Source organism: Faecalimicrobium sp. JNUCC 81, from assembly GCF_053667625.1.
Genome location: NZ_CM132203.1, coordinates 3,574,868 through 3,632,538, shown reverse-complemented (window position 1 = coordinate 3,632,538; position 57,671 = coordinate 3,574,868). Strand labels below are relative to the sequence as shown.

General features: G+C 32.9%; 48 protein-coding genes and 6 rRNA genes (2 of these 54 running past the window's edge). 45 read left to right on the top strand and 9 right to left on the bottom strand.

Annotation, left to right across the window (positions count from 1 at the left end; genetic code table 11):
* From JNUCC81_RS17785 to JNUCC81_RS17660, 26 genes are all read left to right on the top strand, one after another.
* Nucleotides 1-361, top strand: the 3' portion of a protein-coding gene (locus JNUCC81_RS17785) for a thymidine kinase (RefSeq protein ID WP_208332479.1). It extends 224 nt beyond the left edge of the window; 361 of the gene's 585 nt are visible here — the last part of the coding sequence; the start codon falls outside the window, past its left edge; its stop codon occupies nt 359-361.
* Nucleotides 362-464: 103 nt separating this feature from the next.
* Nucleotides 465-1,364: a DUF1385 domain-containing protein gene (locus tag JNUCC81_RS17780; RefSeq protein WP_454094675.1), complete on the top strand. Its 900-nt coding sequence runs from the start codon at nt 465-467 to the stop codon at nt 1,362-1,364.
* Nucleotides 1,354-2,226: a peptide chain release factor N(5)-glutamine methyltransferase gene (gene prmC / locus JNUCC81_RS17775; RefSeq protein WP_454094674.1), complete on the top strand. Its 873-nt coding sequence runs from the start codon at nt 1,354-1,356 to the stop codon at nt 2,224-2,226. Before JNUCC81_RS17780 ends, prmC begins: the two co-directional genes overlap by 11 nt.
* A gap of 42 nt (nt 2,227-2,268) precedes the next feature.
* Complete coding sequence (gene prfA, locus JNUCC81_RS17770; RefSeq protein WP_454094673.1) at nt 2,269-3,333, top strand: peptide chain release factor 1; 1,065 nt, start codon at nt 2,269-2,271, stop codon at nt 3,331-3,333.
* Nucleotides 3,334-3,485: 152 nt separating this feature from the next.
* Entirely contained in the window at nt 3,486-4,166 is a 681-nt protein-coding gene (locus tag JNUCC81_RS17765; protein WP_454094672.1) for a ZIP family metal transporter, read from the top strand.
* Between the two features lie 29 nt (nt 4,167-4,195).
* Nucleotides 4,196-5,236: an L-threonylcarbamoyladenylate synthase gene (locus JNUCC81_RS17760; RefSeq protein WP_454094671.1), complete on the top strand. Its 1,041-nt coding sequence runs from the start codon at nt 4,196-4,198 to the stop codon at nt 5,234-5,236.
* A gap of 131 nt (nt 5,237-5,367) precedes the next feature.
* Nucleotides 5,368-5,820: a ribose 5-phosphate isomerase B gene (rpiB, locus tag JNUCC81_RS17755; protein ID WP_454094670.1), complete on the top strand. Its 453-nt coding sequence runs from the start codon at nt 5,368-5,370 to the stop codon at nt 5,818-5,820.
* A gap of 12 nt (nt 5,821-5,832) precedes the next feature.
* Nucleotides 5,833-6,462 carry a uracil phosphoribosyltransferase gene (gene upp / locus JNUCC81_RS17750; RefSeq protein WP_454094669.1) on the top strand — a complete coding sequence of 210 codons (630 nt, stop codon included), beginning with the start codon at nt 5,833-5,835 and terminating at the stop codon, nt 6,460-6,462.
* Between the two features lie 485 nt (nt 6,463-6,947).
* A complete protein-coding gene (locus tag JNUCC81_RS17745; protein WP_454094668.1) occupies nt 6,948-7,175 on the top strand; it encodes an AtpZ/AtpI family protein in 228 nt (75 codons plus the stop codon).
* Between the two features lie 4 nt (nt 7,176-7,179).
* Complete coding sequence (locus JNUCC81_RS17740) at nt 7,180-7,569, top strand: ATP synthase subunit I (protein ID WP_208332465.1); 390 nt, start codon at nt 7,180-7,182, stop codon at nt 7,567-7,569.
* 2 nt (nt 7,570-7,571) lie between these two features.
* On the top strand, nt 7,572-8,279 hold the full coding sequence (gene atpB, locus JNUCC81_RS17735) for a F0F1 ATP synthase subunit A (RefSeq protein ID WP_454094667.1): 708 nt from the start codon (nt 7,572-7,574) through the stop codon (nt 8,277-8,279).
* Between the two features lie 52 nt (nt 8,280-8,331).
* Nucleotides 8,332-8,589 (top strand): ATP synthase F0 subunit C, encoded by a 258-nt coding sequence (gene atpE / locus JNUCC81_RS17730; RefSeq protein ID WP_208332461.1) that lies wholly within the window; start codon nt 8,332-8,334, stop codon nt 8,587-8,589.
* A gap of 84 nt (nt 8,590-8,673) precedes the next feature.
* Nucleotides 8,674-9,174 carry a F0F1 ATP synthase subunit B gene (atpF, locus tag JNUCC81_RS17725; protein ID WP_454094666.1) on the top strand — a complete coding sequence of 167 codons (501 nt, stop codon included), beginning with the start codon at nt 8,674-8,676 and terminating at the stop codon, nt 9,172-9,174.
* Complete coding sequence (locus tag JNUCC81_RS17720; protein WP_454094665.1) at nt 9,171-9,713, top strand: F0F1 ATP synthase subunit delta; 543 nt, start codon at nt 9,171-9,173, stop codon at nt 9,711-9,713. The genes atpF and JNUCC81_RS17720 overlap by 4 nt, the downstream gene beginning before the upstream one ends.
* Before the next feature lie 15 nt (nt 9,714-9,728).
* Entirely contained in the window at nt 9,729-11,231 is a 1,503-nt protein-coding gene (gene atpA / locus JNUCC81_RS17715) for a F0F1 ATP synthase subunit alpha (RefSeq protein ID WP_208332456.1), read from the top strand.
* Nucleotides 11,232-11,258: 27 nt separating this feature from the next.
* On the top strand, nt 11,259-12,122 hold the full coding sequence (atpG, locus tag JNUCC81_RS17710) for an ATP synthase F1 subunit gamma (RefSeq protein ID WP_454094664.1): 864 nt from the start codon (nt 11,259-11,261) through the stop codon (nt 12,120-12,122).
* A 16-nt stretch (nt 12,123-12,138) separates the two neighbouring features.
* Nucleotides 12,139-13,533: a F0F1 ATP synthase subunit beta gene (gene atpD / locus JNUCC81_RS17705; protein WP_208332452.1), complete on the top strand. Its 1,395-nt coding sequence runs from the start codon at nt 12,139-12,141 to the stop codon at nt 13,531-13,533.
* 2 nt (nt 13,534-13,535) lie between these two features.
* Nucleotides 13,536-13,796, top strand: a complete 261-nt coding sequence (gene atpC / locus JNUCC81_RS17700) for an ATP synthase F1 subunit epsilon (protein ID WP_208332450.1) — start codon at nt 13,536-13,538, stop codon at nt 13,794-13,796.
* A 149-nt stretch (nt 13,797-13,945) separates the two neighbouring features.
* Nucleotides 13,946-14,326 (top strand): holo-ACP synthase, encoded by a 381-nt coding sequence (gene acpS, locus JNUCC81_RS17695; protein WP_454094663.1) that lies wholly within the window; start codon nt 13,946-13,948, stop codon nt 14,324-14,326.
* Nucleotides 14,327-14,330: 4 nt separating this feature from the next.
* Nucleotides 14,331-14,792, top strand: a complete 462-nt coding sequence (locus tag JNUCC81_RS17690; protein ID WP_208332446.1) for a CBS domain-containing protein — start codon at nt 14,331-14,333, stop codon at nt 14,790-14,792.
* Between the two features lie 21 nt (nt 14,793-14,813).
* Nucleotides 14,814-15,401, top strand: coding sequence for a germination lipoprotein GerS (gene gerS / locus JNUCC81_RS17685; protein WP_454094662.1), 588 nt, complete (start codon nt 14,814-14,816; stop codon nt 15,399-15,401).
* 13 nt (nt 15,402-15,414) lie between these two features.
* Nucleotides 15,415-16,575: an alanine racemase gene (alr, locus tag JNUCC81_RS17680; RefSeq protein WP_454094661.1), complete on the top strand. Its 1,161-nt coding sequence runs from the start codon at nt 15,415-15,417 to the stop codon at nt 16,573-16,575.
* Between the two features lie 30 nt (nt 16,576-16,605).
* Complete coding sequence (locus JNUCC81_RS17675; RefSeq protein ID WP_042277986.1) at nt 16,606-16,890, top strand: hypothetical protein; 285 nt, start codon at nt 16,606-16,608, stop codon at nt 16,888-16,890.
* Nucleotides 16,850-17,242, top strand: coding sequence for a type II toxin-antitoxin system PemK/MazF family toxin (locus JNUCC81_RS17670; RefSeq protein ID WP_208332442.1), 393 nt, complete (start codon nt 16,850-16,852; stop codon nt 17,240-17,242). The genes JNUCC81_RS17675 and JNUCC81_RS17670 overlap by 41 nt, the downstream gene beginning before the upstream one ends.
* A gap of 366 nt (nt 17,243-17,608) precedes the next feature.
* A complete protein-coding gene (locus JNUCC81_RS17665) occupies nt 17,609-18,436 on the top strand; it encodes a transketolase (RefSeq protein WP_454094660.1) in 828 nt (275 codons plus the stop codon).
* Nucleotides 18,429-19,364 (top strand): transketolase family protein, encoded by a 936-nt coding sequence (locus JNUCC81_RS17660; protein WP_454094659.1) that lies wholly within the window; start codon nt 18,429-18,431, stop codon nt 19,362-19,364. The genes JNUCC81_RS17665 and JNUCC81_RS17660 overlap by 8 nt, the downstream gene beginning before the upstream one ends.
* A gap of 30 nt (nt 19,365-19,394) precedes the next feature.
* Here JNUCC81_RS17660 and JNUCC81_RS17655 read toward each other — a convergent pair whose 3' ends face one another.
* Complete coding sequence (locus JNUCC81_RS17655) at nt 19,395-20,612, bottom strand: NAD(P)/FAD-dependent oxidoreductase (RefSeq protein WP_454094658.1); 1,218 nt, start codon at nt 20,610-20,612, stop codon at nt 19,395-19,397.
* Nucleotides 20,613-20,726: 114 nt separating this feature from the next.
* Here JNUCC81_RS17655 and JNUCC81_RS17650 point away from each other — a divergent pair, with 114 nt between their 5' ends.
* Both JNUCC81_RS17650 and JNUCC81_RS17645 read left to right on the top strand, forming a co-directional pair.
* Nucleotides 20,727-21,164, top strand: a complete 438-nt coding sequence (locus tag JNUCC81_RS17650) for a hypothetical protein (protein WP_454094657.1) — start codon at nt 20,727-20,729, stop codon at nt 21,162-21,164.
* Between the two features lie 142 nt (nt 21,165-21,306).
* The gene (locus JNUCC81_RS17645; RefSeq protein WP_454094656.1) at nt 21,307-23,697 is read left to right on the top strand and encodes a Lon protease family protein; all 2,391 of its coding nucleotides are present in this window, start codon (nt 21,307-21,309) and stop codon (nt 23,695-23,697) included.
* A 93-nt stretch (nt 23,698-23,790) separates the two neighbouring features.
* On the opposite strand, the gene JNUCC81_RS17640 is transcribed toward JNUCC81_RS17645, so the two are convergent.
* Nucleotides 23,791-24,363, bottom strand: a complete 573-nt coding sequence (locus tag JNUCC81_RS17640; RefSeq protein WP_454094655.1) for a 5-formyltetrahydrofolate cyclo-ligase — start codon at nt 24,361-24,363, stop codon at nt 23,791-23,793.
* A gap of 171 nt (nt 24,364-24,534) precedes the next feature.
* On the opposite strand from JNUCC81_RS17640, the gene JNUCC81_RS17635 reads away from it, so the two are divergent.
* Nucleotides 24,535-25,686 carry a S41 family peptidase gene (locus tag JNUCC81_RS17635; RefSeq protein WP_454094654.1) on the top strand — a complete coding sequence of 384 codons (1,152 nt, stop codon included), beginning with the start codon at nt 24,535-24,537 and terminating at the stop codon, nt 25,684-25,686.
* Nucleotides 25,687-26,039: 353 nt separating this feature from the next.
* Here JNUCC81_RS17635 and JNUCC81_RS17630 read toward each other — a convergent pair whose 3' ends face one another.
* The gene (locus tag JNUCC81_RS17630; protein ID WP_454094653.1) at nt 26,040-26,237 is read right to left on the bottom strand and encodes a hypothetical protein; all 198 of its coding nucleotides are present in this window, start codon (nt 26,235-26,237) and stop codon (nt 26,040-26,042) included.
* A gap of 415 nt (nt 26,238-26,652) precedes the next feature.
* Between JNUCC81_RS17630 and JNUCC81_RS17625 the strand changes: the two genes are divergently transcribed.
* The 13 genes from JNUCC81_RS17625 to uvrA all read left to right on the top strand — a co-directional run bounded on the left by JNUCC81_RS17625 (nt 26,653) and on the right by uvrA (nt 47,418).
* Nucleotides 26,653-28,155, top strand: a 16S ribosomal RNA gene (locus tag JNUCC81_RS17625).
* A 299-nt stretch (nt 28,156-28,454) separates the two neighbouring features.
* A 23S ribosomal RNA gene (locus tag JNUCC81_RS17620) occupies nt 28,455-31,354 on the top strand.
* 123 nt (nt 31,355-31,477) lie between these two features.
* Nucleotides 31,478-31,594 (top strand): 5S ribosomal RNA (gene rrf, locus JNUCC81_RS17615).
* Together the 16S, 23S and 5S rRNA genes form the textbook arrangement of a ribosomal RNA operon.
* Before the next feature lie 200 nt (nt 31,595-31,794).
* Entirely contained in the window at nt 31,795-32,490 is a 696-nt protein-coding gene (locus JNUCC81_RS17610) for a response regulator transcription factor (protein ID WP_454094652.1), read from the top strand.
* Nucleotides 32,491-32,597: 107 nt separating this feature from the next.
* Nucleotides 32,598-33,536 (top strand): ABC transporter ATP-binding protein, encoded by a 939-nt coding sequence (locus tag JNUCC81_RS17605; RefSeq protein WP_454094651.1) that lies wholly within the window; start codon nt 32,598-32,600, stop codon nt 33,534-33,536.
* On the top strand, nt 33,529-34,125 hold the full coding sequence (locus tag JNUCC81_RS17600; RefSeq protein WP_454094650.1) for a hypothetical protein: 597 nt from the start codon (nt 33,529-33,531) through the stop codon (nt 34,123-34,125). Before JNUCC81_RS17605 ends, JNUCC81_RS17600 begins: the two co-directional genes overlap by 8 nt.
* Nucleotides 34,126-34,294: 169 nt before the next feature.
* Complete coding sequence (locus JNUCC81_RS17595) at nt 34,295-35,206, top strand: sensor histidine kinase (RefSeq protein WP_454094649.1); 912 nt, start codon at nt 34,295-34,297, stop codon at nt 35,204-35,206.
* Between the two features lie 483 nt (nt 35,207-35,689).
* Nucleotides 35,690-37,192 (top strand): 16S ribosomal RNA (locus JNUCC81_RS17590).
* 223 nt (nt 37,193-37,415) lie between these two features.
* Nucleotides 37,416-40,317: ribosomal RNA gene (locus JNUCC81_RS17585) — 23S ribosomal RNA — on the top strand.
* 125 nt (nt 40,318-40,442) lie between these two features.
* Nucleotides 40,443-40,559 (top strand): 5S ribosomal RNA (rrf, locus tag JNUCC81_RS17580).
* 144 nt (nt 40,560-40,703) lie between these two features.
* The gene (locus JNUCC81_RS17575) at nt 40,704-42,218 is read left to right on the top strand and encodes a thiol-activated cytolysin family protein (protein ID WP_454094648.1); all 1,515 of its coding nucleotides are present in this window, start codon (nt 40,704-40,706) and stop codon (nt 42,216-42,218) included.
* A gap of 403 nt (nt 42,219-42,621) precedes the next feature.
* A complete protein-coding gene (uvrB, locus tag JNUCC81_RS17570) occupies nt 42,622-44,592 on the top strand; it encodes an excinuclease ABC subunit UvrB (RefSeq protein WP_454094647.1) in 1,971 nt (656 codons plus the stop codon).
* Nucleotides 44,593-47,418 carry an excinuclease ABC subunit UvrA gene (uvrA, locus tag JNUCC81_RS17565; RefSeq protein ID WP_454094646.1) on the top strand — a complete coding sequence of 942 codons (2,826 nt, stop codon included), beginning with the start codon at nt 44,593-44,595 and terminating at the stop codon, nt 47,416-47,418.
* 69 nt (nt 47,419-47,487) lie between these two features.
* Here uvrA and JNUCC81_RS17560 read toward each other — a convergent pair whose 3' ends face one another.
* The 5 genes from JNUCC81_RS17560 to JNUCC81_RS17540 form a co-directional block, all read right to left on the bottom strand.
* Nucleotides 47,488-48,441 (bottom strand): ABC transporter ATP-binding protein, encoded by a 954-nt coding sequence (locus JNUCC81_RS17560; protein WP_454094645.1) that lies wholly within the window; start codon nt 48,439-48,441, stop codon nt 47,488-47,490.
* Nucleotides 48,434-49,459, bottom strand: a complete 1,026-nt coding sequence (locus JNUCC81_RS17555) for an ABC transporter ATP-binding protein (RefSeq protein ID WP_454094644.1) — start codon at nt 49,457-49,459, stop codon at nt 48,434-48,436. Before JNUCC81_RS17555 ends, JNUCC81_RS17560 begins: the two co-directional genes overlap by 8 nt.
* 21 nt (nt 49,460-49,480) lie before the next feature.
* On the bottom strand, nt 49,481-50,512 hold the full coding sequence (gene opp3C, locus JNUCC81_RS17550; RefSeq protein WP_208333244.1) for an oligopeptide ABC transporter permease: 1,032 nt from the start codon (nt 50,510-50,512) through the stop codon (nt 49,481-49,483).
* 1 nt (nt 50,513) lies between these two features.
* Nucleotides 50,514-51,440, bottom strand: coding sequence for an ABC transporter permease (locus tag JNUCC81_RS17545; protein ID WP_454094643.1), 927 nt, complete (start codon nt 51,438-51,440; stop codon nt 50,514-50,516).
* A gap of 106 nt (nt 51,441-51,546) precedes the next feature.
* The gene (locus JNUCC81_RS17540) at nt 51,547-51,774 is read right to left on the bottom strand and encodes a DUF3899 domain-containing protein (RefSeq protein WP_454094642.1); all 228 of its coding nucleotides are present in this window, start codon (nt 51,772-51,774) and stop codon (nt 51,547-51,549) included.
* A 348-nt stretch (nt 51,775-52,122) separates the two neighbouring features.
* On the opposite strand from JNUCC81_RS17540, the gene JNUCC81_RS17535 reads away from it, so the two are divergent.
* From JNUCC81_RS17535 to hprK, 3 genes are all read left to right on the top strand, one after another.
* Entirely contained in the window at nt 52,123-53,760 is a 1,638-nt protein-coding gene (locus JNUCC81_RS17535; RefSeq protein ID WP_454094641.1) for an ABC transporter substrate-binding protein, read from the top strand.
* A 241-nt stretch (nt 53,761-54,001) separates the two neighbouring features.
* Nucleotides 54,002-55,810 (top strand): excinuclease ABC subunit UvrC, encoded by a 1,809-nt coding sequence (gene uvrC, locus JNUCC81_RS17530; protein ID WP_454094640.1) that lies wholly within the window; start codon nt 54,002-54,004, stop codon nt 55,808-55,810.
* 126 nt (nt 55,811-55,936) lie between these two features.
* Nucleotides 55,937-56,866 carry an HPr(Ser) kinase/phosphatase gene (gene hprK / locus JNUCC81_RS17525; RefSeq protein WP_454094639.1) on the top strand — a complete coding sequence of 310 codons (930 nt, stop codon included), beginning with the start codon at nt 55,937-55,939 and terminating at the stop codon, nt 56,864-56,866.
* 49 nt (nt 56,867-56,915) lie between these two features.
* Here the strand turns inward: hprK and JNUCC81_RS17520 are convergent, their stop codons facing one another.
* Nucleotides 56,916-57,671, bottom strand: partial view of an NADH-dependent [FeFe] hydrogenase, group A6 gene (locus JNUCC81_RS17520; protein WP_454094638.1) — the 3' portion only. 1,038 nt of this gene lie beyond the right edge of the window; 756 of the gene's 1,794 nt are visible here — the last part of the coding sequence; the start codon falls outside the window, past its right edge; it ends in the stop codon at nt 56,916-56,918.

The window sequence follows — 57,671 nt, the reverse complement described above, 5'->3', positions numbered from 1 at the left end:
TGACTTTATAGATAGCAAAACTCAAGTTGTTGGTATAGATGAAGTTCAATTCTTTGATGAAAAAATAGTGGACATAGCAGTAGATTTAGCTGATAAGGGAATAAGAGTAATAGCTGCAGGGTTAGATATGGATTTTAAAGGAGAGCCTTTTGGCCCAACTCCTGAACTTTTAGCTGTTTCAGAATTTGTTGATAAAATACAAGCTATATGCTCTGTATGTGGTCAGCCTGCAACAAGATCGCAAAGGTTAATCAATGGAGAACCAGCAAAATATGACGATCCTATAATACAAGTAGGAGCTGTAGAAAGCTATGAAGCTAGATGTAGAAAATGTCATATAGTATATAATGATGAAAAATAGACTTATTGCAATATATATGTCCCTTTAAAGTTTTACTTTAAAGGGTATTTTTGTATTATAATAAAATATAAGTAGCTTAAGTCTAAATTTAAGAGGTGAGTATATGAAGAAACAAGCTGTCGGGGGGCAAGCTCTAATAGAAGGTGTTATGATGCAATCCAAAGATAAAAGGGCTGTTGCTGTTAGAAAGAGTGATGGAGAGATTATAATAAAGAAAAATAAAATAAAAAGTTGGATAAGTGAGAAGAATATAGATAAAATTCCCTTTATAAGAGGATCATTTGTATTAATTGAAACCATGATTGAAGGGATAAAGAGTTTAAACTTTTCTTCTGAATTCTTTTTAGAAGAAGGGGAGGAAGATTTCTTTGATAAACTTATAAAGAAGGTATTTAAAGATAAAGCTAATGATATAATACTTTTATTTTCGTTAGTGCTATCATTAGTACTATCAATAGGTTTATTTATACTATTGCCAACTATGGTTGGAGGTATATTTTCTAAATTTGCAAGTAACGATTTGTTGCTTAATTTAATCGAAGGTTTAATTAGAATAAGTATATTATTTGGATATATAATATTAATTTCAAAAAATAAAGATATTGAAAGAGTATTTCAATATCATGGAGCAGAGCATAAATCTATATACTGCTATGAAAATAACTTGGAACTTACAGTTGAAAATGCAAGGAAATTTGGAAGACTACATCCAAGATGTGGAACTAACTTTTTATTTATAGTTATGTTTATATCTATAATATTATTTTCTTTCTTTGGTTGGCCAAATCCTATAATGAGAGTAGTTATGAGGATAATATGTATACCGATAGTTGCTGGAATATCTTATGAAATAATAAGATTTCTTGGGAAATATAATAATAAATTTACTAAGTTTGTCGCATATCCAGGTATGATGTTGCAAAATTTCACAACAAAAGAACCAGATGATGAACAATTAGAGGTAGCAATAGCTGCATTAAAAGCTGTAGTAGATGAAAAATAAAGGAGCAGATATGACAATAAGAGATGTAATTATTAAATACTCAGAAGATCTAGCTCAAATGAGTGATACCCCAAGGTTAGATGTAGAATTATTGCTACAAAAATCTCTTGGAGATGTAGATCGAATTTATATACACATGAATTTAAATAAAGAGTTAACGAAAGAGCAAGAAGAAATATTTTTAAAATTAATAAATGATAGATTAAATGGAAGACCAGTAGCTTATATAATTGAAAATAGAGAATTTATGGGACTTGATTTTTATGTAAAAGAGGGTGTATTAATTCCTAGACCAGATACGGAACCATTAGTAGAAGAATTAATAGAACTTTGCAAAGATAAAAATAATGTTAATATATTAGATATAGGCACTGGTTCAGGTGCTATAACTATAAGTTTAGCTAAATATTTAGAAAATGCTAGCTTAACTTCATTTGATATATCAGATATTCCTTTAGAGATAGGAAAGAAAAATGCTATAAATAATAATGTAGAACATAAAATAAATTTTGTGAAATCAGATTTATTTAGTGCTATAAAAGATGAAAATGTTGAATTTGATGTTATAGTTTCTAATCCTCCTTACATAAGAAGAGAAGATATGAAGACTTTGCATACTCAAGTTAAAGATTATGAACCATATAATGCTTTAGAAGGTGGAGTTGATGGTCTTGATTTTTACAGGGATATAACAAAAGGGTCCCATGAGTTTTTAAAGCAAAATGGAATACTGGCTTATGAGGTTGGACATGATCAAGCTGGAGATGTTTGTGAGATTATGAAGAATCATGGATATACTAAAATATACACAAAGAAGGATATACAAGGCATTGATAGAGTTGTTATAGGATTTAAACTATGATATAATGAACAATTGATATGTTACAATTAACGAGGTGAAAGTATGCTAAAAAAACTAGAGGTACTAGAAGATAAATATAAAGAATTAAATGAAAAGATAAGTGATCCAGAAGTAATAAACGATCAAAAGACTTGGCAAAAACTAATGAAAGAACATTCTGATTTAGAGCCAATCGTAATGAAGTACAAAGAGTATACAGATGTATTAAATGCTATAAAAGAATCAAAAGAAATATTACAAGAAGAATCAGATGAAGAATTAAGAGAATTAGCTAAAATGGAATTATCTGAAATGGAAGACCAAGTAGAACCATTAGAAGCTGAACTTAAAATACTGTTATTACCTAAGGACCCTAATGATGACAAAAACGTTATAGTTGAGGTTAGAGGTGGAGCTGGTGGAGATGAAGCTGCTCTATTTGCAGGAGACCTATTTAGAATGTATTCTAGATATGCTGAAAGAAGAAGATGGAAGATAGAACTATTAAGTGCAAGTGATACTGGTGTTGGTGGATACAAAGAGGTATCTTTCTTAATAAAAGGTAAAGGTGCTTATTCAAGACTTAAATATGAATCAGGAGTTCATAGAGTTCAAAGAATACCTTCAACTGAATCAGGAGGAAGAATACACACATCAACTGCAACAGTTGCAGTGCTTCCAGAAGTTGAAGTTGTAGAAGTAAATATAAACCCAAATGATTTAAGAATAGACGTATTCCGTTCTTCAGGAAATGGTGGACAAAGTGTTAATACTACTGACTCGGCAGTAAGAGTAACACATATACCTACAGGAGAGGTTGTATCTTGCCAAGATGGTAAGTCACAATTAAAAAATAAAGAGCAAGCTCTTAAGATACTAGTAGCTAGACTTAATGATAAAGCTATAGCTGAACAAAATAAAGATATAGCAGCTGAAAGAAAGAGTCAAGTTGGTACAGGAGATAGATCTGAAAGAATAAGAACTTACAACTTCCCTCAAGGAAGAGTAAGTGACCATAGAATAAACTTAACATTATACAAGCTTGATTCATTCTTAGATGGAGATATCGATGAAATGATAGATGCTTTAATAACTGTTGACCAAACAGAAAAAATGTTAGCAATATAAATCCCTATTAATTTAGGGATTTTTCTATAGTAATTTAAGGATCAAACTTAAACCTAGTTATACATAATTGATATAGATCAAGTGAATTTTTAAGTTATCTTATATCTTTAGCAAGTATATAATATTTATATATACTTGTAAGGAGGGGGAATATGATACTTAAAATAACTATAATAGGACTTTTAGCAGGAATTATAGGAACTGGATTTGGAGGGGTTATATCTGCTATTTTTAAGAGGAATGTTGACAAGTATTTAGACTTTTTTATGGGACTATCTGGGGGAATAATGTTAGCGGTAGTTACATTTGATTTGATGAGTGAATCGATGGATCAAATGGGAGTACTTTATACTGTAATATTTACCTTTGCTGGGGTACTTTTAACTATGTATATAAAAACTAGACTAGATGTATCAAAAGATATGAAGTCGGGATATCTTATATTTATAAGTATAATGCTTCATAACTTGCCAGAAGGGTTAGCTATAGGGTCTTCATTTATGTCTGCAGAATCTTTAGGAATGACTTTAGCTATAGTTATAGGCCTTCATAATATACCAGAAGGGTTGGCAATGGCTTTGGGATTAGTAGGATCAAAAATGAAGATTTCAAAAATAATAATATTTACAGTAGTAGCAGGAATACCTATGGGTATAGGAAGTTTTTTAGGTGCATACTTTGGAGGTATTTTTAGTTCTCTAATAGGTGTATTTCTTGCTACTGCAGCAGGCACAATGATGTATGTTGTATTAGAAGAGATATTTCCTAAATCAAGAAGTCTATATTGTATAATAGGTTTTTTAGTAGGAACAGTTATTGTAAATTGCATCTAAAACTAAAAATGAAGGTGGGTACACAGAAGATGAAAACTATAATAAGCAAAATTGATATAAATAATATAGATTCAGAAGAATTAAAAAATCAAGCTAAGTTATTAAGAGAAGGACATACAGTTATATTTCCAACAGAAACAGTGTATGGATTAGGCGCGAATGCATTAGATGAAAGTGCAGTTAAAAAGATATATGAAGCAAAAGGTAGACCTAGTGATAATCCACTTATAGTACATATATATGATAAGAATGAAGTTTATGATTTAGCTAAAAATATAAGTGAAAAAGCTGAAATTATAATGGATAAGTTTTGGCCAGGACCTATAACAATAATTTTAGATAAAAAGGATATAATTCCTAACATTACAAGTGGTGGATTAGATACTGTAGCTATTAGAATGCCATCTCATAAAATAGCTAGAGAAATAATAAAAGAATCAGGTGTACCTATAGCAGCACCTTCTGCAAATATATCAGGTAGACCATCTCCAACTAAAGCTAATCATGTTTATGAAGAAATGAATGGCAGGGTTAGTGGGATAGTATTAGGTGGAGATAGCAATTTTGGACTAGAATCTACGGTATTAGATTTAACATCAGATATACCGATGATTTTAAGACCGGGTAGTATAACAAAAGAAGATTTGGAAAAAGTAATTAATGAAGTTGCTATAGACCCATCTTTATCTAATAAGGAAGATAATAAAAAAGCTAAGGCACCTGGAATGAAATATACACATTATGCGCCAAATGCTGATGTATATATTGTATCTGGGAATGAGAATAAAGTAATAGATAGAATTAATAACATGATAGATGAAAACTCTAAAAATAATATTAAAACCGGAGTAATGTGTCTAAGTAAGAATGAAAAACAATATAATGGAGAAGTTATTGCTTTAGGTGACTCGTTAGAGGCAGTTGGTAGTAATCTATTTGGTGTATTGAGAGAAATGGATAAAAGAAATGTGGATGTAATATATTCAGAAGCATTTCCAACTAAAGGTGTTGGACAGGCTATTATGAATAGACTGTTAAAATCAGCGGGATATAAAGTCATAGAAGTATAGAATAAAACATTTTCACAAATTTAGCTTATACTATTCCTAAAGTTACAAAAATAGTGTATAATATTGATAATTTGAGTATTTATATGATATACGAAAAATTTACTAAAATATAATTTGGAGGAAATATACATATGATCATAGGCTTAGGAAGTGACCACGGAGGATATAATTTAAAAACAGAAATAGTAAAATATTTAGAGGAAAAAGGAATTAAATGTGTAGATTTCGGACCAAATAATTCTTTAGAATCAGTTGATTATCCTATATATGGAGAAACAGTTGCTAATGCAGTTAAAAACGGCGAAGTAGATTATGGAATAGTATGTTGTGGAACAGGTATAGGTATATCTTTAGCAGCTAATAAGATTCCAGGGATAAGATGCGCAGTCGTATCAGATGTATTTTCTGCAAAAATGTCAAAAGCTCACAACAATGCTAATATGCTATCTCTAGGTGAAAGAGTTTTAGGTAGAGGATTAGCTTTAGAAATAGTTGAAGCTTGGATAAATACAGAATTTGAAGGCGATAGACACTCTAGAAGAGTTGATATGATAAAAGAAATAGAAAAGAAGTACAGTAAGTAGGAGGAAAAGAATATGAATAAGGTAGTAGTAACAGACCATCCATTAATACAACATAAGTTAACATTTATGAGAGACAAAAACACTGGGTCTAAAGATTTCAGAGCACTTTTAACAGAGATAACAATGTTAATGGGATATGAAATAACAAGAGATTTACAATTAGAAGATGTAGAAATAGAAACTCCAGTAGTGAAGGCAACTTCTAAAGTTATAGCTGGGAAAAAATTAGGTATAGTGCCTATATTAAGAGCTGGGCTTGGAATGGTAGATGGATTAGTTAGTTTAATACCGGCTGCTAAAGTTGGTCACGTAGGATTATACAGAGATCCAGAAACTTTACAACCAGTAGAATACTACTGTAAACTTCCGCAAGATATAGAAGAGAGAGAAATGATAGTAGTAGATCCAATGCTTGCAACAGGTGGATCAGCTGTAGCAGCTATCGATGTACTTAAGAAAAAAGGAGCTAATTCTATAAGATTAGTTAACTTAGTTGCAGCTCCAGAAGGAATAGCCGAAGTTCAAAAATATCATCCAGATGTAGATATATATGTAGCATCTATAGATGAAAAATTAAATGACCACGGATATATAGTACCTGGATTAGGTGATGCAGGAGATAGATTATTCGGAACAAAATAATCAATGAAATATTGGGAATCTATATTATATATAGGTTCCTTTTGTTATATATTAAATAATTTTAATTAAATTTAATAAAAAAATTAAAAAATAAAATTGTATACAGAATATAAAAAGCAAGCTATAATTTTCCAAAAAAAGTTAATATATTTATGGATAATTACGTATATTAGGCGTATAATAAAGATAAAAATATGTCTAAGTTAATATATAATATACAAAAATTATAATTTGGTTTATATATTAGCACGAATTTTATAAAAATTTATATAGAAAAAGTCAAAAAATAAAATAATGAAAAAAAATTACTCGAAAAAAGTCAATAAAAATCAAATTTAATCAATTTGATAAAAAACATTTGAAAAACACATAAAAAGTGGTAAAATTATATTAGAGTTTTTTGGGTATGAAATATAATTTACTAAAAAATCAAGCATAAAAATTTTATAAAATAAATAATCTTATGATAGTGAGAGGTACTATTTATGAGTAAAAGAAATCCATATTTTGAAATAGCGACGATGCTTTCTTTATTAACTCAGGTTGGATTAATGATAATAATACCTATATTGGGATGTATGTTTATAGGTAAATTTATCGATTCCAAATTGAATACAAGTCCGATATTTTTATTAATATTTATATTATTAGGAATAGGTGGAGCATTCATGTCTGTTTATAAGACTTTATCTGTCTATGCAAAAAGGAAGTGATATCATGGATATAAAGATGCGAAATGAGATAAAATACATAACAAAAGGAGTTATAGTATTTGACATTATTATAATAGCAATATTACTAATTACATCAAACTTTACTAAAGCTATGCTGTTAGGAATTGTATTTGGAACAATCATAGCAGTATTAAACTTTAGATTGTTAGCACTATCTATAGACAAAGCAGTAACTATGTCTGCTTCAAAAGCTCAAATACATATGTCAAGTCGATATGTAGTGAGAATGACTATAATAGGTATAGTTTTATTAGTTTCTGCGCAGGCCCCGTATTTGAATATATTAGGGGTGGCACTAGGGTTACTTAGCCCTAAATTTGTTATATTATCAAGAAGAATACTAATAGACAAGCTAAAAAGAAAGGAGGAATAAGTATGAGCCAAGCAAAATGGGTTTTATTTTTAGGAAACTTTAAAATAAGTGATACAGTAGTAACAAGTTGGATTATAATAGCTGCTTTAGCTTTAATATCTTTCTTAGTTACTAGAAACTTAAAGAAAGTTCCTACAAGTAAAGTTCAAATATTTTTAGAGTTTGCTATAGGTGGACTTGCTAAATTTGTAACTGATACGATGGGTGAAAAAACAATAAAAAGAATGCCGAATATCATACCGTACATAGGAAGTTTATTCTTATTCTTTGCATGTTCAAATCTAATAGGATTATTAGGGTTTAGATCTCCTACTACAGACTTAGATACAACATTAGCATGGGCACTAATAACATTCTTTATGATTTACTTTGTAGGTGTTAAGTTTAATGGATTTGGATACTTTAAAGGTTTACTTGAGCCAGTACCATTTTTACTACCGCTTAACTTAATAGGAGAGTTGGCTAAGCCAATATCATTAAGTTTCCGTCCATTTGGTAACATATTAGGTGGATCGGTTATAATGAAACTACTATATGATTTCTTAGCGTATTTATCAACACTTATACCAGGAGTATCGATACCAATTGGTCAGTTATTAATACCAGTACCACTACATTTATACTTCGATATATTTGCAGGATTATTACAATCGTTTATATTTATAATGTTAACGATGGTTTTCGTTGGAAATGCAGCAGTAGGAGATTAAAGAAAATAATTTAAAATAAAAAATTAAAAAAATTTTAAGGAGGAAATTTATTATGGAAACAGCTATAGTATTAGCAGGTTCAGCTATAGGAGCAGGTCTTGCAGTTGTAACAGGTATAGGAGCAGGAATCGGACAAGGGTTCGCAGCAGGAAAGGCAGCAGAAGCAGTTGGTAACCAACCAGAAGCTAAAGGAGATATAACTCAAACAATGTTACTTGGAGCTGCAGTTGCAGAATCTTCAGCAATATACGGATTAGTTATAGCAATAATCCTTCTATTCGCTAACCCACTTATGAAGTTTTTAGGTTAAGAATATTAGAATATTTTTATAATTAGGAGATGGATTTGCCATCTCCTAATTATAAATTGTGATTAGTAGAAAGGAGGATAACACATGGAATTAAAGCCGCTTATAGGCATATCATATGAATTAGCATTTCAACTTATAAATACTTTCTTAGTATTTATGCTTTTAAAGAAACTTTTATTTAAACCAGTACTAGGTATAATAGAAGCTAGAGAAAAAGATATACAAGAAAACTTAGCTCATGGAGAAAGAAGTAAAAATGAAGGTATATCTTTAAAGAAGGAATATGAAGAAAAAATAAGTTCTGCTAAAAATGAAGGCCAAGAAATAATAAAGCAAGCTACTCTAAGAGCAGAGCAAAAAGAATCTGAAATAATATCTACTGCAAAACAAGAAGCTCAAAGCTTAAAAGAAAAAGCTAGCAAAGATGTAGCACAAGAAAGACAAAAAGTTATGAATGAAATCAAAAATGATATATCAGACATAGCATTATTAGCTGCATCTAAGGTTATAGAAAAAGACTTAGACAAATCTAAGCATGAAGAGTTAATAAATAACTTTATAAAAGAGGTAGGCGAAGCTAAATGATAAATGTAATCGCAGGAAGATACGCTGAAGCCCTATTTCAAGTAGGAGAAGAAACAAACTCAACTACTAAGTTATATGAAGAACTAAATGCAGTAGTAGATACACTAAAATCGAATCAAGATTTTTATGGTGTTTTAAAATCTCCTCTTGTAGGAAAGGGAGACAAAAAAGAATTATTAGAGAAAGTTTTTGAAGGACAAATAAGCTCTAGCTTAAACAATTTCTTAAAAATAATGGCAGATAAAGATAGAGTATCGGCTATAGAAGCTATACAGAAATCTTTTAAAGAATTATTAAATGAAAAGAATAATATCATAGAAGGTATTGCAATAACAGCAGTATCTATGAGCCAAGAAGAAATAAAGCAGCTTGAAGCTAAACTTTCAAGCAAATACAATAAAAATGTTACTTTAGAAAATAAAGTTGACGAGTCTATCATAGGAGGAGTTCTAGTTAGACTTGGAAACGAAGAGATAGATGGTACTGTTAAGGCTCGTTTAGCCAACATGAAAAATCAATTATCTCAAGTAATATCTTAGAATGGCGGTGAACCCATGAACTTAAGACCTGAAGAAATAAGTTCTATAATTAAAGAGCAAATAAAAAATTATGAGAATAAAGTTGAGTTAACTGATACAGGTAGTGTTTTAAAAGTTGGAGATGGTATAGCTAGTGTTTACGGATTAGAAAATGCTATGGCAGGAGAACTTTTAGAATTTCCAGGAGAAGTTTACGGAATGGCTCTTAACCTAGAAGAAGATATGGTTGGGGCTGTTATGCTTGGTAGTGACCAAGGAATAAAAGAAGGCGACATTGTTAAGAGAACTGGGAATGTAGTTTCAGTTCCAGTTGGTGACGCTTTAGTAGGAAGAGTTGTAAACGCATTAGGTCAACCTATAGATGGAAAAGGACCTATAAACACAGATAAATTTAGACCAGTTGAATCTGAAGCTACAGGAATAATAGCTAGAAAATCTGTTCATCAACCATTAGAAACAGGTATAAAAGCAATTGACGCAATGGTTCCAATTGGAAAGGGTCAAAGAGAGCTTGTAATAGGTGATAGACAAACTGGTAAAACATCTATATGTATAGATGCAATACTTAACCAAAAAGGTAAAGATGTTATATGTATATACGTTGCTATAGGACAAAAACGTTCTACAGTAGCTCAATTAGTTAATACATTAGAAAAAGGTGGAGCGATGGATTACACAATAGTTGTATCTGCTACTGCATCTGAATCTGCACCTTTACAATTCTTAGCACCATATGCAGGTGTTGCAATGGGTGAAGAATTCATGTTTAATGGAAAGCATGTTCTTATAGTATATGATGATTTAACTAAGCATGCCGTTGCATACAGAGAAATGTCATTATTACTTAAAAGACCACCAGGACGTGAAGCTTATCCTGGGGATGTATTCTACTTACATTCAAGATTACTAGAAAGAGCAGCTAAGTTATCAGATGACTTAGGTGGAGGTTCTATAACTGCATTACCTATAATAGAAACTCAAGGTGGAGACGTTTCTGCGTATATACCAACTAACGTTATATCTATAACAGATGGACAAATATACTTAACACCTGAATTATTCTACGCAGGTATAAGACCAGCAGTTGACCCTGGTATATCAGTATCAAGGGTTGGAGGATCAGCTCAAATAAAATCAATGAAAAAAGTTGCTGGACCATTAAAACTTCTTTACTCTCAATATAAAGAGCTTGCTGCATTCGCTCAGTTTGGATCTGACTTAGATGAAGATACAAAGAAGAGACTTGCACAAGGGGAAAGAATAGTTGAAGTATTAAAACAAGGTGAACATCAACCATTATCTGTTCAAAATCAAGTTATGATAATACATGCTGTAACTAATGATTTATTATCAGATATACCGGTTAATAATATACAAAGATTTGAAAAAGAATTATATCAATTTGTAGATACAAATTATCCAGAAATAGGAAAGAAAATTCTTGAAGCTGGAGATTTTGCTCAAGAATTAACTAACGCTATAAATGAATTTAAGAAAAAATTTGTTATAGAAGCGTAATCCTTTTTAAAAAAGGAGGTAACCCAATTGGCAGGAGCTGGAATGAAGGAAATTAAAACTCGTATTAAGAGTGTTGAAAGTACTAAGCAAATAACTAAGGCCATGGAACTAGTTTCATCTTCTAAGTTTAGAAAAGCTAAGGAGAGAGCTGAAAGTGTAAAGCCTTATTTTAATACTCTATACAACACTGTTCAGGATATAGCTGAAAATACGAGCAATAGTAAGAATGTATTTCTTAAAGAGAGAAAAGTAAATAAATCGTGTTTCATAGTAATAGCTGGTGACAGAGGACTAGCTGGAGGTTATAACTCTAATATTTTAAAATCTGTAATTGCGCATGAACATTCTAATGGAGCAAAGATAATTTCTATAGGTAAAAGATCTAAAGATTCATTCTCAAAAAGAGGATATGAATTAATGGACTCTATAGGTACTGTAGAAGAAGCTACTTATGAAGATGCTAATAGAGTAGCTCAAAGGGCAATGGATGCTTATAAAAATGGAGAAGTTGATGAGGTAAATCTTGTCTACACACAATTTATATCTGCATTAACACAAGAACCTAAAATAGTTAAGTTATTACCACTTACTATAGATAATAATGATAATGATAAAGAAGTTAAAAAGAGTAAATCTGCAGTTCAATATTTACCTTCAGCTGATTCAGTACTTGGATACATATTACCTAAGTACATTTCAGGAAGTGTATATGGAGCTATAGCAGAGTCTTATGCATCTGAACAAGCTGCAAGAAGAAATGCTATGGAATCAGCTACAGATAATGCTAACGAGATGATATCTAAATTAGAATTAGTTTACAATAGAGCTAGACAAGCAGCAGTTACTCAAGAAATATCTGAGATAGTTGCAGGGGCTTCTTCAGCTCAATAATTAAGGAGGTTAGGACATGGCAAATGTAGGTAAAATAGTTCAGGTCATAGGGCCGGTATTAGACGTTAAGTTTAATAGTGAAAAAAGCTTACCTAATCTATTAAATGCATTAGTGATAAAGCATGGAGATAAAGAAATAGTAGCAGAAGTTTCACAACACGTAGGTGATGACACTGTTAGATGTATATCAATGAGTTCAACGGATGGACTTGTTAGAGGTATGGATGCTGTTGATACTGGGGCTCCAATAAGTGTTCCAGTAGGAGATGCAACATTAGGAAGAATATTCAATGTATTAGGAGAACCAGTTGATGGTAAAGAAGCACCAAAAAGTGCTCCTCAATTACCTATACATAGACCAGCACCAAGCTTTGAAGAATTACAGCCAACTGCTGAGATATTAGAAACTGGTATAAAGGTAGTTGACTTATTAGCACCATACTTAAAAGGTGGTAAGATAGGTCTATTCGGTGGAGCCGGAGTTGGAAAAACAGTTCTTATACAAGAGCTTATAAATAACATAGCTTCTCAACATGGTGGTATATCAGTATTCGCAGGTGTTGGAGAAAGAACTAGAGAAGGTAATGACCTTTATGGTGAAATGAGTGAGTCTGGAGTTATAAACAAGACTGCACTAGTATTTGGACAAATGAATGAGCCACCTGGAGCAAGAATGAGAGTTGCATTAACAGGACTTACAATGGCGGAATATTTCAGAGATAAAGAAAACCAAGACGTTTTATTATTCGTAGATAATATATTCCGTTTCACTCAAGCAGGATCTGAGGTTTCAGCTCTTCTTGGACGTACTCCATCAGCAGTTGGATACCAACCAACATTAGCTACAGAAATGGGTAGATTACAAGAGAGAATAACATCTACTAAGAGTGGATCTATAACATCAGTTCAGGCTGTATATGTACCTGCGGATGACTTAACTGACCCAGCGCCAGCTACAACATTCACTCACTTAGATGCTAAAACTGTTTTATCTAGACAAATAGCGTCACTAGGGATATTCCCAGCGGTTGACCCATTAGAATCTAGTTCAAGAGTTCTTGACCCACATATAGTTGGAAAAGAACATTATGAAGTAGCAAGAGGAGTTCAATCTATATTACAAAAATATAATGAGCTTCAAGATATAATAGCTATACTTGGTATGGACGAATTATCAGATGAAGATAAAATAACAGTTGCTCGTGCTAGAAAGATACAAAGATTCTTATCTCAACCTTTCCACGTTGCAGAACAATTTACAGGATTTGCTGGTAAATATGTACCATTAAAAGAAACTATAAGAAGTTTCAAAGAAATATTAGAAGGAAAGCATGATGCTTTACCAGAATCAGCATTCTTATTCGTAGGGAATATAGAAGAAGCTGTTGCTAAATCAAAGGAGAGTAGATAATAATGGCAAGCGAATTTGCACTTGAAATTGTTACTCCTGATAAGACCTTTTACAATGGAACAGCTGAGATGATAATAGTTAGAACTACTGAAGGAGATAGAGGTATACTTAAAAACCACAGACCCTTAGTAGCAGGATTATCAACTGGAACTCTACGTATTAAAAAAGACGGAAAATATAAAGAGGCTAAAATCTCTGGAGGATTCATGAATGTAGATAAGGAAAAGATAGTTATAGTAACTGAATCTGCTGATTGGATGTAAAAAAGATTTTATAATTTTATATATAAAAAGAGCTAGAATTTTTCTAGCTCTTTTTGTATATAAAATATTTTTAATTTAAAGTATAAGTCATTGAATAGAATCATCTAATAGTAATACAATAATACTATAGGTAATTTTGGGAGGATATAATGAATATATTAGATATTGGTGTAGATATTATAGAAATTGAAAGAGTAAGAAATATTTTGGAAAATAATCCTAGATTTTTGGATAAAATATTTACAAACAATGAAATAGATTATTTTAAATCAAAAGGATTTAAAGCTGAAACTATAGCAGGCAATTTTGCAGCAAAAGAAGCAATTAGTAAATCTATAGGTACAGGGATAAGAAATTATAATTTTAATGATATTGAAGTTTTAAGAAATAATTTAGGCAAGCCAGTTGTTAAAACTTATAATAATCTAAGACAAATTTGCATAGATTATAATGTTTTAGAAATAAAAGTTTCAATATCTCACTGTAAAGAATATGCAGTAGCAAATGCAATGACTATAATTAAGGAGTGATAAAATGAAGAATAAAACAGCAAAAGATATAATGACTCAAGATGTAATAATTGCAAAAAAAGATGATAGTTTGGCAAGTGTAGCTAAGCTATTAATTCAAGAAAAGATAGGAGGGCTGCCTGTAGTAGATAACGATAGTAAGGTTGTAGGGATTATTTCTGAAACTGATATAATGAAAAAAGAGACTTACATAGAATCTCCTCACATAATAAACTTCATGCAAGGCCTAATATTTTTAGATGACTATAAAAAATTAGAAGAAGATATGAAAAAAGTAGCAGCATATAAAGTAGAAGACTTAATGTCTAAGGATATAGTTAAGGTACATGAAAATGATAAATTTGATGATATAGCTAACCTAATGATAAAAAAATCTATAAATAGGGTTCCAGTTATAGATGATGATAATAATTTAAAAGGAATAATATGTAGATATGATATAATTAAAGCAATGTATAATGAATAATATACAGTAGGAGGATTTTGAGTGAAAAAGTGGGCCGTGTTAATTATTATAACTGTCGGCATTTTAGGTATTGTCATAGGATGTCAAAAGAAAGAGTCCACAAAAGAAGAATTATATGAAGAATTTCAAAAGAAAATATTAACTATGTCTTCTTACAAGTGTATAGCAGATGTAGAAGTTGTAGGAAATAAAAGTGCACATAACTATGTGTTTATTCATAATTATAATAAGCCAGATAATTACAAACTAGAAGTAGTTTCTCCGAAACATTTAAAAGATAAAACTATAGAGTATAATAAGGATAAGATACTAGTAAAAAACCCAGAAATAAATGATACAGTAGAATTACCTAACGCAGGAACTAATGATCAGTATATGTTTATAGGTGATTTTATAAAAAACTATCTTCAAAATGAAGAAGTAACTATAAAATTATCTAAGGGAAGTTTATACTTAGAAACTTTAATACCTGGAGATAATCAGTATTTTAGTAAACAAGTTTTATATATTAATTCAAAGACAAAATTACCTGAAAAAATGGAAATACTGGATGATAAAGATGACATTAGATTTACAGTAACATATAAAGACTTTGAGTATAAGAAATAAGGGGAAGAAAGATATGAAAAATACAATAACAGCTCCTACGTGGGCGGAGATAAATCTAGATAACATAAAATTTAATTTAAGTAATATAAAAAAAATATTAAAGGAAGATACTAAAATTTGTGCAGTAATAAAAGCTAATGCATACGGACATGGATCGGTTGAAATTGCAAAATTCTTAGAAAATGAAAATGTAGATTACTTTGCGGTAGCTAGATTGGAAGAAGCTATAGAATTAAGAGAAAATAATATAAAACTTCCTATACTATGTTTAGGATATATTCCAGAAAACTCTTTAGAGATGGCTATTAAAAATAATGTAACTCTTACTGTCTATTCTTTAGAAATGGCAGAAAAAATTAACAATATTTCTAGTAGTATAAAGCAAAAGGCCTTTGTTCATATTAAGATTGATACAGGTATGGCTAGATTAGGATTTATATGCAATGAATCTTCAGTAAATGAAATAGAAAAGATACATGATTTAGAGTTTATAGAACTGCAAGGTATGTATACTCATTTTGCTAAGGCAGATGAAGAAGATAAAGAATTTACTTATAAACAAGTAAAAAACTTTAAGTTTATGGTAGATAGTTTATTTTCTAAGGGCATAAATATACCTATAAAGCATGTATCTAATAGTGCTGCAATTATGGATTGCTCAGACTTAAGATTTGATATGGTAAGATGTGGTATAATACTTTATGGACATTATCCATCTGATGAGGTTATTAAAGAAAGACTAGAATTAAAACCAGCTATGAAGCTAAAAACAACAATAGCTCATATTAAAGAAATTGAGTCAGGCACAGGTATAAGTTACGGGCTAAAGTATAAAAGCAGCAAAAAGGAAAGAATCGTAACTATACCTATTGGATACGCTGATGGTTTTACAAGAATACAAGGAAATCCTAAGGTACTTATAAAAGGTAAGGTCTTTGATATTGTTGGTAGAATATGCATGGATCAATGCATGGTTAAAATAGATAAAGAAATAGACATAAAAATAGGAGATGAGGTTATAATATTTGGAGAAGATAATATGACCGTCGAAAGAATGGCTAAAGATTTAGGAACTATAAACTATGAAATTTTATGCATGGTATCAAGAAGAGTTAGCCGTATTTATATGGTAAAAGATGCAATTTTACAAGCGGGTAGTTATTTGATAAAATAAAATTGATAGTATACTCCGGGAGGCGATTTTGTGCGAAATAAAAGCAAGGAAAAAATAATATTTACTTTACCGGATTCTCTAATATCTGAAGTAGATTATATCGTCCAGATGGAAAATAGCAATAGAGAAGATTTTGCAAAAGCTGCTTTTCAATTCTATATAACTCAAAAGAAAAAAATAGACTTCAAGGAGCATATGATCAAGGGTTATAAAGAAATGGGTCAAATTAACCTATCATTAGCTGAATTAGGTATGACAAATGAAGTATCTTCTGATGATAATTCAGAAGGGAAGATCGCTCAAGGTGAGTACTAACTCGGATATAAAGCGAGGATATTTATATTATGCTGATTTAAGCCCAGTTGTTGGCTCAGAACAGGGGGGTGTTAGACCTGTTTTGATAATACAAAATGACATAGGAAACAAGTATAGCCCAACTGTTATAGTAGCAGCCATAACATCCCAAATTAATAAGGCTAAGTTGCCTACTCATATAGAAATAAGTGCTAACGAATATGGGCTTAATAAGGATTCTGTTATTCTCTTAGAACAAATAAGAACTATAGATAAAAAAAGGCTAAGAGAAAAGATTGGTTGTCTAGATAAGAATATGATGGTAAAAGTAGATAATAGCCTTCAAATAAGTTTAGGGCTATTTGTACTATAAAAATATTGATATTAATTTTAATATCAATATTTTTTTATTTTTAAAATTTATAATTTACGATATTTATGGAAAGATTATAAACTATATATTTAAAATATAGGTGAATTTAAACTGAATTGTAAATATGATTTTAATAAAGAAAGATGTATTTATGTATACAGATATATATTAAAATATAAAAATGGGAAATTTCAAATTATGTTACATAAAATATCCAAATATAGCTAAAAAATACACATAATAGGCCTTTATTTAAAAATTATGAGTAAAAAACTATATAAAAGTGATATAATAATATGAGATTGGAAGAAATAATACATTACATAATGAGTAATTTTTACTTTACAAACACAGGGAGGTAATTACATGAGAGACCATAAAGGATTAAATGAGATTGCACGTAATATCAGAAAAGATATAGTCTCTATGATACATGAATCTAAGTCTGGGCATCCAGGAGGATCATTATCAGCTGTTGAGATATTAACAGCCCTTTACTTTGATGAAATGAATGTAGATGCTAATAATTGCAAAATGGAAGATAGAGATAGATTTGTTTTATCAAAAGGACATGCAGCACCAGTGTTATATTCAACTTTAGCTCAAAAGGGATTTTTTGATAGAAGCGAGTTAAATAAATTAAGAAAAACTGGAAGTATGTTACAAGGACATCCAGATATGAAAAATATCTCAGGTATTGATATGTCTACTGGTTCATTAGGACAAGGTTTTTCAGTAGCTTGCGGTATGGCTATGGCATCTAAATTAGATAATGCACCATGGAGAGTATACACTTTACTTGGTGATGGAGAAGTTCAAGAAGGAATAGTATGGGAAGCAGCAATGAGTGCAGCTCATTATAATCTTGATAATGTAGTAGCATTTTTAGATTATAACGGACTTCAAATAGATGGAGACGTATCAAAAGTAATGAATATCGGACCGATAGTAGATAAATTTAAAGCTTTTGGATGGAATGTAATAGAAATAGATGGTCATGATTTTGATCAAATATTTGCAGCTCTTGATATGGCTAAAGAAACAGTAGGAAAACCAACTATGATAGTTGCCAAAACTGTAAAAGGTAAAGGAATATCGTTTATGGAAAATGAAGCTGGATGGCATGGAACTGCTCCAAGTGATAGTGATTTAGAAAGAGCATTAGAAGAATTAGGGGGTGCAGACAATGAGTAAGATAGCAACTAGAGAGGCATATGGAAAAGCATTAGTTAAGTTAGGTCAAATTAATGATAATGTAGTTGTATTAGATGCTGACTTATCAAAATCTACTAAAACAAATGATTTTTATAAAGCTTACCCTGAAAGATTCTTTAATATGGGAATCGCAGAACAAAACTTAATAGGAGCAGCTTGTGGTTTTGCAGCAGCAGGAAAAATTCCTTTTGCAAGTAGTTTTGCTATGTTTGCTACAGGAAGAGCTTTCGAAATAATAAGAAACTCAGCAGCATATCCTAAATTAAATGTTAAAGTATGTGCAACACATGCGGGTCTTACAGTAGGTGAAGATGGAGCATCTCACCAAAGTGTTGAAGATATAGCTATAATGAGAGCTGTACCAAACATGACTGTTTTAGTTCCTGCAGATGGTGTAGAAACTGAACAAATGATATTAGAAGCGGCTAAATTCAATGGACCTATGTATATTCGTCTTGGAAGAAGTGCAGTGCCTACATTATTTGATGAAAATTATAAATTTGAAATTGGAAAAGGTGCAATAGTTAGAGAAGGTAATGATGCTACAATAATAGCTTGTGGAATAATGGTAAATGAAGCAGTTATGGCTCATGAATCATTAAAATCAGAAGGTATAAATGCTAGAGTTATAAATATGTCTACTATAAAACCTATAGATAAAGAAATAATAATAAATGCAGCAAAAGAAACAGGTGCTATAGTAACTGCTGAAGAACACAATATAATCGGAGGATTAGGATCAAGTGTAAGTGAAGTAGTAACTGAAGAATGCCCAGTTGTTGTTAAAAAAGTAGGAGTTAAAGACACATTCGGAGAGTCTGGAACACCAACTGAATTATTAAAGAAATATGGATTAACATCTGATGATATAGCTAAGGCTGTTAAAGAAGCAATATCTAAGAAATAAAAAAATATAGCCAATTATGGCTATATTTTTTTATTTATCAAATCTATTCACTTTAAATAAATTCATATCTTTATTTACTTTGTTTTTGTATAAATCATATAAAAACATACCACCTAATATAGCAAATAAAATACCATTTGCTCCATATCCTAAACAGTACCATAAATTATTATGATCAGGGTCTGGACCTATAAATCCTAAGTTATCGCTAGTAGATGCAAATGTACCACAATATTTATAATCTACTTCTATATTATTTATATTTGGAAACATTGATTTTAGTCGAGCTTCTAATATATCATATTTTTCATTTGCGGATTTTTCATCAAATATACCAGGGATAAAACTAATATCTTCCCCGCCTATAATTAATCTATTATCATCAGTTGTGCGTAGATAATTATATGGATCGCAGTTATCTCTTATAAGAATTCTTCTATCCCAGCCATCAAAATTTTTGACTGGTTTTGTAGCAATATTAAAAGTTGTACTTTTAGTGGCGAAGTTTCTTTTTGTAAACTGTAAAGTATTATAACCTGTTGCAACTATAACTTTTTTGCATTTTACAGTGTATCCAAATTCAGTAATAACTTCTATGAATTCATTATTATATTTTATATCTATAACCTCTGTATTTTCAAAAGCCTTAAGTCCATTATTTTGAGCAACATTTAGTAACTGATGAGTAAATAGGACTGGGTCTAATTCTGCACCTCCATTTTTGGATATTATACCTGCCTTTAAATCAAAACTAAATAGAGAGTTAGTATTATCTATATACTCTACATCTAACTCGTTTTCTTTTCTTAAATCATACTCGTTTTTAATAGCGTTTATTTCATTATTTTTAGCTGTATATAATAGAGTATCTTTTTTCTTATATAGACAATGGTTGCCATGAATTTTAATGAAATCTTCTAGTTCTGACAAAGCCTTCAGGCCTAGTTTATAGGACTTTATACCATTAGATAATGTTGTGTACTCTGTCAAATCACTTAGATTATCATCTAATTCATATTGTAAAAGTGATGTAGTAACGCTTGTACTTAAGTGGGCAAATCTACTTTTATCTAATACAACGCTAGAAATATTATTTTTAGACATATAATATCCAACAATTGCACCAGTAACACCACCTCCTATAACACAAACTTCCGTTTCTAAATCTTTGTCTAGATATTTAAACTGCTTTATATTTTTATTTATAGATGTGAAAATTGGTTTACCTTGAACATATTGCATTTTCATATATAGCCTCCTAAGTATTAATATGATTTATTTTTCCGTAAACAGATAGAACTTATTCTTATAATTAATATTCTAAGTATATAAATAGATTCATATATTTAGATTAGATGGGAGGTGATATATTTGAATATAAAATTTAATATTAAGGGTGTAATATATGGAGTTTTAGTATTAATACTTATAATCGGAGGTTTCGTGTTTATACCTAATATGTTTATGGAGAAATCTAAGCCAGTAGATTACACAATATTACAAAGAGAAGCTATACCAGAAAAAATATTAGATGTAATGGATAAATATACAAATGAAGAAAGGGCATTAGCTGTAAAATTAGATAAAAAAATATATGTAATAGTAACCAGAGGCAATGATAGTAAACGTGGAATTCAAATAGACAAAATAGACCTTTTAAAAGAGGAAGAAAAATCTATAATGAGAGTAAAAGCTACATATAAAGATAAAGAGAAATCTTCTCCGTATGTAGTTGTAGAAACAAACTTAACTAATTTACCAGATAGGATAGAATTAAATACATCTAAAGCTGAACAATAAGATTATTTATAAATACATATAAGGAGCCTAATAATCATTTTGGTTATTAGGTTTTATTATTTAAAGAAAATTTAATAATAACTAATTATTTACCATAAAGTAGGGAAAAATAAAAATTAAAATACTACATAGAGGTGAATTAATGTTAAATATAGATAAATATAAAGTGGATATAGAAAATTTAAAATGCAAAAATGTATTAGACAAAATGGATTTTAATACAACTAAGGAGATATCATCAATAAGAGAAATAATTGGACAAGATAGAGCTGTCAGTGCCATAGAATTTGGACTTAAAATGAAGCAAAATGGATATAACATATATGTAGCAGGTTCTAGCGGACTTGGAAGAACTAGCTATACTAATAAACTTATAAAAAAGCATGCAAAACAAAAAGAATTAAAAGATTGGGTATATGTTTATAACTTTAAAAACTCAAATGAGCCTACATCTCTATCATTTAGAGCAGGAGAAGGTAAGTTATTTAAAAAAGATATAGAAGATATTATAGATAAACTTAAATCAGAGATACCTAAAATATTTAACTCTAAAGAGTATGAATATCATAATAGGTTATTAATGAGTGAGTTAGAAAATAATATACAAAAGATAATAGAAGATTTAAATGAATTTTCAAAGCCAAGAGGATTTAAATTTCAAGTTACAGACAGAGGCCTAATGAGTATTCCAATAAAAGAAGATGGAACACTAATGCAAGAAGATGAATTAGGAAACCTTACAACCGTAGAGATAAAAAGATTAAGAGAAGAAGGAATAAAGCTTAATCAAGATAGCAAAGAATATATAGATAAGATTAAAGCATGTGAAGAAGACTATAAAAATAAAAATTTCGAGCTAGATAAAAATGTTGGAAAGAGCTTAGTGAATTTCTACGGACAGTATTTAATAGGTAAATATGGAGAGGATGAAAAAATTAAAAAATATATTACAGACTTATGTGATGATATAGTTAATAATATTTCTAAATTTAAAGTGGATAATGATGAAAATCAACAAAATCCAATGGCTCTATTAGGTATGATATCTCCTAAAAATGAAGAAAAGTTATTTAGTAAATATAAGGTTAATTTATTTATAGATAATAGCGAATGTAATGAATGTAAAATAATAGTTGAAAATAACCCTACATACTACAATATGATAGGTTGTATTGAGTATAAAAATGAAATAGGAGCACTAACAACTAGCTTTATGGAAATAAAACCAGGAGCTCTTCATAAAGCAAATGGAGGATATTTAATTATAAATGCAAAAGACTTATTATCTAATCCATTTTCTTGGGACTCTTTAAAAAGAAGCTTAAAGACTGAGAAAATAGCAATAGAATCTTTGAATAAGCAATATGGATATGTAGTTACATCTACATTAAAACCTGAACCTATAGACTTAGATGTAAAAGTTATACTTGTAGGAGATAGTTATTATTATAGTCTTCTTTATGCATATGAAGAAGATTTTAGAAATCTATTTAAGATAATGGCAGATTTTGATATAGAAATTGATAAAAATGAAGAAAACATATATAAAACAGTTCAATTAATAGCTAATAAATGCAATGAAGATGGTTTAAAGCATTTTGATAAATCTGCAGTAGAAAGAATAATAGAATATAGTACTAGAGTAAGTGACAATAAAGATAAGCTTACAGCTAGATTTAATAAAATAGTAGATATAATATATGAATCATCAACTATAAGTAATGAAAGTAATGAATATGTAACTAGAGATGATGTTCAAAATGCTATAAATCAAAAGATATATAGAAGTAATAAATATGAAGAAAAATTAAATGAAATGTTTGAAGATCAAACTTTATTAATTGATATAGAGGGAGAAAAAGTAGGTCAAATAAATGGACTTGCTGTAATGGGTACAGGAGAATACTCTTTTGGGAAGCCATCTAAAATAACGGCTTCTACATATAAGGGTAGAAGTGGTGTTGTAAATATAGAAAGAGAAATAAAGCAAAGTGGAAGTATACATGATAAAGGTGTATTAATTTTAAGTGGATACTTAGGGTCTAGATATGGAAAAGAAAAACCATTATCAATAACTACATCTATTACGTTTGAACAAAATTACAGTGGAGTAGATGGGGATAGTGCATCAAGTACAGAATTATATGCGATAATTTCTAGTATAGCTGATATTCCAATTAAACAGCATATAGCAGTTACAGGTTCTGTAAGTCAAAAAGGAGAGATACAGCCAATAGGTGGAATAAATGAGAAAATAGAAGGATTCTTTGATGTATGTAAAATAAAAGGATTTACAGGAAATCAAGGAGTTATGATGCCTATACAAAATGTTAAAAACCTAGTTCTTAAAGATGAAGTAGTAGAAGCTGTTAAAGAAGGCAAGTTTAATATATATGCAATATCAAATATTGAAGAAGGTTTACAAATACTTACAGGAAAAGAGATAGAAGAAATTGATAAAAAGGTTAACGATATATTAGAAAAATATAGAGAAAGTGATAAAGAAGATAGCGATAAAAAGGATAAAAAGTAATATAGCAAGCAAGTACTCAATGTAAAGATTAATAAAGCAAAAGCATTTAATTAAATTTACTTTATTAAATGTTTTTGCTTATATTTTTTATAATTATAATGAAGGTATTAATACTCTTGTTTCTGTAACTATGTAATCTAATTGAGCGTCATGAGGTTCTTTTGGAATTTCGTCAAAAATTTGAATATCAAAAGCTATTCCTATGGTTATGGCATCATCTTTTAAGTTTTCTAAGAATCTGTCATAAAATCCACCACCATATCCAAGTCTATAGCATTTTTCATCATAAGCAACAGCAGGAACTATTACTATATCAATGTCAGAGATATTTACCTCACAGGAAGATTCTTTCTTAGGCTCTCTTATACCATAAGTTCCAATTTGAATATCATTTCTCAAATCTTTAATTTGAAACGGTATAAGTTTTCTTTCATTAAGTATAGTTATTGGAGATGAAACTATCTTTTTTAGAGATAAAAGCTTATTAACTAATTCATCTGTCTGAACTTCATTATTGAAATCTAGATAAAGCATAATATTTTTGGCACTTTTTATGCAATCCATTGATAATAATTTTTCAACTATTATTGATGAGTGGCTAGATATAAAATCATGATTTTGATTTTTTCTAATAGTTATAACTTTATTTCTAAATTCTTTTTTCATAAAATCTACCCCTTTTACTATGGTATAATGTGGATATGAATTCACACATCCATCTAATATGAATTTTAGTATAAGTAAATAACTTAAATCAATACAAATGCTAAATAGTAATAAAAAGAATAGCTAGTCATATAATATATAATAGATTAGGATAAAGGAGATGCAACGAACATGATATCAAAGAAAAAAGCTATTATATACGGTATAGTTCTCGTAGTAGTTACAGCTTTATTTACATCAACTTTTCAAATTGCACTAGGTGATAAAGTTGTAATATCTAAAGGCATGTACGAAGGCTATAAAAAGTATAACAAGATGATTGGATTAGAAGGTATGATAAAGGAAGACTTTTATCAAAAGCCAACTGATAAAAAATTAGTAGATGGAGCAATAAAAGGATTATTCTCTGGTCTTGATGATCCATATTCTCAATATTATACAAAGGAAGAGTTTGAAAGATTAAAAGAACAAACAAGTGGATCTTATGTAGGTATAGGTATATATATAAGTCCTACATCTGAAGATGATTACATAACAGTAATAGCTCCGATAGAAGGCTCTCCAGCTGAAAAAAGTGGAGTACAATCTGGAGATAAAATAATAAAAGTAGATGGAAATCCTGTTTTTGCTAAAAACTCTGATGAGGCAGTAGGAATGATGAAAGGAAAAGCAGGTACTGAAGTTGAATTAACATTAAACAGAGATGGAAAAGAATTTAATGTTAAAGTTAAAAGAGAAGAAATAGTTTCAAAAAGTATAGAAAGTGAAATGTTAGAGGATAGCATTGGATATATAAAAATAGTATCATTTAGTGAAAATACATACAAAGACTTTAAAACTGCACTTAATAAATTGCAAGAAAAAGGAATAAAAGGTTTAGTTTTAGATGTTAGAGATAATGGTGGTGGACTATTAGATATATGTCAAAAAATCGCAGATGAATTAATAGGTGAGGGAACTATTGTATATACTAAAGATAATAAAGGAAATACAGAATATTTAAAATCAGGTAAAGGAAAAGTAGATTTACCTATAGCTATATTAACTAATAAAGGAAGTGCATCAGCATCAGAAATACTTACAGGTTCCATTTTAGATAATAAAGCTGGGGTATCTGTAGGAACAACTACATTTGGAAAAGGACTAGTACAAAGTGTAAGAGAATTGAAAGATGGAACTGGATATAAGTTAACAACTGCACAGTACTTTACTCCAAATGGAAACTATATAAATGGAAAAGGTATAAAACCAACAATTGAAGAAAAAAATGAAACAAAACAATTAGAGGTTGCTACTAAATGGATTAAAGATAAAATGAAGTAGCGAAAAATAAAAAAGTAAAATAATTTATAAAATTTAATTTAATGTTATAACTTATAAACGCATTTTAATCTATATTATTTTAAAAAATGAAAATTTTTATGAAAATTTTTATAATAAATAGAAGGTTATAGGTTTAAAGTATAGAATTAATAAGTATAGTTAATAATGTTAATTAGGATGTGATTTTATGAATAAAAATAGAGGAAAAGTTGTTAGTCTTCAAGAGTATAAAGAGAAGAAAAAACAATTACAAACAGATAGAGATGAACTTTTAAACTTAATAAAGAGAATAGTTACAATAAAATAAGGAGTATTAATACTCCTTATTTTATTGTAAAAATGTGTTTATAAGGTTATGACATCTTTAAATCATTCATATAATCTTGAAATTGAGAAAATTCGTTTTCGTCATTAACTTCAAGTTCAAGAGCTTGTGAGTTTTCATTATCAAAGTTTTTAAGGTATATCGTATGGTTACTATTTATACAATCATGATAAATACATCTATATCCATCCTCATATAAACTTTTTAAATCATTAAAACTAGTCACAAAATCATCTCCTTATAATATTACATTAATTTATATATAGTTTTACACAAAATATATATAGTATTCAAATTACTATAAATATCAACAATTTAACTATATAGATAGTTTATAGAAAAATATGAATAAATAAAAAAATAAATAAAATTTAAAAAAGTTTTTAAAAAAGTGTTGACGATATAAATTTAAGATGGTATAGTTATACTTGTCCTTAAGAAAAGGGCAAACAAGTAAAAAAACAACAGAAAAAAGTTGACAAAGTTAAATGACTTTGGTAAACTAAGGAAGTTGAAAAAATAAGCGCCAACATGGTTGCTTAAAATGAACTTTGAAAATTAAACAGTAGGTTAATTTATAGAATTTGAAACAACCAAACAAAGCCAGATATATAACAGTATCTGAGCCCAAGTCAAAACTTATATTTAAGAGTTTGATCCTGGCTCAGGATGAACGCTGGCGGCGTGCCTAACACATGCAAGTCGAGCGATTTCCTTTGGGAAAGAGCGGCGGACGGGTGAGTAACGCGTGGGTAACCTGCCCTGTACACACGGATAACATACCGAAAGGTATGCTAATACGGGATAACATGAGAGAGTCGCATGGCTTTCTTATCAAAGCTCCGGCGGTACAGGATGGACCCGCGTCTGATTAGCTAGTTGGTAAGGTAACGGCTTACCAAGGCGACGATCAGTAGCCGACCTGAGAGGGTGATCGGCCACATTGGAACTGAGACACGGTCCAAACTCCTACGGGAGGCAGCAGTGGGGAATATTGCACAATGGGCGAAAGCCTGATGCAGCAACGCCGCGTGAGCGATGAAGGCCTTCGGGTCGTAAAGCTCTGTCCTCAAGGAAGATAATGACGGTACTTGAGGAGGAAGCCCCGGCTAACTACGTGCCAGCAGCCGCGGTAATACGTAGGGGGCTAGCGTTATCCGGAATTACTGGGCGTAAAGGGTGCGTAGGTGGTTTCTTAAGTCAGAGGTGAAAGGCTACGGCTCAACCGTAGTAAGCCTTTGAAACTGAGAAACTTGAGTGCAGGAGAGGAGAGTAGAATTCCTAGTGTAGCGGTGAAATGCGTAGATATTAGGAGGAATACCAGTTGCGAAGGCGGCTCTCTGGACTGTAACTGACACTGAGGCACGAAAGCGTGGGGAGCAAACAGGATTAGATACCCTGGTAGTCCACGCCGTAAACGATGAGTACTAGCTGTCGGAGGTTACCCCCTTCGGTGGCGCAGCTAACGCATTAAGTACTCCGCCTGGGAAGTACGCTCGCAAGAGTGAAACTCAAAGGAATTGACGGGGACCCGCACAAGTAGCGGAGCATGTGGTTTAATTCGAAGCAACGCGAAGAACCTTACCTAAGCTTGACATCCTTTTGACCTCTCCCTAATCGGAGATTTCCCTTCGGGGACAGAAGTGACAGGTGGTGCATGGTTGTCGTCAGCTCGTGTCGTGAGATGTTGGGTTAAGTCCCGCAACGAGCGCAACCCTTGCCTTTAGTTGCCAGCATTAAGTTGGGCACTCTAGAGGGACTGCCAGGGATAACCTGGAGGAAGGTGGGGATGACGTCAAATCATCATGCCCCTTATGCTTAGGGCTACACACGTGCTACAATGGGTGGTACAGAGGGCAGCCAAGTCGTGAGGCGGAGCTAATCCCTTAAAGCCATTCTCAGTTCGGATTGTAGGCTGAAACTCGCCTACATGAAGCTGGAGTTACTAGTAATCGCAGATCAGAATGCTGCGGTGAATGCGTTCCCGGGTCTTGTACACACCGCCCGTCACACCACGGAAGTTGGGGGCGCCCGAAGCCGGTTTGCTAACCTTTTGGAAGCGGCCGTCGAAGGTGAAATCAATAACTGGGGTGAAGTCGTAACAAGGTAGCCGTATCGGAAGGTGCGGCTGGATCACCTCCTTTCTAAGGAGAATTGCCTACTGTTTAATTTTGAGGGTTCATTCCTTCAAAATTATTGCTTTTAATTTGAGCAACGGATGTTACTGAATGAATATGAAGTAATATCGTTGGCGACATGCGAAGCATTTTAGTACTTTGAAAACTGCATAACATTTAGTGATATGACATCATTTTATATATATGAAGAAGATAACTTCTAAAAATATCAACGACACGATAAGTCATTAAAATATCAAACTTTGAGTAACGGAATAAACTGAACGTATGTGAAGTTTGTTCGTTGACGAAACACTTTAATAACTGGTCAAGTTATTAAGGGTGCAGGGCGGATGCCTTGGCACTAGGAGCCGATGAAGGACGCGATAAGCTGCGATAAGCTTCGGGGAGTTGCACGTAAACTTTGATCCGAAGATTTCCGAATGAGGAAACTCACTTAGAGTAATGTCTAAGTATCGTTAAGTGAATACATAGCTTAGCGAGGGGAACCCGGGGAACTGAAACATCTAAGTACCCGGAGGAAAAGAAAGAAATTCGATTCCGTAAGTAGCGGCGAGCGAACGCGGAACAGGCCAAACCAATGAAGTTTTCTTTGTTGGGGTTGCGGACATGCAATATGGATGCAATATCGTAAGTGAAGAGAGTTGGAAAGCTCCGCCATAGAAGGTAATAGCCCTGTAATTGAAACGAGAAAGCTACTAGCATGATCCAGAGTACCACGGGACACGTGAAACCCTGTGGGAAGCAGGAGGGACCATCCTCCAAGCCTAAATACTACCTAGTGACCGATAGCGCATAGTACCGTGAGGGAAAGGTGAAAAGAACCCCGGGAGGGGAGTGAAATAGAACCTGAAACCCTGCACTTACAAGCTGTGGGAGCACATTATTTGTGTGACCGCGTACTTTTTGTAGAACGGGCCAACGAGTTACGTTAAGTAGCAAGGTTAAGCACTTAAGGTGCGGAGCCGTAGCGAAAGCGAGTCTTAAATGGGCGCTTAAGTTACTTGACGTAGACCCGAAACCGGGCGACCTATCCATGAGCAGGTTGAAGCGAAAGTAAAATTTCGTGGAGGACCGAACCCACGAGCGTTGAAAAGCTCGGGGATGACTTGTGGATAGCGGTGAAATTCCAATCGAGCCCGGAGATAGCTGGTTCTCCCCGAAATAGCTTTAGGGCTAGCCTCAAGGTTGAGAGAAGCGGAGGTAGAGCACTGAATGTCCTAGGGGGTATTGCACTTACCGAAGACTATCAAACTCCGAATGCCGTATTCTTATACTTGGGAGTCAGACTGTGGGTGATAAGATTCATAGTCGAAAGGGCAACAGCCCAGATCGTCAGCTAAGGTCCCTAAATGTACGTTAAGTGGTAAAGGATGTGGGATTGCACAGACAACCAGGATGTTGGCTTAGAAGCAGCCACTCATTTAAAGAGTGCGTAATAGCTCACTGGTCGAGTGATCCTGCGCCGAAAATTTCCGGGGCTAAAACGTACTACCGAAGCTACGGCATCATTATGATGGGTAGGGGAGCTTCGTATGCAGGCTGAAGCGTGACCGTAAGGACGCGTGGACAGTATACGAGTGAGAATGTTGGCATGAGTAGCGAGACGTGGGTGAGAATCCCACGGGCCGTAAACCCAAGGTTTCCAGGGGAAGGTTCGTCCGCCCTGGGTTAGTCGGGACCTAAGCCGAGGCCGAAAGGCGTAGGTGATGGACAACAGGTTGATATTCCTGTACCGCCAATAAACGCTTGAGAAATGGGATGACACAGTAGGATAAGCTAACCACACTGTTGGTTATGTGTGGCTAAGTACTGAGGCAGTCAAGATAGGCAAATCCGTCTTGATAATGCTGGGGTACGATGGGGAGCGAAATTTAGTAGCGAAGTAGCTGATTTCACACTGTCAAGAAAAGTCTCTATCGAGTTTAAAGGCGCCCGTACCTCAAACCGACACAGGTGGGTGAGGAGAGTATCCTAAGGCCAGCGAGAGAACTATTGTTAAGGAACTCGGCAAAATGACCCCGTAACTTAGGGAGAAGGGGTGCCATCCTTTGGATGGCCGCAGAGAATAGGCCCAAGCGACTGTTTACCAAAAACACAGGTTTCTGCTAAGTCGCAAGACGATGTATAGGAGCTGACGCCTGCCCGGTGCTGGAAGGTTAAGGGGATCTGTTAGAGCAATCGAAGCAGTGAACTTAAGCCCCAGTAAACGGCGGCCGTAACTATAACGGTCCTAAGGTAGCGAAATTCCTTGTCGGGTAAGTTCCGACCCGCACGAAAGGCGTAACGATTTGGGCACTGTCTCAACAATAGACTCGGTGAAATTGTAATCCCGGTGAAGATGCCGGGTACCTGCGACAGGACGGAAAGACCCCATGGAGCTTTACTGTAGCTTGACGTTGGGTCTTGGTACTACATGTACAGGATAGGTGGGAGACTTTGAAGCATGAACGCCAGTTTGTGTGGAGTCATCCTTGGGATACCACCCTTGTAGTACTGGGATCCTAACCAGAGGCCTTGAATCAGGTCTTGGGACACCGTCAGGTGGGCAGTTTGACTGGGGCGGTCGCCTCCCAAAGAGTAACGGAGGCGCTCAAAGGTTCTCTCAGTACGGTCGGAAATCGTACGAAGAGTGTAAAGGCAAAAGAGAGCTTGATTGCAAGACATACAGGTCGAGCAAGGACGAAAGTCGGACTTAGTGATCCGGTGGTTCCGCATGGAAGGGCCATCGCTCAACGGATAAAAGCTACCCTGGGGATAACAGGCTTATCTCCCCCAAGAGTCCACATCGACGGGGAGGTTTGGCACCTCGATGTCGGCTCATCACATCCTGGGGCTGTAGTAGGTCCCAAGGGTTGGGCTGTTCGCCCATTAAAGTGGTACGCGAGCTGGGTTCAGAACGTCGTGAGACAGTTCGGTCCCTATCCGTCGCAGGCGTAGGAAATTTGAGGAGACCTGTCCTTAGTACGAGAGGACCGGGATGGACGTACCTCTGGTGTACCAGTTGTTCTGCCAAGGGCATGGCTGGGTAGCTATGTACGGAATGGATAAGCGCTGAAAGCATCTAAGCGCGAAGCCAACTTCAAGATAAGATTTCCCACCGTAAGGGTAAGACCCCAGGAAGACTACCTGGTTGATAGGTCGAAGGTGTAAGTGCAGTAATGTATTTAGCTTATCGATACTAATAGGTCGAGGACTTGACCAAAAAATAAAAATCTAAAGATTTTTATATAGCCAACCGAATCGAAGATTCCGGTTGCTAAAATTAAAATGATTAGTATGTTAAATGTTTGCAGTTTTCAGAGTATTAACTCTAAAATTAAGATTATGTGGTTACAATAGCAAAGAGGATACACCTGTTCCCATTCCGAACACAGAAGTTAAGCTCTTTAGCGCTGATGGTACTTGGTGGGCAACTGCCTGGGAGAGTAAGACGTAGCCACGTAATCTTTTTAATTTTGTTAAATATATTAATTTTTATATAAGGAGACATGCCATTAGGTATAGTCTTCTTTTTTATTGATTAAAAAGCCATAATTTAAAAATTAAAAAATCAAAGTATTTTATTCATTAATAATTCTAAATAGTTTTATATTAAAATGTTTGATAAAATAAAAGTTATTAGGGTTAATATTGGAGGAATATATGAATAAAAAAATAAAATTATTAATAATTGAAGATGATAATGATATAAATAGATTGCTATCTGAAATGTTATTAAATGAAGGTTATACAGTAAAACAAGCCTATTCTGGAACAGAAGGGCTGATATATTTAGAACAAGAACCGTGGCATATGGTTTTACTAGACTTAATGTTGCCAGGTAAATCGGGGGAAGAGCTTTTAGGTGATATCAGAAAAAGAATGACAGTGCCAGTTATTATCATATCAGCTAAAGAAGAAAGAAGTATTAAAATAGATATGCTTAAGTTAGGTGCAGATGATTTTATAAGTAAGCCATTTGATATAGAAGAAGTATTAGCTAGAATTGAATCTAATTTAAGAAGGTACATAGAATTTTCTGAATATGATAACGGTAAAGATATAGTAAATTATAAAGAAATATCTCTTAATAAAGATACAAGAGAAGTATTTGTAAATGAAAATAATGTAATATTAACAGCAAGGGAATTTGATATATTGAATCTTTTAATAAATAATCCTAAAAAAGTATTTTCAAAGTCAAATTTATTTGAAAGTGTATGGAAAAATGAATATGTATGTGATGATAATACTATTACTGTTCATGTTAGCAACCTAAGGAATAAGTTATCTAAATTTGAAACAAAGTATAATTACATACAAACAATTTGGGGTATTGGTTATAAATTAGAAAAATAATCTTATAAATATTTAAACTTAAGACTTTCTTAAGGTTTTATTTATAGTTAATTACAACTTAATTTCTATAATAAGAGTATATTAAAATATTTATAAGGGGTGAATTTATGAAAATAAATAAAATATCAGACTATGCCTTGCGAACAAACAAATTAAGTAAATTATACAAGGGTGAATATGTGGTTAAAGAAGTATCTATGAATATTAAAAAGGGAGATATTTATGGATTTATAGGAAAAAATGGAGCTGGAAAAACTACTTTAATAAGATTAGTATCTGGTCTAGCGACAATAACTAGTGGAAGTATAGAGATTTTCGATGATAGTACAGAGCAAGGGATAGTTGATGGCAGAAGAAGAATAGGAGCACTTATAGAAACTCCGTCATTTTACCCAAATATGACAGCTTATGAAAATATGGAACTAATAAGATTTCAAAAAGGTATTCCAGGAAAATCATGTATAAAAGAAAAGTTAGATTTAGTAGGCCTAGGAGATACAAATAAAAAGAAAGTAAAAGACTTCTCTTTAGGAATGAAGCAAAGGTTGGGTGTAGCTATGGCTACTATTGGTGATCCAGAATTTCTTATATTAGATGAGCCTACTAATGGGTTAGATCCAATAGGTATAATTGAAATGAGAGAACTTTTAAAAAAGCTAAATAAAGAGAAGGGTATTACGATATTGATATCAAGCCATATACTAAGTGAATTATATCAATTAGCAACATGCTATGGAATTATTAATAAAGGAAAACTTGTTGAAGAAATTAGGCAATCAGAACTGGATGAAAAGTGCAAAAAATCTTTAGAGATAAAAGTAGATAATATTAATAAAGCTGTATGGGTTATAGAAAATATTTTTAAAAGTAAAAATTATAAAGTATTCCCAGAAGAAACAATAAGGCTATATGATTTCATAAATGATCCAGGGTATGTTTCAACTTCTTTTGCTAAGGAAGACATAGTAATAAGACAATTGACATCTAAAGGTGATGATTTAGAAGACTATTTTATGAACTTAGTAGGGGGAGAAAATAATGACTAATTTAATAAAAAGTGATTTATATAGATTAAAGAAAAATAAAACTTTTAGAAAATGTATTTTTTCTATGGTTATATTTATAATTTTAATAACTGGTCTTTTTTCAGAACCTGGTGCCGAAATTGGAATTATAACTACACAGGTAGATAATAGAATGTATGGATTTATACTTAATAATACATTAATTGGGGAAAGTCCTATGGATATATTTGCAATAGCGTTAGGATTCACAGGTATAATATGCATTATGTTATTATTTATAGTTGGAGAATTAGTAATGGAAAGATATGAATTTGGTGTAATTAAAAATACTGTCTCTTATGGGCATAATAGATATAAAATTTATATATCAAATTTATTATGTATTCTTGTAGCAATTATATTACTTTCTATTATGACAATAGTAGTTTCATGTGGAATTTGGAGTGTAATATACGGTGTAAATAAAAGTATTACAGGTAGTGAATTTACTATGATTTTAAAGGTAATTATAGTATGGTTGGTTATATTATGTGCTATGGCTAGTATTTATACTATGATACATACGTTGGCAAGAAAGAAAACAACGGTTTTAGGTTTAAATAAATTATAAAATACCAATGCTAATGCTTATGGATTTATGTTCTATGCCATTTAATAATGGATTACTACTTACTTTTGCAGTTAATTCAATATTAATAATTCTAATTAGTACTATTTTAGGATGTATTATATTTAATAAACAAGATATTAAATAAGATAAAGGGGGGAGGGTGAGTAATATGACTTATTTAGTAGCTATATTTTTTGTTGCTACTACAATTTTGCTTGCCCGAATATTTTTTATTAAAAAAGAAATAAAAAATATTACAAAACAGCTAAATAGTTATAATAGTTTAAAATCTAGTAAAAAAATAGATATAAAATTATTTGATAAAGATATAGAGAATTTAGCAGAGAATATTAACGAGTGTATTTCTATTTCTAATGAATTACAGGTAAATAATATGAAATCACAAGAAGAACTAAAGAGGACAATAGCTAATATTTCTCATGATTTAAGAACGCCACTTACTTCAATTTTAGGATATATTCAAATGATAAAAAATAAGACTTTAGATGAAAATAAGAAAAGAGAGTACATAGAGATAACAGAAAAGAGAGCTAGATACTTACAAAATTTGCTAAATGATTTCTTTGATTTATCATTGTTAGAATCAAGCGACTATGAACTTAACTTAGAATATATAAATCTGAATAATATATTATGTGATGAATTAGCAGGATTTTATGAATATTTCGTTAGTAGAGATATAAATCCTAAGATAGATATTCCAAATAAAGATGTTATGGTAATTGGAGATATATCAGCTACTAAAAGAGTTTTAGAAAATCTAATGATTAATATAGCTAAACACTCCAATGGCTATGTATATATAGGTTTAAGTGAAGAAGGATTAAATACAATAGTTACGATAATAAATGAATCTAAAAACCTTACATTAAAAGATGCAGAATTAATGTTTGATAGATTCTATACAAATGATCAGTCTAGAAATTCAAAGGATAGAAATACAGGTTTAGGATTGTTTATTGTTAGAGGTTTAATGGATAAAATGAATGGAGATATAAAATATGAGATTAAGAACGATTTATTACATATACAATGTATATGGAGTAATAAAGTTTTATAAAAATTTTATATTTAAAAAAGACTATATATAAAATTAATAATTTAATTTGTATTAATAGTCTTTTTATTTATGTAAAAAATTAAATACTATAAATATATGTAAAACTATATTTAAACTTAAATATTTAATAAAATTAAAAAATACTATTAAAGTTGGAAAGTCTTGAAAATGCTGGATTTAAAATGAAAATATGAATTTAATTATACAATTGAATAAAAAAGTTTCAAAAAGGTATTGACGATATGATTTTAAGGTGGTATAGTTATACTTGTCCTTAAGACAAGGGCAAATAAGTAAAAAAGACAACAGAAAAAAGTTGACAAGGTTAAATAACTTTGGTAAACTAAGGAAGTTGAAAAAAATAAGCGCCAACATGGTTGCTTAAAATGAACTTTGAAAATTAAACAGTAGGTTAATTTATAGAATTTGAAACAACCAAACAAAGCCAGATATATAACAGTATCTGAGCCCAAGTCAAAACTTATATTTAAGAGTTTGATCCTGGCTCAGGATGAACGCTGGCGGCGTGCCTAACACATGCAAGTCGAGCGATTTCCTTCGGGAAAGAGCGGCGGACGGGTGAGTAACGCGTGGGTAACCTGCCCTGTACACACGGATAACATACCGAAAGGTATGCTAATACGGGATAACATGTTTTGATCGCATGGTCGAAATATCAAAGCTCCGGCGGTACAGGATGGACCCGCGTCTGATTAGCTAGTTGGTAAGGTAACGGCTTACCAAGGCGACGATCAGTAGCCGACCTGAGAGGGTGATCGGCCACATTGGAACTGAGACACGGTCCAAACTCCTACGGGAGGCAGCAGTGGGGAATATTGCACAATGGGCGAAAGCCTGATGCAGCAACGCCGCGTGAGCGATGAAGGCCTTCGGGTCGTAAAGCTCTGTCCTCAAGGAAGATAATGACGGTACTTGAGGAGGAAGCCCCGGCTAACTACGTGCCAGCAGCCGCGGTAATACGTAGGGGGCTAGCGTTATCCGGAATTACTGGGCGTAAAGGGTGCGTAGGTGGTTTCTTAAGTCAGAGGTGAAAGGCTACGGCTCAACCGTAGTAAGCCTTTGAAACTGAGAAACTTGAGTGCAGGAGAGGAGAGTAGAATTCCTAGTGTAGCGGTGAAATGCGTAGATATTAGGAGGAATACCAGTTGCGAAGGCGGCTCTCTGGACTGTAACTGACACTGAGGCACGAAAGCGTGGGGAGCAAACAGGATTAGATACCCTGGTAGTCCACGCCGTAAACGATGAGTACTAGCTGTCGGAGGTTACCCCCTTCGGTGGCGCAGCTAACGCATTAAGTACTCCGCCTGGGAAGTACGCTCGCAAGAGTGAAACTCAAAGGAATTGACGGGGACCCGCACAAGTAGCGGAGCATGTGGTTTAATTCGAAGCAACGCGAAGAACCTTACCTAAGCTTGACATCCTTTTGACCTCTCCCTAATCGGAGATTTCCCTTCGGGGACAGAAGTGACAGGTGGTGCATGGTTGTCGTCAGCTCGTGTCGTGAGATGTTGGGTTAAGTCCCGCAACGAGCGCAACCCTTGCCTTTAGTTGCCAGCATTAAGTTGGGCACTCTAGAGGGACTGCCAGGGATAACCTGGAGGAAGGTGGGGATGACGTCAAATCATCATGCCCCTTATGCTTAGGGCTACACACGTGCTACAATGGGTGGTACAGAGGGCAGCCAAGTCGTGAGGCGGAGCTAATCCCTTAAAGCCATTCTCAGTTCGGATTGTAGGCTGAAACTCGCCTACATGAAGCTGGAGTTACTAGTAATCGCAGATCAGAATGCTGCGGTGAATGCGTTCCCGGGTCTTGTACACACCGCCCGTCACACCACGGAAGTTGGGGGCGCCCGAAGCCGGTTTGCTAACCTTTTGGAAGCGGCCGTCGAAGGTGAAATCAATAACTGGGGTGAAGTCGTAACAAGGTAGCCGTATCGGAAGGTGCGGCTGGATCACCTCCTTTCTAAGGAGAATTGCCTACTGTTTAATTTTGAGGGTTCATTCCTTCAAAATTAGTACTTTGAAAACTGCATAACATTTAGTGATATGACATCATTTTATATATATGAAGAAGATAACTTCTAAAAATATCAACGACACGATAAGTCATTAAAATATCAACTTTGAGTAACGTAATAAACTGAGTGAATACGAAGTTTGTTCGTTGACGAAACACTTTAATAACTGGTCAAGTTATTAAGGGTGCAGGGCGGATGCCTTGGCACTAGGAGCCGATGAAGGACGCGATAAGCTGCGATAAGCTTCGGGGAGTTGCACGTAAACTTTGATCCGAAGATTTCCGAATGAGGAAACTCGCTTAGAGTAATGTCTAAGTATCGTTAAGTGAATACATAGCTTAGCGAGGGGAACCCGGGGAACTGAAACATCTAAGTACCCGGAGGAAAAGAAAGAAATTCGATTCCGTAAGTAGCGGCGAGCGAACGCGGAACAGGCCAAACCAATGAAGTTTTCTTCGTTGGGGTTGCGGACATATCATAAACGAAGAGGCTATTGTAGACGAAGAGAGTTGGAAAGCTCCGCTATAAAGTGTAACAGCCACGTAGTCAAAACGAGAAGACTTCAGATATGATCCAGAGTACCACGGGACACGTGAAACCCTGTGGGAAGCAGGAGGGACCATCCTCCAAGCCTAAATACTACCTAGTGACCGATAGCGCATAGTACCGTGAGGGAAAGGTGAAAAGAACCCCGGGAGGGGAGTGAAATAGAACCTGAAACCCTGCACTTACAAGCTGTGGGAGCACATTATTTGTGTGACCGCGTACTTTTTGTAGAACGGGCCAACGAGTTACGTTAAGTAGCAAGGTTAAGCACTTAAGGTGCGGAGCCGTAGCGAAAGCGAGTCTTAAATGGGCGCTTAAGTTACTTGACGTAGACCCGAAACCGGGCGACCTATCCATGAGCAGGTTGAAGCGAAAGTAAAATTTCGTGGAGGACCGAACCCACGAGCGTTGAAAAGCTCGGGGATGACTTGTGGATAGCGGTGAAATTCCAATCGAGCCCGGAGATAGCTGGTTCTCCCCGAAATAGCTTTAGGGCTAGCCTCAAGGTTGAGAGAAGCGGAGGTAGAGCACTGAATGTCCTAGGGGGTATTGCACTTACCGAAGACTATCAAACTCCGAATGCCGTATTCTTATACTTGGGAGTCAGACTGTGGGTGATAAGATTCATAGTCGAAAGGGCAACAGCCCAGATCGTCAGCTAAGGTCCCTAAATGTACGTTAAGTGGTAAAGGATGTGGGATTGCACAGACAACCAGGATGTTGGCTTAGAAGCAGCCACTCATTTAAAGAGTGCGTAATAGCTCACTGGTCGAGTGATCCTGCGCCGAAAATTTCCGGGGCTAAAACGTACTACCGAAGCTACGGCATCATTATGATGGGTAGGGGAGCTTCGTATGCAGGCTGAAGCGTGACCGTAAGGACGCGTGGACAGTATACGAGTGAGAATGTTGGCATGAGTAGCGAGACGTGGGTGAGAATCCCACGGGCCGTAAACCCAAGGTTTCCAGGGGAAGGTTCGTCCGCCCTGGGTTAGTCGGGACCTAAGCCGAGGCCGAAAGGCGTAGGTGATGGACAACAGGTTGATATTCCTGTACCGCCAATAAACGCTTGAGAAATGGGATGACACAGTAGGATAAGCTAACCACACTGTTGGTTATGTGTGGCTAAGTACTGAGGCAGTCAAGATAGGCAAATCCGTCTTGATAATGCTGGGGTACGATGGGGAGCGAAATTTAGTAGCGAAGTAGCTGATTTCACACTGTCAAGAAAAGTCTCTATCGAGTTTAAAGGCGCCCGTACCTCAAACCGACACAGGTGGGTGAGGAGAGTATCCTAAGGCCAGCGAGAGAACTATTGTTAAGGAACTCGGCAAAATGACCCCGTAACTTAGGGAGAAGGGGTGCCATCCTTTGGATGGCCGCAGAGAATAGGCCCAAGCGACTGTTTACCAAAAACACAGGTTTCTGCTAAGTCGCAAGACGATGTATAGGAGCTGACGCCTGCCCGGTGCTGGAAGGTTAAGGGGATCTGTTAGAGCAATCGAAGCAGTGAACTTAAGCCCCAGTAAACGGCGGCCGTAACTATAACGGTCCTAAGGTAGCGAAATTCCTTGTCGGGTAAGTTCCGACCCGCACGAAAGGCGTAACGATTTGGGCACTGTCTCAACAATAGACTCGGTGAAATTGTAATCCCGGTGAAGATGCCGGGTACCTGCGACAGGACGGAAAGACCCCATGGAGCTTTACTGTAGCTTGACGTTGGGTCTTGGTACTACATGTACAGGATAGGTGGAAGACTTTGAAGCATGAACGCCAGTTTGTGTGGAGTCATCCTTGGGATACCACCCTTGTAGTACTGGGATCCTAACCAGAGGCCTTGAATCAGGTCTTGGGACACCGTCAGGTGGGCAGTTTGACTGGGGCGGTCGCCTCCCAAAGAGTAACGGAGGCGCTCAAAGGTTCTCTCAGTACGGTCGGAAATCGTACGAAGAGTGTAAAGGCAAAAGAGAGCTTGATTGCAAGACATACAGGTCGAGCAAGGACGAAAGTCGGACTTAGTGATCCGGTGGTTCCGCATGGAAGGGCCATCGCTCAACGGATAAAAGCTACCCTGGGGATAACAGGCTTATCTCCCCCAAGAGTCCACATCGACGGGGAGGTTTGGCACCTCGATGTCGGCTCATCACATCCTGGGGCTGTAGTAGGTCCCAAGGGTTGGGCTGTTCGCCCATTAAAGTGGTACGCGAGCTGGGTTCAGAACGTCGTGAGACAGTTCGGTCCCTATCCGTCGCAGGCGTAGGAAATTTGAGGAGACCTGTCCTTAGTACGAGAGGACCGGGATGGACGTACCTCTGGTGTACCAGTTGTTCTGCCAAGGGCATGGCTGGGTAGCTATGTACGGAATGGATAAGCGCTGAAAGCATCTAAGCGCGAAGCCAACTTCAAGATAAGATTTCCCACCGTAAGGGTAAGACCCCAGGAAGACTACCTGGTTGATAGGTCGAAGGTGTAAGTGCAGTAATGTATTTAGCTTATCGATACTAATAGGTCGAGGACTTGACCAAAAAAATAAAAATCTAAAGATTTTTATATCGCCAACCGAATCGAAGATTCCGGTTGCTAAAATTAAAATGACTAATATGATAAATGTTTGCAGTTTTCAGAGTATTAACTCTAAAATAAAAGATTATGTGGTTACAATAGCAAAGAGGATACACCTGTTCCCATTCCGAACACAGAAGTTAAGCTCTTTAGCGCTGATGGTACTTGGTGGGCAACCGCCTGGGAGAGTAAGACGTAGCCACGTAATCTTTTTTTATGTGTAAAAATATATTGATAATATATTGATATTAACTTAATAAGTGGACTTAAATCCTTAATAAATGGACTCAAATCTTATCAACCTTATTATAATCTGTCCGTAAGATTATAATAGAGAGGGGGTATTTTTATGAGAAATACAAAACAAATTCAAAGGATAAAAAAATTATTATGCCTTACAGTTATGTTGACTATGGGTACGCAAATGTCTTTAAGCTTTGCCCAAACACCTAGTGATCTAAATAAAGATGAAATTAATGAGGGTATAGCTAACTTAAAGTATAATAGAAACCAGGTTCTAGCTACAAAAGGTGATAGCATAGAAAATGTAGTTCCAAGAGAAGGAGTAGAATCTAATGGGAAATTTACAGTGATTGAAAGAAAGAAAAAATCTCTTACAACATCACCAGTAGATATCTCTATAATAGACTCAGTGACAGACCGTACATACCCAGGAGCATTACAACTTGCAGATAACTCTTTTGTAGAGAATAGACCAAGCTTATTAATGTGTAAAAGAGAACCTATGAATATAAGTATAGATTTACCTGGTATGAAGAAAGAAAATACAATAAAAGTAGATAATCCTACATATGGTAATGTATCTGGAGCTGTAGATGAATTAGTATCTAATTGGAGTGAAAAAAATTCATCAACACATACTTTACCAGCGAGAACACAATATTTAGAATCTATGGTATATAGCAAATCTCAAATAGCAGGTGCATTAAATGTTAATGCAAAGCTTATAGATAATTCATTAGGAATAGATTTTAATGCTATTGCAAATGGAGAAAAGAAAGTTATGATTGCTGCATATAAGCAAATATTTTACACTGTAAGTGCACAATTACCAAATAATCCTGCAGATCTTTTTGATCAAAGTGTAACTTTCAAAGAATTAACAAGAAAAGGTGTTAGTAATGATACACCACCTCTTATGGTATCTAATGTAGCATATGGTAGAACTATATATGTAAAATTAGAGACAACATCAAAGAGTAAAGATGTACAATCTGCATTCAAAGCCTTAATAAAGAATAATAATGTAGAATCTAAACAAGAGTACAAAGATATATTTGAAAATAGTTCATTTACAGCTGTAGTATTAGGTGGAGATGCTAAAGAGCACAACAAGATTATAACAAAAGACTTTGATGAAATAAGAAATGTGCTTAAGGAAAATGCAGAGTTTAGTTTAAAGAACCCAGCATATCCAATTTCATATACAAGTATATTCTTAAAAGATAATTCAGTAGCTGCTGTTCATAATAAGACTGACTATATAGAAACTACTTCTACAGAATACTCTAAAGGAAGAATAAATCTTGACCATAGTGGAGCATATGTTGCTCAGTTCTGTGTATCATGGGATGAAATTACATATGATAAAGACGGAAAAGAAATATTAACTCATAGAACATGGGATGGAAATTACAAAGATAGAACAGCTCATTTCTCTACAGTTATACCTCTTAAACCTAATGTAAAAAATATAAAAGTTTTAGCTAGAGAGTGTACAGGACTTGCTTGGGAATGGTGGAGAACAGTGGTTGATGAAGTGAATATGCCATTAGCGAACAATATAAATGTTTCAATTTGGGGAACAACATTATACCCAAGAACAGAAGTGACTTATCAATAAGATTAATAAATATTAATATGGCTTTGTAAAACTTAATATAATATTATTTATGAAAATATACATTGGATTTAAATTTAATAAATTTTGAATCTGATGTATATTTTTTGTATATGTGGAAATAATTATAATGTAAAACTTAATAGAAACAAATGAATTACTCAATCTCCCCCATTTTATAAGACCTCTATCCCCCATAGAGGTCTTATTTTTTATACTTCATATAAAATAAATGGGGTTCAAATTATAATATATTGGGTAAAATATGTAAAAATATTTTATTAAATATAAGAAAAATGAATATAAAAATTATTTAAGAATTATATGATTAAAAACATTTAAATACATAAGAGATATGGTATAATGATATTTATAAGGAACGAATGTTCGAAAAGGAGTGAGAGTTTTGGATTTTGACTTAAAATCAGATTTTAAACCAACGGGAGACCAACCCCAAGCCATAAAATCAATTGTCACGGCTATAAATAATGATGAGAAGTTTTCAACAGTATTAGGGGTTACTGGATCGGGAAAAACTTTTACAATGGCTAATATTATACAAGAAGTTAAAAAACCTACATTAATACTAGCTCACAATAAGACATTAGCAGCACAGCTATATGGTGAGTTTAAAGAATTTTTCCCAAATAATGCAGTTGAATATTTTGTAAGTTATTATGATTACTATCAACCAGAAGCTTACGTTGCACATAGTGATACATATATTGAGAAAGATGCAAGTATAAATGATGAAATAGATAAATTAAGGCATTCAGCAACAGCATCAATTTTAGAAAGAGAAGATGTAATAATAATATCCTCAGTATCATGTATATACGGTTTAGGGGATCCGGAAGATTATAAAAAACTTATGGTATCTTTAAGGCCAGGAATGGAAAAAGATAGAGATGATATTATTAAACAATTAATTGAGATACAATATGAAAGAAATGATATAAATTTTACAAGAGGTACATTTAGAGTTAGAGGAGATATATTAGAAATATTCCCAGCTAGTAACGATGAAAGAGCAATAAGAATTGAATTTTTTGGAGATGAAATAGATAGAATAACGGAAATAGATTATGTTACAGGTAAAATAGCAGGAGTTAGAAATCACGTTGTAATATTCCCTGCATCTCACTATGTAACAACTCCAGAAAGAGTAGAAAATGCAGTTACCCAAATAGAAAAAGAGTTAGAAGATAGAATAAATTATTTTAAAGAAAATGATAAATTACTAGAGGCTCAAAGAATAGATCAAAGAACTAGATATGATATAGAAATGCTAAAAGAAATAGGATTCTGCCAAGGAATAGAAAACTATTCAAGACATATAACAGGTAGAGAGCCTGGAGAAAAGCCATATACATTAATGGACTTTTTCCCAGATGATTATTTAATAATAGTTGATGAGTCTCATGTAACTATACCTCAAGTTAGGGGAATGTATGCAGGGGATAAATCAAGAAAAGGCTCACTTATAGATAATGGATTTAGATTACCTTCAGCATATGATAATAGACCATTAAACTTTAGTGAGTTTGAAGAAAATATTAATCAAATTCTATTTGTAACAGCAACGCCTGGTCCTTATGAAATTGAACATTCAACTACAATAGCAGAGCAAATAATAAGACCAACAGGATTATTAGATCCTATAATTGAAGTTAGACCTATAAATAATCAAATAGATAATTTAGTAGGTGAAATAAATCAAATAATTAAAAAGAAAGAAAGAGTATTAATAACGACTCTAACTAAAAAAATGAGTGAAGATTTAACTAATTACTTAAAAGAAATAGGTATAAAGGTAAAATATTTACACTCAGATATAGATACATTAGAGAGAGTAGAGATAATAAGAGACTTGAGACTAGGTAAATTTGATGTACTAGTAGGTATAAACTTACTTAGAGAAGGTCTAGACATACCTGAAGTTTCTCTTGTAGCAATACTAGATGCAGATAAAGAAGGATTTTTACGTTCAGAAACATCTTTAATACAAACTGTAGGTAGAGCTGCCAGAAACTCAGAAGGTAAAGTTATAATGTATGCTGATAAGATAACTAGATCCATGGAAAGTGCAATAGAAGAAACAAAAAGAAGAAGAGAAATACAAACTCTGTATAATGAAGAACATGGAATAACGCCAACTACTATCAAAAAAGGAGTAAGGAATGCTATAGAAGCAACTGTTGTTGCAGATGAAGAAGTAATCTATGGAATTAAAGAAAGTGATGATATAGAAGAAATTAAGAACAATATAGCTAGCTTACAAGCTGAAATGATGGAAGCTGCGCAAAATCTACAATTTGAAAGGGCAGCTGAACTTAGAGACAAAATAAAACAGCTAGAGGAAAGGATACAAGAGTAAATGGAAGATAAAATCATAATAAAAGGTGCTAAAGAGCATAACCTAAAAAATGTAAATTTAGAGCTTCCTAGAAATAAATTTATAGTTTTTACAGGATTATCGGGATCTGGTAAATCTTCTTTAGCTTTTGATACTATATATGCAGAAGGTCAGAGAAGATATGTGGAGAGTTTATCTGCATATGCTAGACAATTCTTAGGGCAAATGGAAAAGCCAAATGTAGAATATATAGAAGGATTATCACCAGCTATATCAATAGATCAAAAAACTACTTCTAAAAATCCTCGTTCTACAGTAGGTACAGTTACAGAAATATATGACTATTTAAGACTATTATTCGCAAGAGTAGGGGAAGTGCATTGTCCTGTTTGCGGAGAAAAAATTAGCCAAATGACAGTCCAAGAAATAGTAGATAAAATGATGGATTTCCCAGAAAGAACAAAACTTCAAATATTATCTCCTGTAATAAGAGGTCAAAAAGGAACTCATAAAAAAGTATTAGACAATATAAAGAAAGAGGGCTTTGTAAGGGTTAGAGTAAATGGAGAAAACTACGAAGTTACTGATGATATAGAGTTAAGCAAAAACAAAAAACACAGTATAGAAGTTGTCGTAGACAGAATAGTAATAAAAGATGGTATAGAAGCTAGACTTGCAGACTCTATAGAAACAGCTATAAAGTTATCGGATGGACTTGTAATAGCTCAAATAATAGATGGAGAAGAAATACTTTATTCAACTAAATTTGCTTGTTCAGAACATGGTGTAGGAATTGAAGAGTTATCTCCTAGAATGTTCTCGTTTAATAGTCCATTTGGAGCATGTGATACTTGTAATGGTCTTGGAGAAAGTAGAGAAGTCGATCCTGATTTAGTTGTTCCAAATAAAGATTTATCTATTAAACAAGGAGCAATAGCTGCCTGGGGTTCAGTTGGAGCAAATGATGATACATACTATAGCAAAATGGTACAAAGTTTAGCTGATAAATTTGGTGTATCTATAAATACTCCATTTAATGATTTACCAGAAGACTTCGTTCAAGAACTGCTTTATGGAAAAGATAATGTTATGGTCGAATTTATATTTGAATCTAAATTTGGAGGAAGAAGAGAATATAAAGCTCCATTTGAAGGAGTAATAGTAAATTTAGAAAGAAGATATAGAGAAACAAATTCTGAATATTCTAGAGAAAAAATAGAAGAATATATGGCAGAAACACCTTGTCCAAAATGTAAGGGAGCAAGACTTAAAAAAGAAGTACTATCTGTATTAGTAGATGGAAAGAATATAATGGATGTAACAGATTTCTCTGTTAATGATCTTATAGCATTTATGGAAAATATAGATTTAACTGAAAAACAAAAATTTATAGCTCATGAAATACTAAAAGAAATAAAAGGAAGAGCATCATTTTTAAGAGATGTTGGGCTAGATTATTTGAATCTATCAAGAAAAGCAGGGACGTTATCTGGTGGAGAAGCTCAGCGTATAAGACTTGCAACTCAAATAGGATCAGCACTTGTTGGAGTGTTATATGTTCTTGATGAGCCAAGTATAGGTCTACACCAAAGAGATAATGATAGACTTATAGGAACTTTAAGACATTTAACTGATATAGGAAATACTCTTATAGTTGTAGAGCATGATGAAGATACTATGAGAGAAGCTGATTATGTAGTAGATATTGGTCCTGGGGCTGGAGTTCATGGTGGAGAGATAGTTGCACAAGGAACTTTAGAAGAAATATTAGAAGATGAAGACTCAATAACAGGTCAATATTTAAGTGGTAAAAAACAAATTTTAATACCAGAACAAACTAGAGAAGGTAATGGACAATTTATAGAGATAGTTAAAGCTAGCGAAAATAACTTAAATAATTTAAGTGTAAAATTCCCTCTAGGTAAATTTACTTGTATAACAGGTGTGTCAGGTTCAGGAAAAAGTACATTAATAAATGATATATTATATAAAGGTATAGCAGGGAAAATAAATAGACTTAGAGAAAGGCCTGGTAAACACAAGGAAATAAAAGGAATTGAAAATATAGATAAAATAATAAATATAGATCAAAGTCCAATAGGTAGGACTCCTCGTTCAAATCCAGCTACTTATACTGGAGTATTTGATATGATAAGAGATTTATTTGCAGCAACTAATGAGGCAAAAGCTAGAGGATATAAAAAAGGAAGATTTAGTTTTAATGTTAAAGGTGGAAGATGTGAAGCTTGTAAGGGTGATGGTATAATAAAAATAGAAATGCACTTTTTACCAGATGTTTATGTTCCTTGTGAGGTTTGTAAAGGAGAAAGGTACAACAGAGAAACTTTACAAGTTAAGTATAAGGACAAAACTATTTCAGATATACTAGATATGAACGTAGAAGAAGCAGTTAAATTCTTTGAAAATATACCTAATATAAAAAGAAAATTAGATACTTTAATAGATGTAGGACTTTCATATATTAAACTAGGACAGCCTTCAACTCAGCTATCAGGAGGAGAAGCACAAAGAATTAAATTAGCTACAGAGTTAAGTAAAAGGCCAACAGGAAAAACTTTATACATCTTAGATGAACCTACAACAGGTTTACATATGGCAGATGTAGATAAGTTAATTCATGTATTACAAAGATTAGCTGATACAGGGAATAGTATTATAGTAATAGAGCATAATCTAGATGTCATAAAAACATGCGATTATATAATAGATTTAGGACCAGAAGGTGGATACAGAGGAGGAGAAATAGTAGCAACTGGAACTCCAAAAGAAGTATCACAAGTAGAAGGTTCATATACAGGAATGTTCTTAAAAAAATATTTTGAATAAAATAGACAGGAATAAAAAAGACTATCTCTTATTTTGAGATAGTCTTTTTTATATAATTAAATTTTAACTCTAAATAGTATTTCCATTTGCAACTAATTCCTTTTCATATTCAACTAATTCCGACTTAGAAGCATATATGAAATGCCCTGATCTTATTTCAACCCACTGAGGACTTTCTTTAGAATAATCATGCATATTAGGGTCATACTTTATACGAACTCTATCCTTTTCATAATCAGGATCAGGAAGAGGTATAGCTGATAGTAATGACTTAGTATATGGATGAAGAGGATGTTCATATAATTCATCAGCAGTAGTTAATTCTACTAATTTACCGCGATGCATAACACCTATTCTATCGCTTATATATTTAACCATTGAAAGGTCATGAGCGATAAATAAATAAGTAAGACCATTTTCCTTTTGTAACTTTCTAAGAAGATTAACAACTTGTGCTTGGATAGAAACATCAAGTGCAGATATAGGCTCATCAGCAATTATAAACTTTGGCTCTATAGCTAAAGCACGAGCAATACCAATACGTTGTCTTTGACCACCAGAGAATTCATGAGGATATCTACTAGCGTGTTGTTCGTTAAGACCTACAGTTCTTAAAAGCTCATAAACTTTTTCTCTTCTTTCTTCTTTATTTTTACAGAGACCATGAATATCTAACCCTTCAGCGATTATATCACTGACAGTCATACGAGGATTTAGACAGGCCATAGGGTCCTGAAAAATCATTTGCATATTTTTATTTACATGATTTTTTTCACCTTTTTTTAACCTTTTAGAGGATATATTTTTTCCGTCAAATATAACTTCTCCGTCAGTTGGGTCATAAAGACGAATTATAGTTCTACCTGTAGTAGATTTTCCTGAACCTGATTCACCAACTAATCCAAAGGTTTCACCTTCATATATATGAAAACTTACATTATCAACTGCTTTAACAGTAGTATTTCTATCAATTTTAAAATATTGTTTTAAATTTTTAACTTCAAGTAATTTATTTCTACTCATCTACAGACACCTCTTTTCTTGATACATTGATAGGACTTTCTGTTTTCTTAGCTAAAGGATGTAAAAGCCAAGTAGCAGCATAGTGAGTATCAGAAACTTTAAACATAGGTGGCTCAGCTATATGATCTATTTTAAGTGCATAATCACTACGAAGTGCAAAGGCATCACCTTTAGGAGGATGCATTAAATCTGGAGGAGTTCCAGGTATATTATATAAATCATTATCTCCGATATCTAGAGTTGGCATTGAACCTAAAAGCCCCCAAGTATATGGATGTTGAGGATTATAGAATATATCTTTAGACGTTCCATACTCTACAATTTTACCGGCATACATAACTGCAACTCTATCAGCCATATTAGCAACAACTCCAAGGTCGTGAGTTATAAATATAAGAGCAGCTTCAGTTTTTTCTTGAAGGGCTTTCATAAGTTCTAATATTTGAGCTTGTATAGTAACATCTAGAGCAGTAGTTGGCTCATCTGCTATCAATACTTTAGGATTACAAGCTAAAGATATAGCTATTACTATACGTTGTCTCATACCACCAGAAAACTGGTGAGGATATTGCTTAAATCTTTTTTCAGGTTCAGATATACCAACTAAGTCTATAAGTTCTATAGCTTTAACTTTAGCCTCTTCTTTACTAAGCCCCTGATGTTTAACAATACCTTCCATTATTTGCTTTCCTATAGTCATAGTAGGATTTAGAGAAGTCATAGGGTCTTGGAATATCATTGCAATATCTTTACCTCTTAATTTCTCCATTTCACTTTCACTAAGTTTAGTTAAATCTTTTCCATCAAATAATATTTCACCGTCTTTTATATAACCATTTGCAGATAAAATTCTCATTATAGTTTTACAAGCAACAGATTTACCTGATCCAGATTCTCCAACTATGGCTAAAGTTTCGCCTTTATGTAAATCAAATGTGACACCTCTAACGGCTTGAACTTCACCACCATAAGTGTTGAAATTAACACATAAGTTTTTAACTTCTAATAATTTTTTCAATTTCCTCATCTCCCTTACTAATTATTGATTACGCATCTTAGGGTCAACTGCATCTCTTAAACCATCAGCTAATAAGTTAAGAGCAAATATTAATGAACATACTACAATAGATGGTATGAACATCATATATGGATAGTTTTGTAAGGCCTTGAATCCTTCATTTATTAGTACACCAAGTGATGCATCTGGTGGTTGTAGTCCTAATCCTATAAAGCTTAAAAATGCCTCATAAAATATTGCTTGAGGTAGTGAGAACATAATCATTACCACAATTGGGCCTATAACGTTAGGGAAAAGATGCTTAAGAATTAGTCTAAAATCGGAAGAACCTAAAGTTTTAGAAGCTAACACAAACTCTTGATTTTTAAGTCGAAGTACATGAGAACGAACTACTCTAGCCATACCAGTCCATCCAGACACAGCCATTGCTAAAGAAATTGATACTATACCAGGTTCAAAGACCATTATAAAAAGAGTAACAATAACTAATTGAGGAATACCTGTAATTATTTCAATTATACGTTGCATTACAATATCGACTTTTCCGCCATAATAAGCAGATATACCTCCATAAGTAACACCTATAAGTAAATCAAATACAGCTGCTAAAATTGCTATGAATAAAGAAACCCTAGCACCAGTCCACGTACGAGTCCATATATCACGTCCAAGTGCATCTGTACCGAATAAATAATTATCTTTTATATCTTTTTGGGCATATACATCAACGCCATTTGAATCTTTACCATTCATTATACCTAAAGAAGATACTATAGGCATTTTAGGTGGAATTTTAACGTGTCTTAAATTCTGAGATTTATAATCATATTTAGAAAACATAGGAGCAAATATAGCCATTAAAACTATACTTATAAGGATGACTAATCCTACGACAGCTCCTTTATTTTTAAATAATCTTTTTCTAGCATCTTGCCAGAAAGTAAGACTTTCTCTAGTAATTGCCTCATTATCTCCTGCTTGAACAGGGGTAGGCTCAAATAAATCTGCTGTTAATTCTACTTCTTGACCATCAATTATTACTTTATCAACCATTTTATTTACCTCCTGCCAAACGAATTCTTGGATCTATTATGCCATAAAGGACATCAACTATTAGTATAACGGCTATATAGAAAGCACTATAAAGTATAGCGACTCCTGAAATTATAAATAAATCATTAGTAGTTATAGCATTAACTAATAAGTCACCTATACCAGGAACAGCAAAAACTTTTTCTACGACTAAAGAACCAGTAAGTAGGCCTGCAGCTAAAGGTCCTAAAACAGTTATGACAGGTATTAATGCATTTCTAAGAGCATGTTTTAAAATAACTGTAGAGCGTTTTAATCCTTTTGCCTTTGCTGTAACTATGTAGTCAGAATTTAATACTTCAACAAGCTCTGTTCTAGTAAAACGAGCTACACTTGATATTGTAAAGAATGAAAGTGCAATTGATGGAAGTATAGTCCAAACATATCTAAAATCTGAACCTAGAGGAACTCCCCAAGTTATAGGTAGTAATTTAAATTTACTTGCAACATATAATTGGAGTGTGGCCGCAAATACAAAGGATGGGACAGAAACTCCTATTACTGAAATTATGGTACAAGTATAATCCCAAATAGTATTTCTTTTAAGTGCTGCAATAATTCCAAGAGTTAATCCTACGAAAGTACCTAAAATTAAAGATTGGGATCCAAGTAAAGCAGAAGGACCTATACGAATAGCTATAATATCTTCTACTTTTTTATTAGCTTGCTTAAAAGAAGTACCAAGATCGCCTTTAAATACACCTGTTAGGTATCTTACATATTGAACAGGAACAGGATCATCTAAACCATAAGTAGCTTCCAATCTAGCAATTTGTTGAGGATTTAACTTTTGTTCATTAAATGGACTACCTGGAAGAAGTCTTACTAGGAAAAAAGTAACTGATATAACTACAAATAAAGTGACAAACATATATGCAATACGTTTCATTATATAGCGAAACACCGCTATCCCCCCTTTTTTTATTTTTTAATCAAAACCACGAATTTTGAGTGACATAAACTCTGAGAATAATAACTTATATAGTTTTATATGATTATGATATGATAATAAAACTTATACCAATAGAAGAGATTGATATTAATAGACCTGATATTAATAAACTATTTGTAAGATGAAAGCTATTTTGTCTACAGATATAATCTTCAATTGTTATATTATTATCCTCTGATAATATTCCTTTTCTTCTTTGAAATTGTTGACTTATCTTATTAAAAGAGAAAAGTGTAATATTAAAGAAGCCTTTTTCCCAAACGAAACACAATAATCCGAAAAGGAAATAGACCATTCCTACAATAAATGCGCAATTTAGAAATGAATATGCACTAAAATTGTTGATAATTGAATATAATATACTAACAATAGCATCAATTGCAAGAAGATGTAATATATTTTTCATAATTGACCACCTTTCGAAATTATTTATTATTCTAATTGTAGTACCATAATAAAGTATTTTCAAGTTTAAATTAATATTTTTGTATAAAAAAATTTTTTTAATTAAAAAATCAGAAAATTTAAAAAAACAAATGATTTTTCACTCAACATGTTATATAATAAATTTTAAACATATGAGTTTATTTATAAAAAGGTATATGGGAGGGTGATTGTTATGTTTTTAAAAAGAAAAATATCTGCATTAGCAACGATAGCTCTAGTAAGTTCAAGCTTACTTGTTGGATGTAGTAGTAGTAAAGATGGAGGAGAAGCTACTTCAGAAGAGGTTCTTGCGAATAAGAATGCAAGAAATGCTATAGCTATGGCTATAGATAAGCAAGCTTTATGTGATGTTATATTAAATAATGGTTCAACAGCGACAAATACATTCACATCATCTAACTTAGCCTTTGATAACGGAAAAGATTATGCAGAGTATACTAAAGGTATGGGAATGGCATATGACGAAGAAAAAGCTAAGGAATCTTGGAAAAAAGCAAAAGAAGAAGTTGGATTTGATACAGTTAAGCTTGAGTTATTAACATTTGACCATGACTCAGGAAAAAGAACAGGAGAGTTTATTCAAGGAGAATTAAATGATGCATTAGAAGGATTAACTGTAGAAGTTAAAAACCTTCCATTTAAGCAAAAGCTAGCAGAAGAAACTGCTGGAAATTTTGATTTAGCTTATTCAGGATGGGGGGCAGACTATCCAGACCCATTAACATTCTTAATAACAATGAAAAGTGGAAATCAATTTGCTAATCAAACTGGGTATAAAAGTGATGAGTTTAACAAGTTAGTAGATGAAGCTACAAAGGCAGAAAGTACTGCTGATGCTTATAAAAAATACTCAGAAGCTGAAAAACTTATGTTAGAAGATGGATTCTTAGCTCCATTACAACAAAAAGGAAGAACTTATTTAGAAAAGCCTTATGTTTCAGGAATAATAAATTATTCTTGGGGATCTGACTATGATTATAGATATGCAGATGTAGATAAGCCTAAAAAAGTTCTTAATCTAGATATAACTTCAGATATACCTACAATGGATCCAAGTAAAGCAACAGACGTTTCATCTTTTACAGTTATGAATAATACTATGGAAGGTTTAACTAGAATAGATAAAGATGGTAAAGTTGAGCCAGGAGTAGCACAGTCTTGGGAAGTTTCTGAAGATGGGTTAACTTGGACTTTTAAATTAAGAAAGGATTCTAAGTGGTCAAATGGAGAACCTGTAACAGCTAAAGATTTTGAATATTCTTGGAAGAGAACACTAAACCCTGAAACAGCATCTGAGTATGGATACATAATGAATGATATATCAGGGGCACCAGAAGCAACTGATAAAGGATCAGAAAATGTAGGAGTTAAAGCTATTGATGATCATACTTTAGAAGTTAAATTAAATAGAAAAGTTTCTTATTTCCCTGAGTTAGTATCATTCCAAGTATTCTTCCCTCAAAATCAAAAATTTGTTGAGGCTAAAGGAGAAAAATATGGTACTACAGCAGATGCTCAATTATACAATGGACCATTTACATTAACTTCTTGGAAAACAGAAGATCAATATACTATGACTAAAAACCCTGGATATTGGAATAAAAATATAATAAAATTAGACACTATAAACACTAAAGTAGTTAAAGAAACTGGTGCGTCAGTTAACTTATATGAAGATGGACAAATAGATAGATGTTTATTAGATTCTGACTATGTTGATAAATATAAAGATAGTAAAGAAATACACAACTACAGTCAAGCGTCTACATTCTTCCTACAAGTAAATGGTGGAAGAGGAGCTTCTAAATAAAATAAATTGAAAAGTTTAAATTTATGATATCCCTTAAATAGTTTTATAATAAATGATTTGAAATATATTTAAAGTAAATAGATTAATTAAAGTGGTTCGTACACAAACTAAAGTGTAGATATAAATCAGTTCTGACTGTATTATATCTACACTTATTTTTTTAATAAAATTATCTATGGGAATAATTTATTCTTTTAGGGTATAATTCTAGTATGAAAATATAAATGTCGGAGGTAATAAATTGTTTGACATACAGGATCATTTAAAGAAGCTTCCAGCTGAGCCTGGTGTGTATTTAATGAAAGATAAACTTGATAATATTATATATGTAGGAAAAGCCATATCTTTAAAAAATAGAGTAAGACAATACTTTCAGTCATCTAAAAATCACTCTTCAAAAGTAAAGTCTATGGTCAAAAATATATATAAATTTGAATACATTATAACAGACTCAGAATTAGAAGCACTAATATTAGAATGTAATTTAATTAAGCAATATAGGCCCAAGTATAATGTTTTACTAAGAGATGATAAAACATACCCATATATTAAGGTAACTACTAATGAAGACTTTCCTAGAGTACTAAAAGTTAGAAGAGTACTAAAAGATAAGGCTAGATATTTTGGGCCATATACAAATACAACAGCAGTTAATGATACATTAGAAATAATAAGAAATACTTATCCAATAAGAACTTGTAATATAGATATAGATAGAGCTATAAAAAACAAAGTAAGACCATGTTTAAACATGCATATAAAAAAATGTGTTGGTCCATGCACAGGAACTGTTACAAAAGAAGAATACGATAAAATGATAGAAGAAATAATATTATTTTTATCAGGAAAAGAAGAAAAATTAATAGAATTATTAAAAGAAAAAATGAATAAATGTGCTATAGACTTTAATTTTGAAGATGCAGCTATGTATAGAGATAAAATTAGAAGTCTAGAAGATATGATGCAAAAACAAAAGATAGATGCAACTACGTCAGATTTAAACCAAGATGTAATTGCTATGGCTAGAGCTCATGATGAAGCTTGTGTTCAAGTATTCTTTGTTAGAAATGGAAAAATAGTAGGTAGAGAACACTTTATATTAGAAGGTGTAATGGATAGCTCGAGAGAGTCTATCTTAGGATCATTTGTTAAGCAATTTTATATGGAACAAGAATATATACCAAAGGAATTAATAGTAGAAGATGAAATAGAAGATAGTTTTATATTAGAAGAATGGCTGTCTGCTAAAAAAGGTCAAAAGGTAATAATAAGGGTACCGCAAAAAGGGGAAAAGAAAAATCTTGTTGAAATGGTAAGAAAAAATGCAGTAGAGTATTTAGAAAAATTCTCTGATATGAATAAGAGAAAATATGAAAAGAGCATGGGTGCACTAGAAGAGTTAACGCAAATACTAGATTTAGAAAATATACCTAATAGAATAGAATCATTTGATATTTCTAACATACAAGGAGTTGACTCAATAGGGTCTATGGTTGTATTTACTAATGGAAAAAAAGATAAAAAGGAATATCGTAGATACAAGATAAAAACTGTCATAGGTCCAAATGATTATGATTCCATGGCAGAAATAGTAGAAAGAAGATTAAAATATGGGAATTTACCAGATTTAATACTATTAGATGGAGGAAAAGGGCAAGTAAGCTCTGTTAAAAAGGTTTTAGACTTATATAATGTAGAAATTCCTCTATGGGGGATGTATAAAGATGATAAACATAGAACAAAGGGATTAATTTCCCAGGAAAAGGAGATTGAATTAGATAAAACATCTAATTTGTATAGATTTGTCGCAAGTATTCAAGAAGAAGTTCATAATTATGCTATAACATACCATAGAAGTCTAAGAAACAAAGCTTTGACAAAATCGGTATTAGATGATATACAAGGAATAGGAGAAAAAAGAAAAAAAGCACTACTAGGTCACTTTAAGGATATAGAAGCTATAAAAAGTGCTACATTTGAAGAACTATTAGAAGTAGAGGGGATGAATAAAGCTTCTTGCGAGAGTGTGTATAACTTCTTTAAACAGTAGGAAACTATAACATCCTTACTGCTTACCTTGAGCAACGGGCCTGATTTGTAGGTCGTTTGAGCCAAGTGTGGGAGAATTACTTGAGTGAAATGAGCAAAGCGAATTTTTCAGAAAGGGATAAAGAGTATGAATTTAATCGATAAAGTATCAATAAAAGATATAATAAGAGACTTAGATTTAGAAGTAGTTTATATGCCTGAGAATAAGGATTACTATGTATATTCTCAGGATATAAATAGACCAGGATTACAATTTGCTGGGTATTTCGAATACTTTGCACATGACAGAATACAAATAGTAGGTAAGACAGAGTATAATTTTTTTAGTTATATCGATGATGAAACAAGAGAAAATGTTTTAGATAAATTTTTCTCATATGAAATTCCCGCATTGATAGTATCGAGGGAATTAGAAGTAAAACCGGATGTTATAAAATATGCAAAAAAATATAATAGAGTAGTGTTAAGTACACAAAGAAACACTACAAGGCTTATAAATAGGCTATCGAATTATTTAGATGATAGGTTGGCACCCTACACAACCTTACATGGGGTTTTAGTGGATGTATATGGAATTGGAGTATTAATAAAAGGTGAGAGTAGCATAGGTAAGTCAGAAACAGCGCTAGAGTTAATTCAAAGGGGACATAGATTAATTGCTGATGATGCTGTAGAAATAAGAAGATTAGATGAAAGTATACTTTCTGGACAATCTCCTGAGCTTCTTCGACATTTCTTAGAAATAAGAGGTATAGGAATAATAGATGTAAGAAGCTTATATGGGGTAGGAGCAGTTAAGAATTCTAAGACAATAGATTTAGTTGTTCATCTAGAAGGATGGGATGAAGGTAAATACTATGATAGACTTGGATTAGATAAAGAGTATGAAGAAATATTAGGGATAAAAGTTGAAAAACTAGTTGTACCAGTTAAGCCTGGTAGAAATACAGCTATGATACTTGAGGTAGCGGCTATGAACTTTAGACAAAAAGGTATGGGATATGATGCAGCTCAAGAGTTTACAAAAAAACTATCTAATTTAATAGACGCTAAATAATAAAAAAGGATTGGTATTAGCCAATCCTTTTTTATATAAATAATATTTTTTATTCGCAAGTAGATTCTGCTAGTTTGCCACAATTACATGAGTCAGGCTTTTCATATACTAAGCTTTTGTCAGCATAGTAAGTATGAAGGTACTTATGAGCAATCTCACTATAAGGTTCATCTAAAAACTCTTTATATAAAGCAATTATAGAAGGATTTTCATGAGATTTACGAAGATTTTTATTGTTATCTATATTATATAATCCATCAGAACGTTTTTTCACTATATCATAATTTCCATAGTGATATGGCTGACCAGCGCCACCTATACACCCTCCAGGACAAGCCATTACTTCTATAATATGATACTTAGAATTGCCAAGAACAACCTCATCCATAATTTTTCTAGCATTTCCAAGACTATTAGCTACACATACATTTACTATTGTGCCGTCAATATCTATACTAGCTTCTTTTATACCTTCTAATCCTCTAACAGAAGTAAAATTAACATCAGTTAATTTTTTATCTGTTGCCCATTCATATGTAGTACGAAGAGCAGCTTCTAAAACACCACCAGAAGTTCCAAATAAATCAGCAGCACCACTAGATTGACCTAGAGGGCTATCAAATTCATCTTCTTCGAGGTTAGCTAAATCTATACCGGCTTCTTTTATCATCTTTGCTAATTCTCTAGTAGTAATAACTATATCTACATCAAGAGAATCTTCTTGACCTAGTTCATGTCTTGCGCATTCATACTTTTTAGCTACACAAGGCATTATAGATACTACATACATATCTTCTGGATTTGT

What these genes read in the sequence shown, in the direction of transcription:
- prmC (WP_454094674.1), top strand. Translation starts at nt 1,354, where the DNA reads ATGAAAAATAAAGGAGCAGATATGACAATAAGAGATGTAATTATTAAA.
- atpF (WP_454094666.1), top strand. Translation starts at nt 8,674, where the DNA reads ATGGAATTAAAGCCGCTTATAGGCATATCATATGAATTAGCATTTCAA.
- atpE (WP_208332461.1), top strand. Translation starts at nt 8,332, where the DNA reads ATGGAAACAGCTATAGTATTAGCAGGTTCAGCTATAGGAGCAGGTCTT.
- uvrA (WP_454094646.1), top strand. Translation starts at nt 44,593, where the DNA reads ATGGAAGATAAAATCATAATAAAAGGTGCTAAAGAGCATAACCTAAAA.
- JNUCC81_RS17665 (WP_454094660.1), top strand. Translation starts at nt 17,609, where the DNA reads ATGAGAGACCATAAAGGATTAAATGAGATTGCACGTAATATCAGAAAA.
- JNUCC81_RS17745 (WP_454094668.1), top strand. Translation starts at nt 6,948, where the DNA reads ATGAGTAAAAGAAATCCATATTTTGAAATAGCGACGATGCTTTCTTTA.
- JNUCC81_RS17670 (WP_208332442.1), top strand. Translation starts at nt 16,850, where the DNA reads ATGATAATTCAGAAGGGAAGATCGCTCAAGGTGAGTACTAACTCGGAT.
- atpC (WP_208332450.1), top strand. Translation starts at nt 13,536, where the DNA reads ATGGCAAGCGAATTTGCACTTGAAATTGTTACTCCTGATAAGACCTTT.
- upp (WP_454094669.1), top strand. Translation starts at nt 5,833, where the DNA reads ATGAATAAGGTAGTAGTAACAGACCATCCATTAATACAACATAAGTTA.
- JNUCC81_RS17640 (WP_454094655.1), bottom strand. Translation starts at nt 24,363, where the DNA reads ATGAAAAAAGAATTTAGAAATAAAGTTATAACTATTAGAAAAAATCAA.
- JNUCC81_RS17720 (WP_454094665.1), top strand. Translation starts at nt 9,171, where the DNA reads ATGATAAATGTAATCGCAGGAAGATACGCTGAAGCCCTATTTCAAGTA.
- JNUCC81_RS17600 (WP_454094650.1), top strand. Translation starts at nt 33,529, where the DNA reads ATGACTAATTTAATAAAAAGTGATTTATATAGATTAAAGAAAAATAAA.
- hprK (WP_454094639.1), top strand. Translation starts at nt 55,937, where the DNA reads ATGAATTTAATCGATAAAGTATCAATAAAAGATATAATAAGAGACTTA.
- JNUCC81_RS17560 (WP_454094645.1), bottom strand. Translation starts at nt 48,441, where the DNA reads ATGAGTAGAAATAAATTACTTGAAGTTAAAAATTTAAAACAATATTTT.
- JNUCC81_RS17610 (WP_454094652.1), top strand. Translation starts at nt 31,795, where the DNA reads ATGAATAAAAAAATAAAATTATTAATAATTGAAGATGATAATGATATA.
- JNUCC81_RS17690 (WP_208332446.1), top strand. Translation starts at nt 14,331, where the DNA reads ATGAAGAATAAAACAGCAAAAGATATAATGACTCAAGATGTAATAATT.
- atpA (WP_208332456.1), top strand. Translation starts at nt 9,729, where the DNA reads ATGAACTTAAGACCTGAAGAAATAAGTTCTATAATTAAAGAGCAAATA.
- JNUCC81_RS17575 (WP_454094648.1), top strand. Translation starts at nt 40,704, where the DNA reads ATGAGAAATACAAAACAAATTCAAAGGATAAAAAAATTATTATGCCTT.
- JNUCC81_RS17535 (WP_454094641.1), top strand. Translation starts at nt 52,123, where the DNA reads ATGTTTTTAAAAAGAAAAATATCTGCATTAGCAACGATAGCTCTAGTA.
- JNUCC81_RS17545 (WP_454094643.1), bottom strand. Translation starts at nt 51,440, where the DNA reads ATGAAACGTATTGCATATATGTTTGTCACTTTATTTGTAGTTATATCA.
- JNUCC81_RS17760 (WP_454094671.1), top strand. Translation starts at nt 4,196, where the DNA reads ATGAAAACTATAATAAGCAAAATTGATATAAATAATATAGATTCAGAA.
- JNUCC81_RS17605 (WP_454094651.1), top strand. Translation starts at nt 32,598, where the DNA reads ATGAAAATAAATAAAATATCAGACTATGCCTTGCGAACAAACAAATTA.
- rpiB (WP_454094670.1), top strand. Translation starts at nt 5,368, where the DNA reads ATGATCATAGGCTTAGGAAGTGACCACGGAGGATATAATTTAAAAACA.
- acpS (WP_454094663.1), top strand. Translation starts at nt 13,946, where the DNA reads ATGAATATATTAGATATTGGTGTAGATATTATAGAAATTGAAAGAGTA.
- JNUCC81_RS17765 (WP_454094672.1), top strand. Translation starts at nt 3,486, where the DNA reads ATGATACTTAAAATAACTATAATAGGACTTTTAGCAGGAATTATAGGA.
- JNUCC81_RS17645 (WP_454094656.1), top strand. Translation starts at nt 21,307, where the DNA reads ATGTTAAATATAGATAAATATAAAGTGGATATAGAAAATTTAAAATGC.
- JNUCC81_RS17740 (WP_208332465.1), top strand. Translation starts at nt 7,180, where the DNA reads ATGGATATAAAGATGCGAAATGAGATAAAATACATAACAAAAGGAGTT.
- JNUCC81_RS17595 (WP_454094649.1), top strand. Translation starts at nt 34,295, where the DNA reads ATGACTTATTTAGTAGCTATATTTTTTGTTGCTACTACAATTTTGCTT.
- JNUCC81_RS17660 (WP_454094659.1), top strand. Translation starts at nt 18,429, where the DNA reads ATGAGTAAGATAGCAACTAGAGAGGCATATGGAAAAGCATTAGTTAAG.
- atpD (WP_208332452.1), top strand. Translation starts at nt 12,139, where the DNA reads ATGGCAAATGTAGGTAAAATAGTTCAGGTCATAGGGCCGGTATTAGAC.
- alr (WP_454094661.1), top strand. Translation starts at nt 15,415, where the DNA reads ATGAAAAATACAATAACAGCTCCTACGTGGGCGGAGATAAATCTAGAT.
- JNUCC81_RS17635 (WP_454094654.1), top strand. Translation starts at nt 24,535, where the DNA reads ATGATATCAAAGAAAAAAGCTATTATATACGGTATAGTTCTCGTAGTA.
- JNUCC81_RS17780 (WP_454094675.1), top strand. Translation starts at nt 465, where the DNA reads ATGAAGAAACAAGCTGTCGGGGGGCAAGCTCTAATAGAAGGTGTTATG.
- atpB (WP_454094667.1), top strand. Translation starts at nt 7,572, where the DNA reads ATGAGCCAAGCAAAATGGGTTTTATTTTTAGGAAACTTTAAAATAAGT.
- opp3C (WP_208333244.1), bottom strand. Translation starts at nt 50,512, where the DNA reads ATGGTTGATAAAGTAATAATTGATGGTCAAGAAGTAGAATTAACAGCA.
- JNUCC81_RS17655 (WP_454094658.1), bottom strand. Translation starts at nt 20,612, where the DNA reads ATGAAAATGCAATATGTTCAAGGTAAACCAATTTTCACATCTATAAAT.
- prfA (WP_454094673.1), top strand. Translation starts at nt 2,269, where the DNA reads ATGCTAAAAAAACTAGAGGTACTAGAAGATAAATATAAAGAATTAAAT.